At 60.4% G+C, this 41,351-nt stretch carries 36 protein-coding genes (1 of these 36 only partly in view); 22 read left to right on the top strand and 14 right to left on the bottom strand.

Annotated features, from left to right (window positions below; translation table 11 throughout):
* Positions 1 to 673 (bottom strand): hypothetical protein (locus GX444_10875; protein ID NLH49094.1); only part of this gene is annotated, 673 nt, incomplete at its 3' end.
* Positions 674 to 684: 11 nt separating this feature from the next.
* Positions 685 to 1,866 (bottom strand): acetyl-CoA C-acetyltransferase, encoded by a 1,182-nt coding sequence (locus GX444_10870; protein ID NLH49093.1) that lies wholly within the window; start codon positions 1,864 to 1,866, stop codon positions 685 to 687.
* Positions 1,867 to 2,126: 260 nt separating this feature from the next.
* Here GX444_10870 and obgE point away from each other — a divergent pair, with 260 nt between their 5' ends.
* The 12 genes from obgE to GX444_10810 all read left to right on the top strand — a co-directional run bounded on the left by obgE (position 2,127) and on the right by GX444_10810 (position 15,866).
* Positions 2,127 to 3,149, top strand: a complete 1,023-nt coding sequence (obgE, locus tag GX444_10865) for a GTPase ObgE (GenBank protein ID NLH49092.1) — start codon at positions 2,127 to 2,129, stop codon at positions 3,147 to 3,149.
* Positions 3,149 to 4,222 (top strand): NTP transferase domain-containing protein, encoded by a 1,074-nt coding sequence (locus tag GX444_10860; GenBank protein ID NLH49091.1) that lies wholly within the window; start codon positions 3,149 to 3,151, stop codon positions 4,220 to 4,222. Before obgE ends, GX444_10860 begins: the two co-directional genes overlap by 1 nt.
* Before the next feature lie 7 nt (positions 4,223 to 4,229).
* On the top strand, positions 4,230 to 6,803 hold the full coding sequence (locus GX444_10855) for a hypothetical protein (protein NLH49090.1): 2,574 nt from the start codon (positions 4,230 to 4,232) through the stop codon (positions 6,801 to 6,803).
* Positions 6,804 to 6,807: 4 nt separating this feature from the next.
* A complete protein-coding gene (locus GX444_10850; protein NLH49089.1) occupies positions 6,808 to 7,920 on the top strand; it encodes a DUF1343 domain-containing protein in 1,113 nt (370 codons plus the stop codon).
* A gap of 87 nt (positions 7,921 to 8,007) precedes the next feature.
* Positions 8,008 to 9,549: an NAD(P)/FAD-dependent oxidoreductase gene (locus GX444_10845; GenBank protein ID NLH49088.1), complete on the top strand. Its 1,542-nt coding sequence runs from the start codon at positions 8,008 to 8,010 to the stop codon at positions 9,547 to 9,549.
* Between the two features lies 1 nt (position 9,550).
* A complete protein-coding gene (locus GX444_10840; protein ID NLH49087.1) occupies positions 9,551 to 10,723 on the top strand; it encodes a 2Fe-2S iron-sulfur cluster binding domain-containing protein in 1,173 nt (390 codons plus the stop codon).
* A 107-nt stretch (positions 10,724 to 10,830) separates the two neighbouring features.
* Entirely contained in the window at positions 10,831 to 11,064 is a 234-nt protein-coding gene (locus GX444_10835; protein NLH49086.1) for an AbrB/MazE/SpoVT family DNA-binding domain-containing protein, read from the top strand.
* Positions 11,061 to 11,474, top strand: coding sequence for a type II toxin-antitoxin system VapC family toxin (locus GX444_10830; protein NLH49085.1), 414 nt, complete (start codon positions 11,061 to 11,063; stop codon positions 11,472 to 11,474). The genes GX444_10835 and GX444_10830 overlap by 4 nt, the downstream gene beginning before the upstream one ends.
* Positions 11,475 to 11,480: 6 nt before the next feature.
* Positions 11,481 to 11,963 carry an aminoacyl-tRNA deacylase gene (locus tag GX444_10825; protein ID NLH49084.1) on the top strand — a complete coding sequence of 161 codons (483 nt, stop codon included), beginning with the start codon at positions 11,481 to 11,483 and terminating at the stop codon, positions 11,961 to 11,963.
* 193 nt (positions 11,964 to 12,156) lie between these two features.
* A complete protein-coding gene (locus tag GX444_10820) occupies positions 12,157 to 13,686 on the top strand; it encodes a hypothetical protein (GenBank protein NLH49083.1) in 1,530 nt (509 codons plus the stop codon).
* 3 nt (positions 13,687 to 13,689) lie between these two features.
* Positions 13,690 to 14,766 (top strand): hypothetical protein, encoded by a 1,077-nt coding sequence (locus tag GX444_10815; protein ID NLH49082.1) that lies wholly within the window; start codon positions 13,690 to 13,692, stop codon positions 14,764 to 14,766.
* A 23-nt stretch (positions 14,767 to 14,789) separates the two neighbouring features.
* On the top strand, positions 14,790 to 15,866 hold the full coding sequence (locus tag GX444_10810; GenBank protein ID NLH49081.1) for a hypothetical protein: 1,077 nt from the start codon (positions 14,790 to 14,792) through the stop codon (positions 15,864 to 15,866).
* Here GX444_10810 and GX444_10805 read toward each other — a convergent pair.
* Both GX444_10805 and GX444_10800 read right to left on the bottom strand, forming a co-directional pair.
* A complete protein-coding gene (locus GX444_10805) occupies positions 15,863 to 16,600 on the bottom strand; it encodes a hypothetical protein (protein ID NLH49080.1) in 738 nt (245 codons plus the stop codon). The genes GX444_10810 and GX444_10805 overlap by 4 nt on opposite strands.
* Positions 16,601 to 16,756: 156 nt before the next feature.
* Positions 16,757 to 17,491, bottom strand: coding sequence for a hypothetical protein (locus GX444_10800; GenBank protein ID NLH49079.1), 735 nt, complete (start codon positions 17,489 to 17,491; stop codon positions 16,757 to 16,759).
* 162 nt (positions 17,492 to 17,653) lie between these two features.
* Here GX444_10800 and GX444_10795 point away from each other — a divergent pair, with 162 nt between their 5' ends.
* Positions 17,654 to 18,340, top strand: coding sequence for a response regulator transcription factor (locus GX444_10795; protein ID NLH49078.1), 687 nt, complete (start codon positions 17,654 to 17,656; stop codon positions 18,338 to 18,340).
* Between the two features lie 29 nt (positions 18,341 to 18,369).
* On the opposite strand, the gene GX444_10790 is transcribed toward GX444_10795, so the two are convergent.
* The gene (locus tag GX444_10790; GenBank protein ID NLH49077.1) at positions 18,370 to 18,558 is read right to left on the bottom strand and encodes a hypothetical protein; all 189 of its coding nucleotides are present in this window, start codon (positions 18,556 to 18,558) and stop codon (positions 18,370 to 18,372) included.
* 233 nt (positions 18,559 to 18,791) lie between these two features.
* On the opposite strand from GX444_10790, the gene GX444_10785 reads away from it, so the two are divergent.
* Entirely contained in the window at positions 18,792 to 19,613 is an 822-nt protein-coding gene (locus GX444_10785; protein NLH49076.1) for an N-acetylmuramoyl-L-alanine amidase, read from the top strand.
* 129 nt (positions 19,614 to 19,742) lie between these two features.
* On the opposite strand, the gene GX444_10780 is transcribed toward GX444_10785, so the two are convergent.
* From GX444_10780 to GX444_10765, 4 genes are all read right to left on the bottom strand, one after another.
* Positions 19,743 to 19,943, bottom strand: coding sequence for a hypothetical protein (locus GX444_10780; GenBank protein ID NLH49075.1), 201 nt, complete (start codon positions 19,941 to 19,943; stop codon positions 19,743 to 19,745).
* Positions 19,944 to 19,957: 14 nt separating this feature from the next.
* Positions 19,958 to 20,605: a hypothetical protein gene (locus GX444_10775; GenBank protein ID NLH49074.1), complete on the bottom strand. Its 648-nt coding sequence runs from the start codon at positions 20,603 to 20,605 to the stop codon at positions 19,958 to 19,960.
* Between the two features lie 221 nt (positions 20,606 to 20,826).
* Positions 20,827 to 21,411 carry an indolepyruvate oxidoreductase subunit beta gene (locus GX444_10770; GenBank protein ID NLH49073.1) on the bottom strand — a complete coding sequence of 195 codons (585 nt, stop codon included), beginning with the start codon at positions 21,409 to 21,411 and terminating at the stop codon, positions 20,827 to 20,829.
* Positions 21,408 to 23,246: a 4Fe-4S binding protein gene (locus GX444_10765; GenBank protein ID NLH49072.1), complete on the bottom strand. Its 1,839-nt coding sequence runs from the start codon at positions 23,244 to 23,246 to the stop codon at positions 21,408 to 21,410. The genes GX444_10770 and GX444_10765 overlap by 4 nt, the downstream gene beginning before the upstream one ends.
* Before the next feature lie 219 nt (positions 23,247 to 23,465).
* On the opposite strand from GX444_10765, the gene GX444_10760 reads away from it, so the two are divergent.
* The gene (locus tag GX444_10760) at positions 23,466 to 23,855 is read left to right on the top strand and encodes a hypothetical protein (GenBank protein ID NLH49071.1); all 390 of its coding nucleotides are present in this window, start codon (positions 23,466 to 23,468) and stop codon (positions 23,853 to 23,855) included.
* Positions 23,856 to 23,987: 132 nt separating this feature from the next.
* On the opposite strand, the gene GX444_10755 is transcribed toward GX444_10760, so the two are convergent.
* The gene (locus GX444_10755) at positions 23,988 to 28,016 is read right to left on the bottom strand and encodes a hypothetical protein (GenBank protein ID NLH49070.1); all 4,029 of its coding nucleotides are present in this window, start codon (positions 28,014 to 28,016) and stop codon (positions 23,988 to 23,990) included.
* A gap of 179 nt (positions 28,017 to 28,195) precedes the next feature.
* Here GX444_10755 and GX444_10750 point away from each other — a divergent pair, with 179 nt between their 5' ends.
* Together GX444_10750 and GX444_10745 are read left to right on the top strand one after the other, a co-directional pair.
* Entirely contained in the window at positions 28,196 to 29,014 is an 819-nt protein-coding gene (locus tag GX444_10750) for a class I SAM-dependent methyltransferase (GenBank protein NLH49069.1), read from the top strand.
* A gap of 153 nt (positions 29,015 to 29,167) precedes the next feature.
* The gene (locus GX444_10745) at positions 29,168 to 29,968 is read left to right on the top strand and encodes an MBL fold metallo-hydrolase (GenBank protein ID NLH49068.1); all 801 of its coding nucleotides are present in this window, start codon (positions 29,168 to 29,170) and stop codon (positions 29,966 to 29,968) included.
* 150 nt (positions 29,969 to 30,118) lie between these two features.
* Here GX444_10745 and GX444_10740 read toward each other — a convergent pair whose 3' ends face one another.
* From GX444_10740 to GX444_10730, 3 genes are all read right to left on the bottom strand, one after another.
* Positions 30,119 to 31,561, bottom strand: a complete 1,443-nt coding sequence (locus GX444_10740) for a hypothetical protein (protein NLH49067.1) — start codon at positions 31,559 to 31,561, stop codon at positions 30,119 to 30,121.
* 136 nt (positions 31,562 to 31,697) lie between these two features.
* Positions 31,698 to 33,200: an ATP-binding protein gene (locus tag GX444_10735; protein NLH49066.1), complete on the bottom strand. Its 1,503-nt coding sequence runs from the start codon at positions 33,198 to 33,200 to the stop codon at positions 31,698 to 31,700.
* Between the two features lie 113 nt (positions 33,201 to 33,313).
* Positions 33,314 to 34,609, bottom strand: coding sequence for a hypothetical protein (locus GX444_10730; GenBank protein ID NLH49065.1), 1,296 nt, complete (start codon positions 34,607 to 34,609; stop codon positions 33,314 to 33,316).
* A gap of 194 nt (positions 34,610 to 34,803) precedes the next feature.
* Between GX444_10730 and GX444_10725 the strand changes: the two genes are divergently transcribed.
* From GX444_10725 to GX444_10705, 5 genes are all read left to right on the top strand, one after another.
* Positions 34,804 to 35,913 (top strand): hypothetical protein, encoded by a 1,110-nt coding sequence (locus GX444_10725; protein ID NLH49064.1) that lies wholly within the window; start codon positions 34,804 to 34,806, stop codon positions 35,911 to 35,913.
* A 10-nt stretch (positions 35,914 to 35,923) separates the two neighbouring features.
* Positions 35,924 to 36,421, top strand: coding sequence for a hypothetical protein (locus GX444_10720; GenBank protein ID NLH49063.1), 498 nt, complete (start codon positions 35,924 to 35,926; stop codon positions 36,419 to 36,421).
* 215 nt (positions 36,422 to 36,636) lie between these two features.
* On the top strand, positions 36,637 to 36,987 hold the full coding sequence (locus GX444_10715) for a hypothetical protein (GenBank protein ID NLH49062.1): 351 nt from the start codon (positions 36,637 to 36,639) through the stop codon (positions 36,985 to 36,987).
* Positions 36,988 to 37,603: 616 nt separating this feature from the next.
* Complete coding sequence (locus tag GX444_10710) at positions 37,604 to 38,797, top strand: hypothetical protein (GenBank protein ID NLH49061.1); 1,194 nt, start codon at positions 37,604 to 37,606, stop codon at positions 38,795 to 38,797.
* 86 nt (positions 38,798 to 38,883) lie between these two features.
* Complete coding sequence (locus GX444_10705; protein NLH49060.1) at positions 38,884 to 40,128, top strand: hypothetical protein; 1,245 nt, start codon at positions 38,884 to 38,886, stop codon at positions 40,126 to 40,128.
* 124 nt (positions 40,129 to 40,252) lie between these two features.
* Here the strand turns inward: GX444_10705 and GX444_10700 are convergent, their stop codons facing one another.
* On the bottom strand, positions 40,253 to 41,351 hold the 3' portion of the coding sequence (locus GX444_10700) for a hypothetical protein (GenBank protein ID NLH49059.1). The gene runs 401 nt beyond the window's last position; the window shows 1,099 of its 1,500 coding nt (coding positions 402-1,500); its start codon lies beyond the right edge, outside the window; the stop codon is at positions 40,253 to 40,255.

Raw genomic sequence — 41,351 nt, 5'->3', positions numbered from 1 at the left:
CGTCGGCCAGATCCACGTCGAGGCCGCGGTTGATCGCGTCCTTGGCCGCCTTGACCGCCGGCATGCCGTAAGCGGCGATTTTCTTCGCGGTCTTCTTGGCTTCCGCCACGAGGCTATCCAGCGCGAAAATTTTATTGACCAGTCCGATGCGCAACGCTTCCTCGGCGGTGATCATGTCGCCGGTGAGCACCAGTTCCTTGGCCATCTGGCGGCCGACGAGTCGCGGCAAGCGCTGCGTGCCGCCAAAGCCGGGGATGATGCCCAACTTGATTTCCGGCTGGCCGAATTTGGCGTTCGGCGCGGCGTAGATGAAATCGCAGGCCATCGCCAGTTCGGTGCCGCCGCCCAGCGCGAAGCCGTTGACGGCCGCGATCACCGGTTTGGGGCAGGTTTCGATCGCCGTCAGCACTTCCTGGCCCAGCTTGGCGAACGCGTCGGCCTTGAGCGGGTTGAAGTTGACCATTTCGCTGATGTCGGCGCCGGCGACGAAGGCCTTTTCGCCCGCGCCGGTCAGCACCACGGAGCGCACGGCCTTGTCCTTGGCGATTTTTTCGAAGGCGACGCCCAGTTCCTTCAGCGTCAGGCTGTTGAGCGCGTTGAGCGCCGGCGGCCGGTTGATGACGACCAGGGCCACGCCTTCCTCGATCGTGACGAGCAGGTTCTTGTACGTCATGAACCGCCCCCTTATTCCACGCGCTCGAACAGCATGGCGATCGCCTCGCCGCCGCCGATGCACAGGCTCGCGCCGCCGCGCTTGAAATTGTTGCGTTGCATGGCGTTGAGCAGGGTCAGCAGGATGCGGCAACCGGAGGCGCCGATCGGATGGCCGATCGCTACCGCGCCGCCGTAAATGTCCACTTTCGCCGGATCGATTTTCAGATGGTCGTTGGTGATCAACGAAACGACCGAGAAGGCCTCGTTGATTTCCCAGACGTCGATGTCGCCGACCTGCAGGTTGGCTTTTTTCAGCACGTTTTTAATCGAATCGATCGGCGCCAGGGTGAACCACTGCGGCTCGAGGCTGGCCGTGGCCTGGGCGACGAAGCGCGCGAGCGGCTTGAGGCCGAGCTGCTTGGCCTTTTCCGCTTCGCAGAGTACCACGGCCCCCGCGCCGTCGTTGATCGAGGACGCGTTGGCGGCGGTGATGACGCCGTCCTTGTTGAAGGCCGGCTTGAGGGTGGGGATTTTATCGAACTTGACGCGGGCCGGTTCCTCGTCGGTGTCGATGACGGTCGGCTCGCCTTTTTTGGAGGGAAGTTTCACCGGGACGATTTCCCACTTGAAAACGCCGTCCGCCTGGGCTTTGAGCGCGTTTTTGTAGGATTTGACGGTGAAGTCGTCGAGTTGTTCGCGGGTGTAGCCGTATTTCGCGGCGGTCTTGTCGGCGAAATTGCCCATGTGGCAGTTGTTGTAGGAATCCCACAGGCCGTCCTTGACCATCGAATCCTCGACGGCGAAGTTGCCCATGCGGTAGCCGGCGCGCGAATTCATCAGGACATGCGGCGCGAGGGTCATGCTTTCCATGCCGCCGGCGACCACCACCTCGGCGTCGCCGCATTGGATCGCCTGGACGCCCAGGCCGACCGCTTTGAGGCCGGAGCCACAGACCTTGTTGATCGTCATCGCGGCCACCTTGGCGGGAAGCCCGGATTTGATGGCCGCCATTCGCGCCGGCGCCTGTCCCTGACCACCGGGTAAGACACAACCCATGATCACTTCATCCACTTCCTCGTCTTTGATTCCCGAGCGTTCCAGGGCGCCGCGAATCGCGACCGCGCCCAGGTCACTGGCGGGCAAAGTGGCAAACACGCCATTAAAGGAGCCTACCGGCGTCCGCGCCGCGCCGACAATCCACACTTCTTTCATGCTGCAACCTCCCGAAAAGAAAGATAAAATTTCTTTAACTCGGTTCGTCCTTCGGCTGAAGTCGAACCGGTTACACTACAAAAGCGGGCTAGATTTTATAGCCTGCCGGTCCGGTTACTGTCAACGCGGGTGCTTGAAATCCTGGAATTTCTGGTATTATTCCCGCTCGAGCGGGCTCGCGATTGCCAGAACGGCGGATTTCCGCTAGAACCCGGCCCGATGCGTGGTTACACTGGCGCATTGTCCGAAAGAGAGCGTTCATGAAATTTGTCGATGAAGTCAAAGTATTCGTGCAGTCGGGCGCGGGTGGCGACGGCTGTCTTTCCTTCCGCAAGGAAAAATACGTGCCGCGCGGCGGTCCGGACGGCGGCGACGGCGGCAACGGCGGCGATGTCGTTTTCGTGACCGACAGCTCGAAGAACACGCTGATCGATCTGGCCTACAAACCGCAATACCGCGCCAAGCACGGCGTGCATGGCAAGGGCAAGACGCAACACGGTAAGAACGCTCCCCATCTGTACGTCCACCTGCCGGCCGGGGTGGTGGTTTTCGACGGTGAAACCGGCGAAATGGTGGTCGACCTCGACGAACCGGATCGGGAATGGATCGCGGCCAAGGGTGGGCGGGGCGGCCGAGGCAACGCACGCTTTCTCAGCAATGCCAACCGCGCGCCGCTGGAGCATGAAAAAGGCTTCCCCGGCGAGGAACGGTGGTATCGCCTGGTCCTGAAATCCATCGCCGACGTCGGCCTGATCGGCTATCCATCGGTCGGCAAATCCACCTTGATCGCCGCGATTTCCTCGGCCCGGCCGAAAGTTGGGGCTTATCCTTTTACGACCTTGCACCCGAACCTGGGAACGGTCGACCGCGATTTCGAGCGGCGTTTCGTGGTGGCCGATCTGCCCGGGCTGATCGAGGGCGCGCACGCCGGCGCCGGCTTGGGCATCCGGTTTCTGCGGCACATCGAGCGCACTCGCCTGCTGGTCCACCTGTTGGATCTCGATCCGCATTCCGGCCGCGACCCGCTCGACGATTTTCACAAGCTCAATCACGAGCTGTCTTCCTACAGCGAGGAACTCGGCCGGCGGCCGCAGGTGATCGCGGCGAACAAGATCGACCTGCCGGACGGCCCGGAACGGCTGGAAGCATTGCGCGAAGCGGGAGCGAAGGAAGGGCTGGCGATTTATCCGGTCAGCGCCCGGGAAGGGCGCGGCATCGCGGAGTTGCTGGACGCCATTGAAGCGGAATTGGCGGCGATGAACCGTCCAGGCGGGGAGGGGTGATGAATTACGCGGTCGTCATGGCCGGAGGCAGCGGTACGCGGTTCTGGCCGGTCAGCCGGGCGCATCTGCCCAAACAGCTTTTACCGATTTTCGGCGACGACGTGCTGCTCGTCCAAACGATGAAGCGCCTCGAACCGTTGTTGCCGCCGGAGCGCGTGTTGATCGTTACCGGCGTTGCCATCGCCGACAAAATCTCCCGGGCCCTGCCCGGATTGCCCGCCGCCAACCTGATCGCCGAGCCCTTGCGGCGCAATACCGCCCCTTGCGCGGCGGTCGCGGCAAAGCTGCTGGCCGACCGTGATCCGGACGCCGTGCTGGCGTTGCTGCCCGCCGACCACACCATCCGCCGGCCCGAGGTTTTTCGCGAAGTCCTGGCCGCCGCCTGTCAATTGGCGGCGCGCGAGGAGGTGCTGATCACCCTGGGTATCGCGCCGGATTTTCCCGAAACCGGGTACGGCTACATCGAAATGGCCGACCGGCTGGGCCGGGAGAACGGGCAGCCCTATCACCGTGTCGCCGCCTTCCATGAAAAACCGCGGGCCGAGCGCGCCCAGGCCTTTCTGGCCGCCGGGTCGTTCTTGTGGAATTCCGGCATTTTCTTTTTTCGCGCCGCGACGTTTCTCGCCGCGGTGCAGGAACACCTGCCCGACTTGTGGGCGCGAATCGCCGATCTTTCCGGGACGGAACCCCCGGCGGAAATCGAACGGCGGCTCGAGGAAATCTATCCGCGAATCGAGGGCGTCAGCATCGATGTCGGCGTCATGGAAAAGGTGGATAATCTGGTGGTGTTTCCGGCGGACATCGGTTGGAGCGACGTCGGCAGTTGGACGGCGATCCGCGAATTGCACCCGGCGGATGAAAACCACAACGTCGCCCACGGCGACGCCGTGATCCTCGACGGGGCCAACAACACGGTTTTCGCCTGCGACGGCGTCGTGGTGGCCCTCGGCGTCGACGACCTGATCGTCGTGCACACGCCCGACGCGACTCTGGTGGCGCGGCGCGACGACGCCCAGGCCGTCAAGAAAGTGTTCGATGAGTTGGAAAGACGCGGTTTGACCAAATACTTGTGAGTTCCGCTTGCCCTCAACCCGGATGCCGGTCGCGCCACCAATCATTGCCGGACGCCGGTACTTTTTACCGGCCGCGTTGCTTATTTTGCTCGCCTTCCTTGTTCTGGCGTCCTGGCACACGGCCAATCAGCAAATCAGCGGTCACGACAGCGGCCAACATTTTTTCAAGGCCATGGCTTACCGGCTGGCATTGCAGGATTCGCCGTCGACGGTGCTTGAGTTGCTGCGGCTTCGTCAGGCCCGCTATCTGCCGCTCACCTATTTGCTGACCGCCGGCGCCGCCGAGTTGGCGGGCGACGGGTTTCGCGGCGCGATCGTCACCACACTCATTTTCTGGCTGATTCTGATGATTGGGGCGATCGCTTTCGGCCGCCATCTTTCCCGGCAGGCGCTACCGACCTTGTTGGTAGGCTTCATTGTATTGGCTAATCCGGTTTTCTGGACGGTGGCGACGGCGTTCAATTTGGAAATCGCCGCGTTGGCGACCGAGGTTGTCGCCTTGGGGTTGTTTTTTGCGGCAGACCGTTGGAACTCGCCCTTCATGCAGGCGAGCGTCGCCTTATTTTTGGCGATTCTTGCCGCAACCAAGCCGATTGCCGCGTTGTGCATCGTGCCGGCGGCCTTGATTCTGATTTCACTTGGCGATCCGGCCTTGCGTCGGCGTCGGCTGTTTTTGCTGGTCGTCTATCTCACGGTGCTCGGCGCCTGGCTTTTACCCGATTGGCGGCGAAGTCTGGCGGAGTTGCGCGACGATGTTTTGGCGGGCCGAAGCGAATCAATGCCCGGCGCCGGTCATTACTTCTGGCTGTTGGCGGTTGGTTATCGAGGGCTCATCGCCTGGATTGCCTTGGGCTATTTATTGGCAAAACGATGGAACGAGCGCGACTGGCAAGTCGAAGATTGGGCTTTCGCGTTTGCCGGCGGCGTTCCGTTGGTTTTTTATTTTGCGGCGGTGACCAAGCGCGATTGGTACCTGTTGGGCGTTCATCTGGTCCTGGCCCTGTGGCTGGCCTTTTCCTTCGGGCGGCGGCCGTCCAAACGCCTCGCCATTTGCCTGGGAATCCTTTACGGCGGGTTGGCGCTGGCGGAAATCGTTCTGGTCGGTCTGACGCCCCGGCTGGGGCGAGCCGATCTTGCCGACTGGGCGGGAGTGTCGATTCCGGCGCCGCCACCGGCCGCCGATCGCGAATTGGCGGCGTTGATCGCGAATACAGCCCGGCAAAATCCGGCTGCCCGGCTGACCATGGATTTGACTCGTGGCGATCAGCGCGTGGATCGGATTTTCCCCTTGTTGGTCAATATGAATTCCTGCCTGGTGGTCGATCAGCAAATCGCCTTTGGCGAATGGGTGACGGAAAAAGTCAGCCAATTCGACCGGCCGGAGTTCGTTTTTACCTTGGGGGAGGATTGGCCGACTTTCGATACCCCGGAGGGTAGCAATCCCCTCGAGGCGGAAAAATACACCCAGGTGCGGGCCGTCTTTCAAGCCGAATGGCCGAATTATCTTTTTTACCGGCGAGAAAGATTGAGCGACGGCCAAGTCCTGACGGTTTTCGCCCGCCGCGAACCGGTGCGGGAACCGCGGCCGGTGCTCGCGCCGGCGGTATGTTTGCCGATGGCGCTCAAACCTTGGTCGTTATCGTGGCAGGATTCGATGATGCGCCAGGCGCGGCAGGCTTTTGAAAGAGGCGATTTCCACGAAGCGGCGCGGCTGCATTACCTGGTGGCGCAAAAAAATTCTCGCCAATGCGAGGCGGCGCAGGAGCTGGCGAAAAGCCTGACCGAACTGGCCTCCGCCGCCGCCCCGGCCTGGTGGGAAAAAGCGGCTGAAACGTGCCCGAGCTTCGGCCACCAGATGGCTTCCTTGCAAAGCATGTTGGATTATGAAGTCAGGGGACGGCTGCCCGCGGGTTCCTTCCTTGCCTATTGGGAGCGATTGCTCGCGGCAAATGCCGCGGTGGCGGCTCATCGCTACAGCCTCTACCTGGCGCATCAGGAATTCGCCTTGCGGCGCGACGATATCCCGGCGGTGCTGGCCGATTTTCCGCTCTTGCGCGCCGCGGCCGATCCCTCCCAGATCGCCGGCATCGATCTGGCGGAAGCCGACATCGATTTGCGTCTGAACCGATTGTCCGACGCGGAACGCCTGGTGCGGCGCAATCTGACCGCGGCGGATCCGGCGAATCCGTTGGCCGGCTCGTTTCGGCTGATGCTCGCCCGCGTCCAGATCCGGCGTGGCGATCCGTCGGCCGCCGCGCGAACGCTCCGCGAGGCGCCGCGCGGTTCGTTCGATCCGCCAAGTTTCGCCGAGATCAGCCTGGAAGTGGCGCAAAAGTCGCCGCCCGAAGCGGTCGCCGAGTGGTTGACCTGGGCCGCCGCCCAGGTCGACGGACCGCCGCGCGGCCTTTTGTTGATCGAATTGGGAAAGGACTCGTTGGCGGGCGGCCGCCCGCGGGAAGCCCGCGAATATTTTTCGGCGGCGGGCGGTTTGGTTCGCGATCCGAAACTGTTACAATGGGTGCGGCAAACCATTAAAGAAATCGAAACAACCACGACCGCGAACCCGAAGGAAGGGGAATAACCGCATGCCCCAGGTCAAACAGCCCGTTGTTCAGCCGGGTTGCGTCCGGCTGCTGGAGCATCGTCAGGAATACCTCGGCGGCGCGCGCGTCGGGCTGTTGGTCCACTCGGCTTCGGTCCTGCCCGACCTGACGTATCTGCACGATCGGCTGATCGACGATCCGGCGATCAACGTGACGGCGCTCTTCGGGCCGGAACACGGTATCGCGGGCGTGGAACAGGACCAGGTGGACGTCGGCCACACGGTCTACCGCGGGCTGAGGGTCTATTCGCTGTACGGCGACGATCCGACTTCCCTCAAACCCTCGCCGAAGGCGCTGGAAAAAATCGACGTTCTGGTCATCGATCTGCAAGGCATCGGCGCGCGGTACTACACCTACGTATACACCATGGCCTACTGCATCGAGGCCTGCGCCGAGGCGGGCAAAAAGGTCATCCTCTGCGATCGCCCCAATCCCATCAACGGCCTCGACGTGGAAGGCCCGGTGCTGGACCCCGCCTTCGCGTCCTTCGTGGGCCGCTTCCCGGTGCCGGTCCGTCACGCCAGGACGGTCGGCGAACTGGCGACGCAATGGAACCGCGAACAGGGTTGGCGGGCCGACCTGACGGTGTTGTCCCTCGAAGGATGGGAGCGGCGGATGTGGTTCGACGAAACGGGCCTGCCGTGGGTGATGCCCAGCCCGAACATGACCTCGCTGGAGACGGCGACGGTGTATCCGGGCGGTTGCCTGATCGAGGGCACGAACCTGTCGGAAGGCCGCGGGACGACGCGGCCGTTCGAGATGGTCGGCGCGCCCTGGCTCGACGGCGCGGCGCTCGCCGCCGAGCTCAACGGGCTGCGGCTGCCGGGCGTCTATTTCCGGCCGATCCAGTTCGTGCCGACGTTTCACAAATTCGCGGGCAAGCTGTGCAAGGGCGTTTTCGTCCACGTGGTCGACCGGGACGCGTTCCGGTCGTTCGACGCCTATCTGCGCCTCGTGGCGGCGGCGCGTCGGCAGTCGCCGCAGAATTTTTCCTGGCGCACCGAGCCGTACGAATTCGAGCGCACCCGTCTCGCTTTCGATCTGCTCTGCGGCACCGACCGGATGCGGCTCGATATCGAGGCGGGAAATCTCTGAGCGCGGCGATTTTTGCGGCCGCCCGACGCGGGCGCGCCGGTTCGGGTTTCGGGCGGGTCGATTTACATCTTGGGAAGGAGCGGGGAGTTGAGTCAAAATCAATATGACGTCGTAGTGATCGGCGCCGGATTGGGCGGACTGTCGGCGGCGGCCTACCTGGCCAAGCGCGGCCGGCGGGTGCTGTTGCTCGAGAAACACAACGTGCCGGGCGGCTATGCGACGAGCTTCGTGCGCGGCCGGTTCGAATTCGAGATCGCGCTGCACGAGCTGTCGGGCGTGGGCACGGCCGAGAACCCCGGCCCGCTTTATCGTTACCTGAAATACCTGGGGATCACCGACCAGGTCGAGTTCGTGACGATCCCCGATTTTTACCGTTCGGTTTTCGCCGATTACGACGTCACCCTGCCGCTGGGCCGCGAGGCCTACGAGCAGAAACTGTGCGCCGAATTCCCGGCCGAGGCCGACGGCATCCGGCGCTTTTTGAAACGCGTTTACGCACTCGGCGACGAACTGCGCTTCTTCAACAAGCTGGCGCTCTCCGGCCGGCTGCCCAAAGTCGATCAGCTGGCGCAAATCCCGCTCAACCTGCCGAACCTGGCCCGCTACGCGCTGACCACCTGGGGCCAGGTGCTGAACCGCGACGTGAAGGACCAACGGGCGCGCGCGGTGCTGTCGCAATTGTGGGGCTACATGGGCATGCCGCCCGCGAAGGCGTCCTACCTGTATTTCGCCACCATGCTCACCGAGTACCTCGATTACGGCCCGGCGCACGTCAAGGGACGTTCGCAGACCCTGTCGCAGGCTTTCGTGTCGGTGCTGGAGAAAGCGGGCGGCGAGGTGCGGTTCAATTGCGCGGCCGAACGCATTCTCACCCGGAACGGCAAGGTGATCGGCGTGGCGACTTGCGACGGTGACGAGATCGCCGCCGGCGCCGTGGTGTCCAACGCCGACCCGGTCACGACCTGCCGCGAAATGATCGGCCTGGAAAAAATCCCCGCGAAGTTCTGGCGGCGCCTGCGGTCGAGCACCATCGGGCCGTCGTCATTCAACGTGTATCTGGGTCTGGCCGTGCCCCCCGAAAAACTGGGGCTGGCGAATCACGAGGTCTTCATCAACGTGACCGACGATTTCGACGCGCATTACGCCCAGATGCGGACGCTCGACGAGCCCCAGGAGATCAGCGTCACTGCCTACAACACCGTGTTGCCGGAAATCTCGCCGCCGGGAACGTCGATGGTCGTCCTGACCCTGCTGACTTACGCCGACCCCTGGTACCACGTGCCGCCGCGCGAATACGTCGACACCAAAAACCGCATTGCCGGCCAGATGATCGACCTGGCCGAGCGCCTTTATCCGGGACTGCGCGCCGCGGCGGAGGTCGTCGAGGTGTCCACGCCTATCACCAACATGCGCTACGCCAACGCGATGGGCGGCAGCATCTACGGCTTCGATCAACCGCCCGAGGATTCCTCTTTCTTCCGCCTGCCGCATTGGGGCCCGCTGAAAAACCTGTTTTTCGTCGGCGCCTGGACGCCGCCCGGCGGCGGCTTCGAGCCGGCGATGATGTCGGGCCGCATCGCGGGCGAGGTGATTCTGCGGCAGACCAAGCGGACCGGGAAGGAGGCGTAGGATGAAAAACATCGTGGTCGAAATGCTGAAGGATCTGAGCCAGTACCCCAAAACCATGTACGAGTGGAACACCCTGCGCCGGCCGGGCATGGGCGTGGATTACACTTCCGAGGAATACCGCGCGCTGGTCAAACGCGTCGTGAATTCGTTGCATCCGGCGCGCATGCGCCTGCGGGTGACGCTGATCATCGACGAGACGCCGAGCGCCAAGACCTTCCGGCTGGTGCGGGTGGACGGCGACACGCCGCCGTTCCGCGCCGGGCAATACATCAACCTGTTCGTCAATCAGCAGGGCGTGCACACCAGCCGGCCGTACAGCATTTCCTCGCCGCCGGGGGTCGAGTACCTCGATCTGACGGTCCGCGACGTGCCGGGCGGTTTCGTGGCGCCGTTCCTGCTCGAGGCGTTCCGGGTCGGCGATTCGTTCGACAGCACCGGTCCGGCGGGCAGCTTCTATCACGAGCCGCTGATCGACGGCGAGGATCTGGTGTTCGTCGCCGGCGGCAGCGGCATCACGCCGTTCATGAGCATCATCCGGCAAATGGAATTGCAGGGCTGGCCGCGGAAAATCACGCTGCTGTACGGCAGCCGCCGCACGAACGATGTCATCTTCGGCGAGGAACTGGCCCGGCTCGCCAAGAAAAACGAGCGCTTCCGCTTCGCTTCGATCATCAGCGAACCGCCGAAGAATTACCGCGGCCTCAAGGGGTTCATCGACGCCAAGCTGATCCGGAAGGAAGTCGGCGCGATCGCCGGTAAAACCTTCTACCTCTGCGGTCCGCACGCGATGTACGATTTTTGCATTCCCGAACTGCTCAAGCTGGGCGTGCCGCGCCACAAGATCAAACGCGAGCTCTACGGCCCGCCCGCCGACATTACCAAGGTGCCCGGCTGGCCCGCGAAGCTCAAGCCGACCACGGTCTTTACCGTGCAGGTCAACGACCAGACCATCCAGGCGCCTGCCGGCGAACCGTTGCTCAATTCGCTGGAACGCCACGGCCTGGTCGTCCCGGCGGTCTGCCGCTCCGGCGAATGCAGCGCCTGCCGCACGCGCCTGCTCAGCGGCGAGGTCTTCATGCCGCCCAACGCCGGCTTGCGCGAATCCGACCGGCAATTCGGCTACATCCACGCCTGCGTGGCGTTCCCGATTTCGGACCTGGTGATTCGCCTCTGACCCGCGATCAATCCGGTGGCGACCGACGGCCGCCGTCGGATTCGTTTTCCTGGTTTGATTTCACCGGCGACGAGTATTACTCTTACTGGTAAGAAAAGGAGTCGGCCATGCGCATCACGACCAAGGGCCAGGTGACGATTCCCCTGGAAATCCGTAAAAAGCTGGGGTTGCTGCCGGAGACCGAAGTCGAATTCAAAGTCGAGGGCAACGCGGTGAAAATCGTTCGCGCCGGCAAGGCGAAAAAGGCCACGCGGGGCGAGTTGATCGCCCAACGCTTGCGGGGGCGCGCGACGGTCAAGATGACCACCGACGAAATCATGGCGTTGACGCGCGGCCGATGAAACCCGTCCTGGTCGACAGCAACGTGCTATTGGATCTGCTCACCGAGGATCCGCGCTGGTTCGACTGGTCCAGCGAACAAATCGCCCGGGCGGCCGAACGGACGATCCTGGTCATCAACCCGATTATTTACGCCGAGGTGTCCGTCGGGTTTCGACGGATCGAGGAACTGGAGGAAGCGCTGCCGCCGGAATATTTCCGCCGCGAACCGCTTCCTTTTGAGGCCGCTTTTCTGGCCGGCAAGGTTTTTCTGAAATATCGACGGCGCGGCGGGCTGAAACGGTCGCCGCTGCCGGATTTTTTCATCGGCGCTCACGCCGCCGTGACCGGCTACCGATTGCTGACGCGCGATCCGTCTCCTTATCGCACCGAATTTCCAACGCTGGAGTTGATCGCGCCGAAAATAGGGTGAGGGAGCATGAAAGACAAATACCCGATCACCCGGGCGGTTCATTTCCTGCGCGAGCACCAGGTTCCCTTCGAGCCGGCGCTCTATTCCTTTCGCGGCCTGGGCGACGTGGCGAAGGACTCGGCCCGCGAACTCGGCGTGCCGGAGGAACTGATATTCAAGACGATCGTCTTTCAATCCGCAGGCAAGCCGGTGATCGCCGTTGTCGACGCGGCGCATCGGGTTTCGCTGTCGAAACTCACCGACGCCGTCGGCGCGCATCGCCGCGTCGAGGAATGCTCGGTGCCCGACGCCGAGCGCTTCACCGGCTACCTGGTCGGCGGAATCAGCCCGCTGGGCACGAAGCGGCCCATCCCCGTATTTCTCGACGCCCGGGCAATGACGCACGAGCGCATCTACATCAACGGCGGCAGCCGCGGCTTTCTGGTGCGCCTGTCGCCCGCCGATCTGGCCGCCGCCCTGGGCGCGAAGGTCGTCGAGTTGGCGGTGTGAAGGCGCCGGTTCAGACGATCGTCCGGGCCTGGTCGAGATATCAATCCTTCAAATGACGAGACGGAAGCCGAGCCGCCCGGGTCGTGTATTTGAAAAAACGGCGGAATCATGTTCTAAAGAAACGGGATCGGCTTTTCCGCTCGGTCGCGATGCGCGGCCGGGAATCCGTTAAAATTACCAGGCGGAGTGTTCCATGACGTGGCGAACCTTCCTGCTATTACTGGCGATGTCGGTGGCGGCGGCCGCCCCGGTATGGGCTTATGGTCCGTCGACGCACATGCGCGAGGCGGACTATTTCATCAACCTGTGCGAACTGCATCCGCAGCCGGGCATCGAGTATGACGCCGACCTGCTGCGCCGCGAACGCGCCTACCTGCTCTTGGGGGCTTTGTGGCCGGATGTCGGCCGCGTCATCACGGCGGACGCCTTCGCCCGCAAGGTGGACGAGAACAGCGTCGATCCGCACAATCGGCACTTCGTCTCCTGGATGCTCGACGGTGCGCTGGCCGCGTACCCCGACCACCCCGAGCGGGTCGTCTTCGCGATCGGCAACCTGATGCACTGCGCCGGCGACGCCACCGCGCAGGGAATGCTCACCGAACACATGTCGGTCGTTTGGAAGCTGGGTGAAATGGACGTGCTGACCGGCACGATGGACGATCATCCCGGCGGCGAGAACGAAGCGGTGCTGGAAGGCGGGCTGGAGATCATGGAGCCGCGTTTCGACCTGTACGCCGACCTGATCGAGGATTTCATCGCCACGGAATCCGGCCGGCAGGAGCTGCTGACCATCATTTCCGATTACCTCGCGCTTTACGACGAATACTTCAGCCCCGACCGGGTGATCGATCCGCTCGCGGCGTTCCGAACCGTCGAAAACGCGCTGACCGACCTGCCGGCGAATTTCCCTACCTGTTCGCCGAACGCCCCGCGCGCGATCGTCGATTGGGCCCGGTCGGGCTTCACCGATTTCGCGGCGCTCGGCGAAAAGGGGCTGGACACCGACGAGCTGCTGCGTGTCATCGGCAACGGCATTCTGAACAAGGCGGAATGGGACCGCTATTACGACGAGGGGTTCTTCGCCTATTCGCCGACCATGCTGCTGACCTTTGGCGAAGGGCAGCCGTTTTACGACCTCTTTCCCAATTGGAGCACGCCGCAGATGAAATCGGGCGTGGTCGATTCGCTCGCCGCGTATCTGCCCGCCGCGCTGGCCGTCGAGGACGGACGGTTTTTGTTGGAAATGTCGTGGTTCGAAAACGACGCCCTGGTGCCGGTCACCTCGATCGACGCGGCCTCGCCGCCCGCCACCGTGACGTTGCATCTGGTCTATTACGATACGCCGGGGCGCTCGGTGACGGCGACTCCCCTGCTGGTTCGCGTCCGCGAGGATTCGCCGGACGCCTTCACGGTTGTCGAAGCGGTTGCCGACACGGTGCTCGATCCCTGGGCCTACGATATCGACGGCCCGGCCGAGGTCAACGTAGGGTTCGATCCGGCGTCGGCCATCGCCAACGGCGCGGCCGGTTTCATCCTGGAACTGATCGACGGCGAGGATGCGGCCGCGCCGCCGTTTTTCACCACCGATTGGAGCGTCTACGGTCAGATCACGGAACTGGATCTGACCAAGGATGCCTATACACTGAATTACGCCACTTACGGGAAATGGCCCTATTCGCTGCAAATCGTCTATCCCGACGGCGCCCACCGGGTGGGGAGGTAAGCTATGAAACGCCGGGTCATCCTCCTGCTGATCGTGGTGCTTGTTCCCGTGCTGGTCCGGGCCGGTTGGCGGGATTTGCCCGCGCTGCCCAAGGCGCTCGCCCAGGCGACCGCGGCTGTGGATGCGCAAGGCGCGTTGTACGTGTTGGGCGGCGGCGATCGGCAAAACAATTTCGGAGCCGCCTATCGCTTTACCGTCGCCGACGGCTGGCGGGAAATCACCGCCATGCCCGTCAGTCTCGAACGCGGCGCGGCGGTTCAACTCGACGGCAAGATCTATCTGCCGGGCGGTTACCAGGGCCGCGAATTGGACGGCACACTGTTGATCTACGACCTCGCCGGCGACGCCTGGTCGACCGGGCCGGCGGTGCCGGAGGCGCGCTACGGTTATCGCGCGGCGGTCGCGGACGGCAAGTTATACTTGATCGGCGGCGGCGATGCGCTCGACAAGGCGCAAGCCGCTTGCTGGGCGTTCGATCCCGCGAAGGGCGAATGGTCGGCGGTCGCCTCGCTGGCGCAGGCGCGCAAGTACCACGGCAGTGCGGTGCTGGACGGAAAAATCGTCGTTTACGGCGGCGTGAACAACGACGGGGCGACGCCCGCCTACCTGACCTCGACCGAAATCTACGACCCGGTCGCCGACGCGTGGACAGCCGGTCCGGCGTTGCCCGTGAGCTTCTGGGGCGGCGCGTCGGGCGTCGTGGCCGGCAAGGCGTGGGCTTGCGCCGGCTTGCAGAACGCCGCGCCCGCCGCGGCTTGTTTCGCTTTGGGATTGAGCGATTCGAGCTGGTCGAGCGTCGAGGCGTCGGCCGGCGCGGTCTATCGCGTCGGCTCCGGAGCGGATACGCTCGTCATCGCCGGCGGCGAGGAATTGAACGACCGCGGTTTCGCCTTCTCGACGGCGGTGCGCGTCTATTATGAAACGCCCGCCGACGATGACGACGACGATGACAATGACGATAACGACGACAACGACGATAACGATGACAATGACGATAACGATGATAACGACGACAACGACGAATCGCCGTCCGCCGCCGGCGGCGACGACGATGACGACGATCACGGGTGCGGTTGCTGAAACGATCGCGCGCGGAGTTAGACATGCGGCGAACGACGGTTCTACTCACGGCGATGTGGCTGCTTTCGCTCGTACCTTCGGTTTACGCGGAAGCGACGATCGACCAAATCAACCGGGCGATCCACGCCCAGGGCGCGGCGTGGCGCGCGGGCGACAACCCGGCCTGGCAGCGGCACTTTCTGAACCGGGGCGGCTGTTTGACCTGCACCGAAGCGCCCGCGCCGTACGATGCGGTGTGGGAAGTGCCGGCGACGCGGCGCGATCTGCCGGCGCATTTCGATTGGCGCGATTACGAAGGGCACGATTGGGTCACGCCGATCCGGGATCAGGGGCTTTGCGCCGGTTGCAGCGCGTTCGGGGCGGTGGCCGCGCTGGAAACGCAAATCCTCTGGGATGAGCAAGAACCCGCGCTGGACCTCGATCTGTCCGAACAACACCTGTTCAGTTGCTCGGGCGGCGATTGCCAGTCGGGCATGCTGATGAGCCTGGCGATGATTTATCTACGCCAGAGCGGGGTCCCCGACGAGGATTGCTTTCCCTATCAATCCGGCGCGAGCGGCGCGGATTTCCCGTGCGAGGGCACCTGCGCCGACTGGCAAAACCGCGCCTACCGCATCAAGTCTTGGAACTGGGTGTACCATTTCGGCGATTTCGACAAGATCAAAAGCGCGCTGCTCGAAGGCCCGCTTTATTGCTACATCACGGTCTACGAGGATTTCTTCGCCTACACCGAGGGAGTGTACGAACACACCTACGGCTCCGGCGGCGGGGGTCACGGCGTCGCCATCATCGGCTGGGACGACGCGGAGCAATATTGGATTGGCAAAAACAGTTGGTCGGACGCCTGGGGCGAGGACGGCTTTTTCCGCATCCGCTGGGGCCAGGCCGATATCGAATCGTACATGGGGCGGATGGTTTACGAACCCGCAACGCCGCCGGACGACGACACCGCCGACGATGACGACGACGACAACGACGACAACGATGACAACGATGACAACGACAACAACGACAACGACGACAACGATATCGGCGATGACGATGGCCAGGCGAATGACGATGACGATGACGATGACGATGGCGGCGGTTGCGGCTGCTAGTCGTGTTTTGATTTTTTGATCGGCTCGAAAAACACGTTCAATTCCGTATACAGCCAGCGGACCTCATCTCCGGTCGCCCGACCGGCCAGCCGGATTTTTCTGGATCCCAGATCCAGGTAGAGATGAAAAACCGGCTGTTTATCGGTCAGCAGAATGGGTTGAAGCCGCGGGCCTTTCACCTCATCCCAGGCGAACTTTTTCCTTTTATTGAGTCCGCAAGCCCCCTTTACCAAGGTAATCCGGCCATTTTCCGCGAGAATAGTTTCCTGGCCGAAACTGTACCAAAGGACCATGCCGATGCAGAAACCGAAGAATGAAAAAAAGAATACGGCGAACAGGATTCTCCAAATGGTGGTTTCCGTCAGCGCGATGATCATCAGGCTGAAAAGCGCGAAGATGGCGCACCAGAGAAGCGTGATAAAACCGCCAAACATGATTTTGAAGAAGGACAAACGTTGGCGTGGAACGCGTGCGGCGAACCGCACTCCCGGTTCGTTGACCAGTTCGATGCGCGTATCGGCCGGGCGATTGGCCGGTTCGCTCCAGGAGAGGGCGTCATTGTCCGGTGGCAGGTCGATCGGTTGCGGAACTTTTGTACGGTAGTCGAGCGGCGGCGGATAGAGGTTGAGAACATTCGCCGAATTGCAATAGCCGCAGGTCGCAAACGCTTTTTCAATCTCCGCCGGGGTGGGGTTCAGCGGTGCGCCGCAGTTGCCGCACTTTATGGTGTTCATCTTTTATTCGACCAGTCTGTCGCCAACTTGGCATTTTGATCGGATTCCCAACTGGCCGCCAGTTTATCGAGAAAAGTTCCTTAATAACAAGCGACGAAGGGAGCGCGTCCTGAGCGGGGAACCGATCGCCTCGCCCACCGAGAAGCGGGGTGTTGGTCAGAATTGTCCTTGGATAATCGGTTCGAAAAACGATTTCAATTCGGTGCGCAGCCAGCGCAATTCGTCGCCGGCCGCCTGGCTGGCCAACCGCCGGCGCTTCGAGGCCACCATCGCGTAGAGGCCGTAATTCGCGTTGTTGTTGGTGCGCGAGGCGACCTCGATACGGAAATCCTCCACCTTGTTCCAAGCGAATTTTTTCTCGGTGGTGAAAAACAAGACCCGCTTGCGGCGGACGAACCAACCCATTTCCGCGCGGATGGTTTCATGGCCCAGGAAATTCCAGGTGGTGAGGGAAAACAGCCAGACCGCCACCGCGTCGTGGATCACGCCGAAACCGAGCATGATCCATTGACCGCCGACGAGCGCGATCCCATTCCAGAAGAGCATGAAACCGCACCAGAACAGTGTGAAAACGAGCAGGAAAACATTGCCGAGGCGGAAGCGCGGCGGAATGTTCGCTTCAAATCGAATCCCCGGTTCGTTGGTCAACTCGATGCGGGAGTCGGCCGGGCGCGCGGCCGGTTCGTTCCAGTCGGCGGTTTCGGCGCCGACGGCTTTTTGCGCGAACGAGAGCAATCTCAGGCCGCGCTTGGTATTCTCGTCCAACACCGGCGCCGCGAGGCCCAGGTCGACCGCCGAGCCGCAATAGCCGCACGTGGCGAATCCCTTTTCCACGTCGGCCGGCGTCAGTTTCAGCGGCGCGCCGCAGTTGCCGCATTGAATGCCTTTCATCACTCCTCCGGCCGGAATATCGGTTTTTCGACGCCGGGGCGCAAATCCTCGCCTTGACGAATCACCCTCACTGAATCTTAATCAAATTCTCACGATCGCGAAACGCCTCTCTTGTCCACTAGGGCGAGCGAAACGGACAAGATACTCGGTTGGAGGTCGTCGATGTCCAAGCCGTTGATTCTAGTGGTGGATGACGAGGAAGACATTCTGGAGTTGATCCGTTACAACCTGGCCAAGGAAGGCTATCAGGTCGGCACGGTCACGACCGGCGAGGACGCGCTGGCGTTCGCCCGCCGCGAGAAGCCGAATCTGGTGATTCTGGACCTGATGCTGCCCGGCGTGGACGGCCTGGAGGTTTGCAAGCGTCTCAAGGCCAACGACGCGACCGCGGCCATCCCCGTCATCATGCTGACCGCGAAAAGCGAGGACGCCGACGTGGTGACCGGGCTCGAGTTGGGGGCGGACGATTATCTGACCAAACCGTTCAGCCCCCGCGTGCTGGTCGCTCGCGTCCGCACGGCGTTACGGCGCCGCCAGGTGCGGATCGAGGAGCCGGCGACACCGTTGCGCGTGCAGGATCTGGCGATCGACGTCGGGCGCCACGAGGTGCGCATCAAGGGCAAGGCCGTCGATCTGACGCCCACCGAATTCAACCTGCTGCTCTATCTGGCCCAACGGCCCGGTTTCGTGTTTTCACGCAGCCAGATCATTGACGCCGTCAAGGGTTCGGATTATCCGGTGACCGATCGCAGCGTCGACGTACAAATCGTCAGCCTTCGCCGCAAGCTCGGCGCCGCCGGCAAGTACGTCGAAACCGTTCGCGGGGTCGGTTATCGCTTCAAGGAGTGAGTGGCGCCGCCGGAGCGGCGGCAACCGCGTCAGGCCGTGACTTTTTTCTTGTAAATGTTGAGGCCGATTTTCTTTTCCTCGGCGCCGGGAACAGCCACGTTGCCCTCGGTGGTGGCGATGAGGATCGTCTTGCCCGAGGCGGAAGGCCCGAATTCCTTGCTCAGGTCCACTTTGATGATCAGGGTGTTGCCGTCCAAATTCATCTCGACATTCTTCATGCACCTTCTCCTTCTGCGGATGCGATTCTCGTAATGAGAACACCAATATAGCAAAGGCGCGCGCCGACTGCCAGACGGCAAATGAGATTTTTCACCGATTTTTTTTGACATTGCCGACATTAATGTTAAAATAGCTTTGTCAACCTGACCTTACCGCCATCGAGAAATCTTCGATCGAGGAAAAAGAATTTTACCGCTCATGCCGCGGCATGACGAATGGGAAGGAGAAGGTCATGAAGATCATCAAGCACAAGTTGTTTCTCGATGACCAGACGCCCGCGAATTTCGTGCCGACGAAAAATGTGGGCGGAACGATCAAGCCGGTTTATCTCATCATGCATTACACCGCGGGCCTGACGGCCGCGGGCGCGATCCATTGGTTTGTCGATCCGAACGCGAGCGCCTCGGCGCACCTGGTCATCGACCGCGACGGCGCGATCACCCAACTGGTGCCATTCAATCAAAAGGCGTGGCATGCCGGGAAGAGCCAATGGCAGAATCTGATCGGCCTGAACAGCTATTCGATCGGCATCGAAATGGTCAACGGCGGCCTGCTGACCCAACAAGGGCAAAAGTGGGTCACCTGGAGCGGCCAGGCGGTGAAGGCCGGCGAGGTGATGCTGGCGACCCATAAAAACGAAACGGTCGAGCGCGGTTGGCACACGTACACCACGGCGCAGATCGAGGCGGCGGCGGAAGTCGGTGTATTGCTGGTGAAGGAATACGGATTGCGCGATGTGCTGGGCCACGAGGACATCGCCCCCGGCCGCAAAGCCGATCCGGGCCCGGCGTTTCCGATGAACAGTTTTCGCGGCCGGGTGATGGGCCGCGCGACGGACGAGTCGACGCTCGAAAAATTTCACACGACCACCGAGCTGAACATCCGCTCCGGGCCCGGCACCGAATACGAAACCATCATTTCAAAACCGCTGCCCCCGGATACCGAGGTCGAACTGCTGGAAAAGCAGGGCTCCTGGTGGCTCGTCGACGTCAACGGCACCATTCATGGCGTCAACGATCTCCAGGGCTGGGTGCACAGCCGGTATTTGGCGTGATCAAGTCCATATCGAAAGCGATAAGCTGAATATTTGCGCCGGGTTTTTGCGCAGGAAATATATCAAAATATTTAAACGAAGTGGATTGGACGGCAAACCCGCCCCTACCCTTTTCTTGCCACCAGACGATCAAGCCAGATTGACAATGCCAATGTTGCTATAATGCACGGAAACAAGAATGGTCTTTTTGTCTTTCTCCTCGATTTTAACGGTGACGATGTCATCGCCGCTGAATAACAGGGTTACTTGTGTCGGTCCTGGAAAGCCTGGCAACAGAACAAATACTTGCTTTTGATGGTAACTTTTCACCAATTCCTTATAGTTATTCATTTCTGCGCCCTCTCTTACTCTGATTGGGAATCAGTTTCGGGTTTTGGATTGAAGTCTTCGAGTTTCAAATTCAGCCGATCCAACAGGCCGGATGCGGCGGCAGGATTTTTTTCCAATATTTGTCGATATTCTTCAATGAAACTGGCATTGGCCTTTTGAATTTCGGCTTTTTTACCCTGGATTTCCGCCTCGGCGATTTTGGCGGATACATCCATGGCTTTGCTGTAAAGATCAAAGATGTTCTTGTCCGTTGCCGGCGTGCTTCTCCCGGTCACCTCCAGGAAGTTGGCGTAGACACAGATTTGGTAAAGTGAATCCCGTAAAAACAAAACGCCTTGCCCTTTTTCGGCCAATTTGATTGCTTCTTGGGCCATTTTCAATTTCACTTCCGGATCAACGGTCACTTTGTCTTCCACGTTCAGAGCCATTTGCGCGGCCAGATCCATGCTTCTGTTGAAAGCCATGTCGGGTGTGGGCTCCGAACAAAAGGAAAATTTGCTGTTTTGGAACAGGAGGTAGGTACCTCTTTTGCTCCCATCATAGGTGTACCAATAGCCCAGAACTTCATTCCCTTTCTTGATGGGTCTTGAGCTAATCGTGGAGGCGCAGCTTAACGAGAAACAAAGCAAAAACAACAATACCGCGATAACGATTCGTTTCATTTTCAACCCCCTCGTTTTTCAGTATTTTCACTATTTATTGGGCGAGGATTTCAGGGATGAGTAGATCAGAAAATGAATGACAATCCTCTAAGATATTAAAAATCATAACTTAAATATGAAGTCAATGAAATTAAATACAAAGTAATGTTAATTCGGGTTAGCCGAGAAATGTTCGTTTAACAATTTAGTGAATTCTGTTTTTTTGGCAAATTAATTATGGTCTAACTTGCCGCTTCCCGTCCCAACAGCAGCGCCTTCAGGTTTTTGGCGTAAGTACCCTTGGGAACTTGGGTTTCGGTGGCTTCCTTGAGGCGGTCGAGGTCGATCGGCAGGAAGGCCGAGGCGGCGCCGGCCATGACGATGTTGAGCATCCGGTAGTCGCCGGCTTCGAGGGCGAGGCGGACAGCCGGGACGGCGACCACCTTCAGCCGCGCCTTTTCCAGCGTTTCGCGCCAGTCGCGCGGCATGCGGTACTTTTCCAGCAGGATCGGCGACGGCCACAGCTCGTCGCGGCAGGCGACGACCGTCGCGCCGGGCCGCAGCATGTGCGCCCAGCGCAGTGCTTCCAGTGCTTCCAGGCCGATCAGCAGATCGCCCGCGCCGGCCGGGAAGATCGAGGTGCCGACCGCTTCGCCCATGCGCAACGTGCCCATGACCGCGCCGCCGCGCATCGCCAGACCGTGCGTGTCGGTGCTTTTCGCGTCCAGCCCGCCGAGCACCGCCGCCCGCGCCAGCAACCGGTTGACGAGCACCAACCCCTGGCCGCCCACGCCCGCGAGAAAAACGTTGACCGTCCCGGCGCTCATCGCACACCTCCCGACTCATCCAAATCGAGGGGAAGCGCGACCGGCGGCGTCTCGTCGAGCTTCGATCGCTTGATGGCCTTGACCGGACACGACTGGAAACAGACCGAGCAGCCCACGCAGCGGTTGCGGTCGATGTGCGATTTCAGGTCGCCCGCTTCCTTGCCCGGATACCGGCGCATCGAGATCGGCGGGCAGCCGACGCGCACGCAGGTCCGGCAGCCGATGCACAGGTCCGGATCGACGTAATAGTAGTTGAATTTCTTTTTGTACTTCAGCGCGCACTCGCCGGTGGCGATGACCGCCAGCGGCCCTTCCTCTTCCTGGAATTTTTTTTGAAACACCTCGCGCGCCGCCGCCAGGTTGTACTGGTTGACCTTCGTCACGTTCGCGATGCCCAGGGCGCGCAGGACGGCCTCAAGGTCGACCGCGTTGTTCTGGACGCCGCGTACGCTTTTGCCGGTGACGGGATTTTCCTGCAGGCCGGTCATCGAGGTCGAGCGGTTGTCGAGCACCAACAGCTTCGTGCGGTGGTCGTTGTAACCGTAATTGATGACGCTCGGCAGGCCCGAATGGCAGAGGGTCGAATCGCCGATCACCGACACGATGTTCGCGATCTCGCGCGGCGTGCCCGCCAGCGCCTTGGCCATGCCTTGCGCGATGCCGATCGACGCCGCCATCGACACCGACGTCTGGAGCACGTCGAACGGCGGATAGCTGCCCATCAGGTAGCAGCCGATGTCGCCGTGACAGAAAATGCCCAGCTCGCGCAGCAGCACCATCACCGGCCGGTGCGGGCAGCCGGGGCAGAACATCGCGCCGCGCGGCGCCTCGGCGGGCGAGGTGGCGAACGCGCCGGCCGGCTTCTCGCCGAAACCGAAACCGGCCAGCACGCCGGCGATCGTGCCCGCGTCGATCTCGCCGTACGGGCCGAAATGCTCCTTGCCCTCAACGGCGATGCCGGCCAGCTTCAACTTGTTTTCGATGAAGGGGAACAGTTCCTCGATCACCAGCAGCCGGTCGACCTGCGCGGCGAAGCGCCGCAGCGCCTCGAGCGGCAGGGGCCAGACGAGATCGAGCTTGAAGGTCGAGACTTCGGGGGCCAGTTCGCGAACCAGGTAGTATGGCAACCCGGCCGTAACCACGCCCAGGCGCCGGTCGCGGATTTCCATGTGGAAGCCGTTGCCGTCCTCGGCCCAGCGGGTGACGGCGGGGAGGCGTTTTTCGACGAGGGCGCGGGCCTGCCGCGAGTAGGGCGGCACCATGTAGTAGCGCACCGGGTCGGGCGCGAATCCTTTCGGCTCGCGCGTGACCGGCTCTTGCGGCGTCACACGGCCCATCATGTGGCAGGTGCGGTCGACCAGTCGCACGAAAACCGGCGTCTGGAATTGTTCGGACAGATCGAAGGCCAGGCGGGTCTGGTCGTACGCTTCCTGCGGCGAGCCCGGCTGAAACAGCGGGATCAGGCCGTACTCGGCCCACATGCGGCTGTCCTGCTCGTTTTGCGAGGAGATCTGGCCCGGATCGTCGCCGACGGCGATGACCAGCGGCCCGTTGAGCGCGGTCCAGGTGTAGGTCATCAGCGGGTCGGCGGCGATATTCACGCCGACGTGCTTCATCGAGACGAACGCCGCCGCGCCGGCCATCGAGGCGCCGATCGCCACTTCCATCGCGACTTTTTCGGAGGGCGACCACTCGGCGTGCAGGCCTTCGTACTCGGCGATCGCTTCCAATATTTGCACGGTGGGCGAACCCGGATAGCTGGCGGCGACCCGCGTGCCGCTGTCGACGACCGCTCGGGCGACCGCTTCGTTGCCGGTCAGTAGAATCGGTTGCATGAATGCTCCAAGAACGGGTGTGAGCCGATTTTTTGTAAACCTAACGCCGAATCGGCGCGGGTCAAGAAAACGCCGACCGGATGACAATCATTGCCGGCGGAAAGACGGCGGGAAAGATCGCCTTCGCGGGAAAAGGTGCTATATTCCCCCGGATAGCCGGACAGTCGTCGGGCAATAGAAGCGGACCACGGACGAATACGGTCCGCCGCGAGGATGGAAATGCAACCGCAAAAATGGCCGCCGCGCGCGATCCCGGTGGCGAAGCTGCCGACGCAGCCGTTTAAAAGCCCCGCCGTGGCGGCGGCGATCGCCGCGCTCAGCCCGGGTTCGGGGCAGCTTTGGGTGGGGCATCTCGGACGAGGCCTGCTGATGTTCGGGCTCTCGTTCTTGTGCGGCATCGGCTACTTCTGGGGCATCTTCGACGCCTATACGCTGGCGCGACAGGCCAACGAGGGAAAAACCTACGCCAGCGACAAATACGTGCTGCACGCCTTCATCACCCTGCCGCTGATTCTGATCGTCATCGTCGGCGCGATCGCGGGCGGACTGGTCTGGTATGAGTGGGAGATGATTCAGGCGTATCTTCAAAACCTTTACCAGATTCAATAAAGGCGGCAAGCCTCCGATCTCCATACCAAGGACTTCCCTGTAAAAATCCCCGCCTTTCCGGCGGATCCACCCTTGGCCAAAAAAAACGCGGGGCCGAAGCCCCGCGCCGGGTAATCAACCGGTTTCGGTCGATCAACAGCCGCAGCCGTTGTCGTCGTCATCGTCGTCGCCGGCGGGCGCGACCGGGGAAGCGTCGTCATCGTCGTCGGCTGGCGTATCGTCGTCGGGCGTATCGTCATCGGGCGTCGCGTCGTCATCGTCGTCGGTCGGCTCTTCCGGCGTCGCGACGTTGGAGATGAACGAGACGAAGTTCTCATCGTCGTAGGCGCGCACGGCGAACTGTGCCGCGCCGGGCGCGGACACCGTGGTGATGACCTGACTGCCGCCCAGTTGCGGCTCGGGGGAGGCGACCGCGGTGGCCGCCTGCCAGACGTCCGGATCGCGCAGATCGGCCGCGGCGTCGGTCGTGTAGCGGATGTCGTAGGCCGCCGCCATGCCGCATTGGTTGTCGTCGCCCGGGGCCGAGAAATGCAGCTCGAACTCGTCGGCGGCATCGGTTTTGAAGCACTGCAGGTCGGTCACCATGCCCGGCGGTACGGCGTCCAGGCCGTAGAAGCCGCTGTTGAACGGGTCGTGGTGGTAACGCGGCCATTCGCCGTTGGTCTTGTCGGTCTTGCAGGCGTTGCCTTGCGTCCGCCATCCGTAGAGCTGGCCGTCGTGGGTGAAGGCGATGACCTCCAGCCGGCCGTCGTTGTCCAGGTCGGCGATCGCCGGGCTGCCGGTCATCCAGCCATGGGTGAATTTCGGCCAGGTGGCCGGTTCCTGCTGCTGGTTGTTCTGGGCGTGGATCAGGTAGCCGCCGCTGCCGGCGATCACTTCGTTGAGGTCGTCGTTATCGAGGTCGGCGATCACCGGGTTGATGAAGAAATTGATGTCCTCCAGGTGCATGACGATTCCCGGCTTGCCCATCGGCGTATCCAACCGCCAACCCAGGACGTTGAACGCCTCGAGGTAGAAGTGGCCGTTGCCGCCTTGCAGGAACCCGACCGAGGGGAAGAAGTACCAGGGCGTGCCGCTGTCGTCGAACTTGCCGAACGCGCCGGCCGCCGAGGCGCCGAGGTTGATCTTCGAGCGCAGGTGTTTCAGCGTCAGGTCGTAGCCGTCCCAATAGATCATTTGCGGGATCCAGAAGAAGGCGCCCACGCCGACGAGCAACCGGCCGTCCTGCCAGATCGCCGCCGGGCTCGAGGTCGAGCCGATCGTCAGCGGCGGAATCGGCAGCGAATCGCCGAGCGGGGCCAGCGGTTCGGCCGGCCAATCGGGCAGGAAGGGACCGTCGCTGTTTTCCAGGCCGTTCCAGTAGATGGCGTAGACGCGGCTGGTCGGCAAGAGGCCTTCGTTGCAGGTTTCGGTGGTGGCCACGATCACCGACGGATGGCCGGAAATGTCGGGGTTCGTGTGGTTCGGATCGAGGATCGCGGCGACCGGCGTGCCGAGCACCTGCGCCGGGCCGTCGGATTCGCAGATCTTGTTGGGATCGACCAGTCCCGCCGCTTCGGTGGAATCCAGCGGCACCGGCCAGCCGGGCTGCAAATCGGCCAGTCCGTCGCTGTTCTCGTCGACCGGCTTCCAGGCATAGGCTTTCTGGTCGCCGGAGGCGGCGATGATTTCCAGAATGCCGTCCAAGTCGAGGTCGGCCAGGACCGGGCTGGCCAGGAAGGCGTTGCCGTGGCCGTAGGACAGCGGCGTGCTGTTGTCGGGATCGTCCGCCGACACGGGGAAGCCGGCCAAAAACGGGCCGCCCGCATGGTTGTTGCCGTCGGGATGGACCACGTAGATCCGGCCGTACCAGGTGGCCACGACGATGTACGGAACGCCGTCGCCGAAGAGCGGGCCGACCGCCGTCGACGCGATGACGGAATCCGGCCAGAGCCGATCCAGCGGCAGGTCCACCGGGAAGCCGGGAGCGTAATCGTACAAGCCGCTCGCGGAGTCGCGTTTGAAAACGTCGACCGACGGCACGCTCGTCGCCATGACGATTTCCAGCGCGCCGTCGAGGTCGCCGTCCAGATCGTACAGCACCGCGCTCGATTCGCCGGAGGCGCCGATCTCCATCGGGAAGCCGGGCAGGAGGCCCGTTTTCGCGTTGTCGTCGGTGTGCCAGGCGATGGCCTTGCGCGCCTCGCCGTAAATCTTGTCGGCGCCGTCCTGCCACCAGGCGCGGACGCGCAGGGTCACGGTGAAGTCGTTCGATTTTTCCGGGGTGCGGCGAAGCCAGGCGGCGGTGACGAACTGCATCGGGTCCACGGTGGCCAGCAGGCCTTCGGTGGGCGCGGTGCCGTCGCCGGTGGCGACCGTCTCGAATTCGTTGTCGTCGGGTTCGACACCCAGGCCGACCTGGACTTCGTATTCATAGGCGCGGCCGCGGGCGTTGATGGTGCCTTCCACGGCGACGGTCGAGCGCTCCAGCGGGTTGTAGGTTTCCCACCAGCGCGGGCTGGTGATTTCGACTTCCGGCGGAATGCGTTCGGTCAGGCCGAACAACTCGTCGCCGACCGTTTGCAGCGCGCTTTTCATGTTGGCGCGGCCGTAGCCGAAGTTTTGCTCGAAGCCCTTTTTGCAGCCGCCGAGGTTGAAGGAAAAGCAATTGGACTTGATGTCGTCGGAGGTCATATTGGCGATCTGGCGGATTTCCTTGGGGGTCAGTTCGTAGCCCTGTTCGCGCGCCCAGGAAACCAGCAAGCCCAGGGCGCCGGCCGCGTTGCCGACCGCGGTGGAGGTGCACTGGTCGGAGGACCACGAGGTTTCGACCGCGGCGCCGTAGTTGGTGCAGTAGCTTTCGGTGAAGGCGATCAGCGACAGGTTGATCGGGCCGAACAAATCGACCGGCGGAAACGGCAGCACCGCCTTGATGCTGTAGGCGCCTTCGCCCGCCGCCGGGTAGATGTGCTGGAAGCCCAGTTCATCGCCCGAGGCCGCCACGATGAACAGGCCGTCGTTGTAGGCGTCGAGAAACGCCTGTTGCGCGGCTTCGTTGTAGTTCACGCCGCCGTTGGCGATGGCCACGATGTCGGCACCCATCGAGCGGGCGTAGTCCAGGCCGGTCGACATCAGGTTCAGTTCGGTGACCACCGCGTCGCCGACCCGCACCCACATCACCGAACAGTTCGGGCAGGTGCCGGCGCGGCCGTGGCCGTTGTCGCCCACGGCGCAGGCGTCTTCGCCGATGCCGCCACCGTGCGTACCCTCCGGGAATTCATCGACGCCGTAAGGCCGGTTGACGTTGCGGAAGAAATCCCAGCCGCTGATGTCGTCGACGAAGCCGTTGTCGTCGTTGTCCACGCCGTCCTCGAAGGCGGCGAAAACGTCCTCGGGGTCCAGGCGCCCGTTCGCGTTGGCGTCCTCGACGGCCGCGTCGTTTTCGTAATCCCGGGCGTTGAACCGGCCGTTGCCGTCGCAATCCCAGTCGGCGCAGGGCGTTTCACCGTTGCGCGGCTGCGACAACTCGCCGCGGTTGAAAAACACGTTGTCGGCGATTTCCACGTTGGTGAAGTCTTCCAGACCGTCGTCGACGACCACGATCAGGGTCGACGGGTCGCCCTTGGTCATCTTCCAGGCGCTGGTGACCGAAACGCCGGTGATCGTTTTGTAATCGGCGGGATCGGTGCCTTCCGGATCGACCGGGTTGAAGCCGTAATACGCCGCGGCGGCCGAGATGATCTCGCTCGGGTCCGGCGCTTCGAGGTTGTTGGGCATGTTGGCGGCGAACACGCCCAGGCTCGGCAGATCGCCGGTCAGTCCGTCGCCGGAAAGATCCTCGACCGCCTCGTCCACCGCGGCCTGCAACCGATCGCCGAAGGGAAAGCGGCCGGTCGGGGTGAAGGTCAGGGTATCGTCGGCGACGTTCGTGGTGCTAAGACTGACCGCGCCATCGACCGCCAGGGAGGTTTTCAGATCGGTGATCGCGACGGCGTCCTCGCCGACGGTCGCGGGATTGAGCGATTGATCGAAGACCAGAACCAGGGGCTCGGTCGTATAGACCAGATAGCGGTCGTAATTGGGCTGCATGGAAACCAGCGAAAAGGCCGAGGCGACGGCCGGCAGTCCCAGCAACAACAAGATGAACGACAGAATCCAAAAACGGCGACGGGAGGAAATCATGGGTTTACTCCTGGCTAGTCGTTAAAACCGCGTCACTTTACCATCGAAGGCGGGGGACGCCAAGCGTTGAACGGCCGATCAAATCCCGGTCGCCGCCATGCGCCGCCCGCCCGCCCTTTTTTCCACGCGGGGATCGGTGTATTAACGGGCTCGTCCAACCAGCGAACGGAAACACGCGCATGATCATGATTCGAAAAAGCGATATGGCCGTGGCGGCGGGGGCTTTTCTGCTGCTGCTGTTGGCCGGGGCGGTGCTGCTGACGGTGATGCATTGGTTCGGTCTGGCGGTGCTGCTGGCGTTGATCGCCGGCCTGACGATCGCCGTGCAATTCGAGCTGTATCGGCGCACTCAATATCTCTTCAACAAGCCGCAGCAGAACTACCGCCAGGTGGAGGCGCTGTTCTCGCTGTTTTCACAGATCCGGCCACGGGCGCCGTTGCCGCCGCTGCGCCACTTCGCCATTTCGCCCGATTTCGCCAACCTCCTGATTTCGCTCGTGCGGGAAATCCGGCCGCGGGCGATCGTCGAACTGGGTTCCGGCACCTCGACCATTCTCAACGCCTACCTGCTCGAAGCCCAGGGCGAGGGTCGAGTGTACGCGCTGGACCATGAAGAACAGTACCTGCGCGAAACCGGCGACCAGATTAAAAAGCACGGCCTGTCCGCTTGGGTGGATTTGCGCCACGCGCCGCTGCAACCGCTCACCTTGGACAACCGGAACTGGCAGTGGTACGACCGCAAGGCTTTCGAGAACCTGCCGCCGATCGACCTGTTGATCGTCGACGGCCCGCCGCATACGCTTCAATCCCTGTCCCGCTACCCGGCGCTGCCGGTACTGCTCGACAAGCTGAGCCCGACCGGCGTGGTGCTGCTCGACGACGCCGCCCGGCCCGACGAAACCGAAACCGTGCGCCGCTGGCTCGTCGCTCACCCCGAGTTTGTTTGCTCCAAAATCGACAATGAAAAGGGCGCCGTGATCCTTCGCCGAAAGCAATAATTCCTTCAAAAACAACAGAATTTGAACATTACGCAGAGCGTCACAATTGAGCATAATAACTCTTGCAAAGCATGACGCATTGTGTCAACATCCGGTCCGGTTCGCAGGATACTTGATGGGAGAGGAGGGGACGAAAAGAGGTACGATTCAGTCATGAGTCAGTTGGCTACGGATTTGTGGTTGGCGAATTACGTCTCGATTTCCAACGTTTGGCTGCTCGCCGACAAACGAGGCCGTCGCTTTTTGATCGATACCGGCGACCAATCCGAGCGTCCTTTGTTGGCGTTGTGGCTCTCGCGGCACGGTTTGACCAAACCCGGCGATCTGACCGCCGTGCTGCTTACCCATTGGCATCGCGATCACGCGGGCAATGCCGCGTGGTTGCGGAAAAAATTCCAATGCCCGGTCATCTGCCACCGGCGCGACGCGGGCTACCTGGACGGCACGGCGACGCCGCCGCCGTTTTCCAATCGTCCGCTCAAGCTCTACGTCAAGGCGCCTTGCCGGATGCAGGATTGGCTACCGGCGCGCAGCACGGTCGACGAAGTGTATACCGAAGGCCCCTGGAAGTGGGGCTTCGAGGTCATCCCGACCCCCGGCCACACCGACGGCGCGGTCATGCTTTATCACAAGCCGAGCCGCACCCTGTTTTCGGGCGATTCCATCCTGACCGGCCTGCCGCCGTTTCGGCTCTGGGAATCGCTGCGGCTGGCCCATCCCGGCTACAGCCCGCAGGTGGAACTGTGCCATGAAACCACCCGGGAGTTTCTGCGCAACATGCCGCCGATCGAACGGGTTTGCGGCGGGCATGGGCCGTTCATCGGGCGGGATGTTCACGCCAAATTGAATGAACTGCTGGCCGAAACGGAAAAGCCACTGTGGCGAAAGGCGATCGATAAAGGCTTGTCGCACCTGCCGGACTTCGTCGGCCGGGCGATTCCGCACCGGTCTTAGCAGTCTGTTGAAAAAGGTCGTCCTGGCCTTTTTCAACCGCGCTCAACAAAAAGCGTGGTTTTTCTTTCGCTTCATTTTCGGCAACTTCGGAAGTTACCGAAAATGGCGATCCATCCATGGATCGCACGCCGGCTGTTTTTCAACACCCTGCTAGAACGCCGGCGGCGATAGCTCGGGCAGAATCTTCTGGTAGACCGCCAGAACGTCGCGGCCGGTATCGGGGCCGACGGCGAGCATCGCGTAATAGATGTAATTCAGATTGCGATACTCCTCCTCGGCCATGATGTAGCCGATCCAGTCCTGCGCGACGTTGGCGATGATCTGGTAGTCGCCGCCGATCATTTCACGCAAGGCCAGGCCGACCCGCGGCGTGACCTCGCCCGGCATCGACGCGAAGACCACCGGGCCCAGGCGCCAGGCGGAAAGCTGCGAAACGCCGTTGCCGCCCAACGGCGGAATTTCGCGCGGGATCAGGTTCAACAACCCGATGCCGGCGAAAGCGATGTTTTGTAGTTTCGTTTCCACGACCGTGGTGATGATGTTCACCGCCGGATCGTCCAGTTCCTCGGCGCCGGCGAGCAGTTCCCGGGCACGGTCGGCCAACACTTCACCGATCCGATCCACTTCGGCCCAGGTTCCCCAATCCTCGAACAGGCCGCTGTTCGGATCGGGATTGTTGACCAGCAACACGCCGCCGCCCAGCACGCCGTTGACGAACATGTTAACGCCGCCGAGCGCCTGGTCCATGTATTGGTAGTAGGCGCCGGGGAAATCGGCGGAGAGCAGGCTGTTGTGCGGCCCCATCGCGGTGGCGTGGGCGCCCCAACTACCGAGCGTCGCGACCGAGTCGCCGGCCTCGTCGATGAATTGCAGCACCGTGAGGTGCGAATCCAGCGGCGCCTCGGGGTCGTCCTGTTGTTCGACGTTGTAGTGCAATTCCGTTTCGAGGCCTTGCGCGGCGAAGGCATAGACCGGCACGCGGTTGTCGTAGGCTTCGCGGCCGGCCTGGACGGCGCCGGCGATCATGGCGGCGATGAAGTCGTCGTCGCGGCCGGTTTGCGGCGGAATGATCACGCCCCACAGGCCGATGGTGTCCGGCGACTGGTGGTTGTGCGTCGAGGTGACGACGATCCGTTCCGGCCCGATGCCCAGCGCGGCGCCCAGTTGCTGGCGAATGGCGATGCCGTCGGTGATGATGAGGCCCACGATGTCGAGGTTGATCACGACGATCGGCGGGACGTTGCCATCGTCCAGCGCGATGGCCGTGGCGTCGATCGGGTCGTGCACCCCTTCCGACCAGCGGCAGAACGCGGCGGCGAGGAAGCAGGAGCCAAAGCCGCCCAGCAGGACCGAATCCTCGGGCGTGATGTCGACGCGCGCCGCGCCGACCTGCAGCGCGGGTTGATCGTCGTTGTCGTCGTCGTCATCGTCGGCCGGCGGCGAGGCGTCGTTGTCGTCATCGTTGTCGTCGTCGTCGGTCCCGCCCGCGTCGTTGTCGTCATCCTTGTCCTCGTCGTCAGTGCAGCCGCTGGCGATAAAGGCGAAAAGGAGCGCGAGAAAAAACAATAACACTCGTGAATGTTTGATATTCATTGCAAATAATCCCATCCTGATCGCTGTTGTCGATGGTCGCGGCATCAAATGACAAACTAAATATTATATACACGATTAGCGAGACTGAAGCCATAGATGGTACAAAATAGGCTGAAATGACAATTGAGTGGAGTGTTTATCTCATCATGAGAAAGGAGGATAATGGGAGTGAAACGATTCGCGGATCATCTGACGCCGACAAATCGTTTTGCGTGATTAGTAAACCGAACGGTGCGTTGTAATGAGCCTTTTCGATAAATGACCGCAACGCGATCGTATCGTTAAAATCGATTCGACGGCGATATTTAACCTCGATCGGAATGCGTTGATCGCCCAGGGTGATGACAAAATCAATTTCCGGTTCTGTTGGTCGTTCGGGGAAGTGTGAAATTTGTAATCCAGCCATCGAGGCGAGATTGTAGCCCAGAACGCTTTCGGCGATTCGTCCGGCAATGTCGGACAAATGCGGTGATTGTTCTAATAGCGAGGGTGAAAGCGGAACTCGTTCTTGCAGCCATGCGGCGCGAAGAATCGGATCGCAAAGGCAGATTTTTGCCGCGCCTTTACGTTTTTTCAACCGCAGCTCCAGCGGTTGAATCAGTTTTATTAACAGAGCGCCATCCAGAAATTTCAAATAAGCCATGATTCGTTGGGGACCGATGTTGGCATGTAAAGCCTGTCGGATTTCCTCAAGATAAAGCGATAATTGCGGCGATTGACCAATATAACGGCAGGCAAGGCGGAAGACTTCTTCCAGTAAATTTTCATCCCTTTTTTGTCCCTTGGCTCCCATGCGCAGATCGTGTGCAATCGCCCGACGAATAACGGTTTCGACAAGGTGAGCCGCGATCTCGTCCCAAGGCAAGGCATGCCGTACTTGGGCGATCGGGTAAGCGCCTCGTTCGGAAAAAGCAGCGAAGGCTTGCTGGCGAAATGCCGTGTTTTTCTCGCCATGGCGGCGCAAGTCCAACCAAAATTCCTTTTTCGATAACGGTTGTAACCCGTTCAACGGCAGAAAAGGCTCGACTGTTCCGAATTGGCGCAATTCGCCGATTTCACGGAGCAGTAAAGGACCAAGTTCAAGAGTGGAAATTCGACCGGCGAGGCTGTCTCTTCCCGCCTCGATGCGCAATGCCGAACTTCCGGTCAGCATCACTCGCACCGGGTGAATATCCACAAGCTGTTTAATTTGGGGAGCCCAATCGGCGAGGTTTTGCACCTCATCGAAAAATAGATAGGCGATCCGGCCGGCATGGGCCGCTTTATTGAAATTTTCACCGAGGATTCGTTCCCGGAACCAACGTGCGATTTCCAAGATCGGTTCGCTGGTCTTTCGAAATCCTGGCAATTCGTCGAATTGAACCTTGATAATGCTTTTTGGATCCACCCCGGATTCCAAAAGCGAGTGGATCATCTGATTCATCAGGGTTGTTTTACCGACTTGGCGGGGTCCGCGTAGAACGACGGCGGGGGTTAAGCCGTTCCGTAGCCGATTGATGGCCGTCGAAAATATCCAGCGGCGCATTGGCGGGAGATTGTAAGGATCCCATTTCCCCTCGTTCCACCAGGGATTGCTGTCTCTAATGGCCGCTTCGATGCTTGGCGTCAAAATGGAAAAAAGTGCATTCCCGCTTTTCAACCGGACACCTCAACCTGAAGCAAATTAATATAGAGGTAAAATATCAGGAATTGATGCAGCTCACAACCGAGAAAGCGGTAAAAAGGCGGCCATTATTTGCCGGATTCGCACGCTCAAGCGGGTAGAATTTCGTGGATTCCGTCCAACAGGCTCGCGATCAGCGCGCGGTTTTCGGCGGTCGGCAGGTGGCCGATGGAAAGGGTCATCGACCCGGCGAAACCCGTCAGGCCGGCGGCGAGCAGCGGCGGCAGCGCCTGCGGTCCGTGAATCCAGGCGTCGAGCGGCGGCTCGTCGTAACGCACTTCCTCCGGTTCGATCGGTCCCATGTTGGTCAGCACGTTGGCCACGTTGTAGGTCCGGATGCCGTGGTGGAACAGGCGCTCGATCGGCCCGTTGATCCAGCGCGGCGGCAGAATCCCGAGCAGCGGGATGACGCCGATGTAGTCGTTCAATCCCAGGTAATTGGCTTTGCGGGCGCGCGTGGCGGCCGCGACCATGGTCAGGGTTTCGAAAAAATCGTGGCCGAGGTTGCGATCCAGGTTCTGGTACTCGAAGCCGCTGAGGTTGCAAATGCCTTCCGCCTTGCCGGTCGGCAGATAGTGCCGGCGCAGGTCGACGGTGGTGGCCAGCCGGAATTGCCGTTCGCCGTCGTATCGGCCGATCCGGGCGGCGGTGCGCAGAAAAGCGGCGATGAACAGGTCGTTGAGGGTGGCCCCGTAGCGGCGGCCGATCGCGGCGATGCGCCGGACCCGTTCGGGAGCGAAGCGGCGTTTTTCGTAGGCCGGCGGGTCGCCGGCGACGCCGTTGGTCCGCAGGGAGTGAGCGCCCAGCCGGTTGACGTTGATCCGCGCGTTGTGCAGGAAGTTGCGGTAGATTTTCGGCAGCGCCCGCCGGGGGATCTGACGGAAGATCTGCCAGGTGTCGCGTGAACCCTCGACGTTCGGGCGGGGCAGGTAACGCGGATCGTCGCCCAGGCGCCGGTAGATTTCCGCCAGCGAGGCCGAAACGTGCTTGATGCCGCCGGCGTCGGCTGCGTTGTGCGCGACCTTGAGCAGCAAGCGGTCGCCCGCCGATTCGCGCAACAGACACGCCCGATATTGCGGTCCGGCGAAGGCGTTGAGGTCCGCGGTCAGAAACGCCGCCAGCTCGGCGGGATCATGGGTGAAGATCAGGCGGTCGCCCGACGGCGCCACTCGCTCCCAATAGGGCTGATGGGGGTCGAGCACGTAACGGCAACCCAATACCGGTTCGGCGTCGCCCAGCAGGGTCAGCGCCCGCGACAGCCGCGCCTCGTCCAGGCGATGCGCGAATTCCATCTCCAGGTTGAGCATGGTGTTGGCAAATTTGGCCAGCAGAATCAGCACCCGATCGGTTGCCACGGCGGGGAAACGGGTCGGAATGTCGCTCATCGGGGTGTTTTTTCCTGTTCGTTCGTTTTTACGGATCGGTCACTCGACGTGCCCGGCATTGTGGGGAGGCGAAATCACGATGTCAAATCCGGGATGAGAATTCCCATGAAAAAGCGAGCGCTCGCCTCATCCCCGCTTGAGGCGGCGGGCGGTTTGTGGTTATCTTAGCGCAATTCGATCTGGAGGAAAGAATCGTGGCACGTATGCCCAAACGGATGTTGCTGTTGGCCCTGGTTTGCTGGCTGGGTTTCGTCGCGTGCGGCGGCCCGAAAAACACCGATGCGCCGGTTTCCGACGACGGTCAGCCGGTGCTGGTCGACATCGGGAAAAAATTCCAAATCACTCAGCCGTATTTCGAAATGGCGTTTTCCCGCGTACCGCCGGCCAATCGCTATCAGTACCTGACTCCCGCCGGCAAACGTGATTTCCTCGAGAAACTGGCGATCGAATCGGTCTACTACCTCGAGGGAGTGCGCCGCCGCCTGTTCAAGGCGCCCGAATTCAAAAAGATACTCGACCTGCGACAATACAGCGCCCTGAACGAGGAAGTCCGCCGCGAACTGCTCAAGAACATCACCGTCACCGACGAACAGGTGAAGGCATTCTACGACCAAACGATCAAGCATCCCGAACAAGTGCCCTTCGCCGACATCAAGGAGAAGCTGCGTTATCAATTGCTGTCCAAGGCGCTGGACGACGCCTACGCGGCGAAGAAAACCGAATTGATGGCCCAGTTCCAGGTGAAGATCAACTACGAACTGATCGAGAAAATCAAACCCGGCGACAAGCCGGAAAATTATCCGGCCGCCACCGAGGCGCTCGCTACGGGCGCCGATTACACGTACACCATCGGGCAACTGCTCAAACGGATCGAGGAAATGCCGCGCGACGCCAAGGCGAAATTGAAGGAAACCAAGCTGGCGCGCGAGATGCTCGAATACGTGATCGGCGAGGACGTGGTGCACCACTACGCCGAACTCCAGGGCCTCGATAAAACAGCCGAGTTCGAACTGCGCAAGAAGGTGGTCGAGGTCGGGACGCTCAGCTACGTGACGCGGGGCGAAATCGTCGGCCACGAGATCAAGGCCACCATCGCCGAGGCGAAGGCCTACTACGACAAACACGTCAAGGATTTCGTCAGCGACGGTGAGACGCCGAGTTTCGAACAGGTGAAAGACGCGGCCCTGGCGCGGGCGTCCGACGAAAAACAGGAACAGGCGACCCGCGGCCTGGCGCAATCGCTGATGGCGCACCGTTACCCGACGGTGTATTTCGAGCCGCAAATCAAGCAGTACCTGCAATAGCCGACCGGCCATGACCGCCACGCCGATCGTCGTCAACAGCATTTTGGTGGGATCGCTGTTGGTCGTGTTGGCGGGCGTGTGGTTCGGGCTCGGAGTCTATCTGCGGCGCAAATACCCCTGGCCCGCCGAACTGGGCAACCCGGAAACTCCCGGCGAGGGAATGCAGCATTTCGCCGGTTTCTATTACCTGACGCGGCGGATGGACGAGGAGCGCGAGGGCGCCGCTTTTTTGGGCTGGAGCCTGCTGTTCGTGCGCCCCGGCGTGCTGTACCTCGGCGACCGCGGCGTGCTGTTCAAGCGCACGTTCGTCCGCCGGCCGATCTGGATCCCCTACACGCTGCTGCGCGGGGTCAAGGTTCGGCTGTCCGACCGCCGGCGCATCGAAGGCCGGATGGCCCTGGAAGTGGATTGGGAATGCGCCGGCCTCCGCCTGCGTTCGATCTTCGTCCTCGAAAACGTCAGCCACACCGTTCTCGTCGCCCAATGGCTGGAGTCACGGCTGTCGTAAGCGCCCTCATCTGGGAATCACATTCTTTTTCTCCTCGGTGAAAAAACGAATAACCCGCCCGATTAAAATGAATATTGATTAAAAAATATATTGACAGCCGCTAATTTGTTGATTTTAAATAACTTTAAATAGAAACGGTTGAAAAATAGTTGTTCTTAAAAATTATCAATATTGAAGACGGGCGAACACAATTGGGTATACTAGGAGGGGTAATCATGAGGAAACTGTTTTTTATTTTGGTGACTGTTTGTTCGCTGCTTTTTGGAAGCTCTTTCGGATTTTGCGGGACTCTTGGGATCAATTCCCAAGAACTCTCAAGCGATCCGCGCAGCTACTTTTCAATCGAAACAACAGAAAATTATATTGATATTTCCTTTAAAATTCCCGATACGGATGTTACATTCGGTGAGAATGAACGTACTATCAACATCCCCGGTTTCAATAATTATGGTTTTACGGGCGGTCCAGCGCTTCCCATGGTGTTCATTCCCGTCGGACTGCCGGCCGATATCAATCCGGAAAGTGTCAATCTTATTATTTACGCCGACAACACTGAAACGTACTAAAACTTCATTGAGCTGAAACCGATTACCTCGGGCGAGGGGGAATTTGCCCCAAGCGAGGATGCCGCACTCAACCATGAAAAACTTTTCCCGGCGGCGCCGATCCAGATTTCTTCCATCGAAACCCTTCGGCAATGGGTCTATGCGTTGGTGGCGGTCAGTCCATTTCAGTATGATATCCAAAAGGGCGCTCTTTTTCTGACTTCATCCGCTAGTTTTCGGATTTATTATTAGCGCACTGGAACCCCGCTGCAGGATATGAAAGGCGATTTTCTGGCTGACAGAGCCGCCGAAAATATTTGGAATTTTAATGATATTCTTCCGCTTTACGAGGCACGCTCGGATAAATCGGCCAAGGTTACGTTTTCCGAGGTAATCATCACGACCGACAACATCTACGATAACTCTGCCGGGATCATTGACGACTATATCGATTCGAAGGCGTCTCGCGGCATCACCGTTTATGTGGCGACCGAAAGCGATTGGGGCGGGCTTGGATATCGTTGGGGTTTAATAAAAAGCTGGCTGAGAAGCAATCTTAACACACTGAATATCGGTTATGTTGTTTATCGGCGATCCTCGCACCTTAGCGGAATCGAACGGAGACGTTTGGATCCCGATGATCAAAGCGGTTCCCGATGGCGATGCCGACAATTATCGTTATTCGGATCGCTATTATTCGGACTTGGATGCCACTCACTTATGGGATCGAAACCTCAATGGCAATCTGGCGGAATTCGGTGGGGATTATTGCCAAATATCCTTGGGTGAATTGTGCTGGCAAACCTATATCTATGGTTTGAAACTCGAGCAAGACATCATCGTGGGTCGGATCCCGGTATATTACAATTCCACTTATGCGGCATTATACGATACACAAGCGCTCAATTGCATTTTATCGCGCACGATTGCCTTCCAAGAAGGAACCTATGGCACGGCCTACCGTCAAAAGGTATTTCTCGCGGCCAGTATGATAAGACTTTTCGATACAAGGGTAGATGGACATTGCAACGAATATTGTTACGAAAGTAAATTTGATTGCTCCCTTACCACGCAGGCGATTTATACCGATATCGTTCAGGAAGCCGGCTTCAACGCGCAATACCGATTGTATGATCATTGCAACGAGGCGGATTGTATCGAAATGTTACCCATCGATGATGACGATAGTGATGATAACTGTTCTTGGGACGGCAATACCTATTGCAGCGGTTCGAGTACCGAGGATCTCAATAACTCAACATATAAAGCAACATTATACAATCAAAGCTTTGGTGTATTGCTGCAATTTTCACATGGAAGTCCCGACAGTTCCAACCGAAGAAGATGGATTTGTGATTTGCCAGTGGACAATGCACCGCAAAGTGATAATTGTCAGACGAATTGTGCGGATGGAGAAATCAATGCTTTGCCGTTTGTCTATTCCTCTGATATCCAAGGTGGATACGGTAGTTTAAGTTGTGGAAGGACGACTAGGCACATCCACTACTTCGGCGGATGCAACATGGGTAAACCCGACGACCTGGGAAATTTAGCTTATAAAATGCTGCGTTGGAGGTCGGCGGCATCAATTGCCAGCACGATTACCGGATGGGCTACAAACGATTGTAAAAATTTCGACACCTGTATGACTGATTACGGAATGCAGGAAATCAGATATCGGTGGGCTGATTTTGCGATCCGGATGAACCTGAATATCGGCTTGGCATTAGCCTATGCAACCGAGCCCATATACGGTCGATTAGACATGGCGAATTACAATCAAGTGTTGATTACCACGCTCTATGGTGATCCACAAATGTCGATTTATTAAGAATTCGGGAAAACGAAGTTTACTTAAAAGAGTGATACAATGCCAGTGGTCATGATGATGGATTTCGAATCATGAGGAAGCGAAGCATGAAACGCATTTGCCTTTTTCTCTTGCTCTTTTTGTCCGTTTTCGCCGGTTGCCAAAATTCATCCGACGATGATGACCCCGAGTCGCCCTCGGGGCAGGCTCAAGATGATGATGACGACAACGATAACAATGACGACGACAATGACGACAACAACGACAACAACGATACGACGGTCGATCCAAACGAGGGATGGGCAACCGGTTACAATTGTCGAGCGGGCATCGGGTTCGTTACTCATTATCAAAACGAGAAATGGGCCCTGGAAACGCTACCGGAGCAAACGGAGCGCGTGTATCTGTATGCCCTGTCCTTTCCGACGAAAACCCAGGGCTGGGCGGTAGGCTCGGTGCGCCGTGATGACATCGGCCTGCCCATCGCCGGCCTGATCCTGCGTTACGAGAACGGCGAGTGGCTCCAGGAAGAAACCCCCGCACGCGAAACCGGCTGGAGCGTACACGATATCCATATGTTGAACACGCGGGAAGGTTGGGCGATCGGGGGCGATAGCGCGACGAACGGCGATTTACTGATGCACTATATCGACGGCGCTTGGCAATTCGTCGAGGCGCCGGCGCTCGAAAACGCCTGGCATCTGGAGAGCATTCACGTCTGGTCCGATCAATTTGGTCATGCCGCCGGGTACTACGACGCCACTTATCCCGACTTGCGAAGGGGATTGATGCTCGTCTACGACGGCGTCTCCTGGCAGGAAGAAGAATTACCGGAGGTGGCCGGCAGTTGGACTTTGAACGCGGTTGTTTTCAACGACGAGGCAGAAGGTTGGGCGGCGGGTTTTGGCAACGAGTTTTATGCGCCGGTGATTTTACATTATTTTGATGGCGCTTGGAGACAAGAGGATTGGGTTGGTGAGGATAATACGTGTGGCGAGTTTGGCTTTTCCGCCTCGTTCTCATTTATCGATAGGCAAAATGGATGGCTGGTCGAGTCGGAAAATGTCGCCGCGCGATACGCCCAAGACGGCTGGCATGATGAGTTGCCGAATATCCAACAAATCGTCCTCCATGCAAGCAGCTACTTTAATAGCGTGGCGACGATCTCGGCAATGGAGATGTGGGCGGTTGGAGCCTCGATGTATACTGTTGTCGAGCCGATGGATAAAACCATTGGCTTGATCCTGCATTTCGACAAGGGTGAATGGAAAAGAGTCGTGCTGCCTGATATTGATTTCAACGACGACGCCTATTGGGAATTGACGGACGTTGCTTTTCCTTTGGCGGATTGATGAGTTCCGACAATATTGAACATTCAATCACTGTCTGAACAATATCCGGCGGCCTTGAACCTATTCCAATACATTTTTTTACGTTGATTGATCGTCGGGGCGCGTTTCATCCGCGCCACTTTCATCAGAACGTCGCCTTGGCGCGCAGGAACGCGAAGTCGTGGCCGAACTGGCCGAAGCTGGTGTCGATCTCACCGAAAATGTGAAAAGTGCCGAGTGAGATTTCGATCGCGTCGTACGGGAAGAAATACACTTCCGGGTAAATCACGAAGCTCTGGTCGGTGTAGCAATAGAGGGCGTTGAGGCGCGGTTTGATCGCGTCGTTGAGGAACGGCCGGTCGATCATGAGAAACTGGTAATCGGAAATCGCCTCGGCCGTGCTCTCGTTGGGAAAGCCGTGCACGTACTGCGTGTTGATGTAGATCGCGCCGGGGAAGGTGTAGTCGAGGCCCGCGACGGCCTTGAAGAAATTGTCCTCGAGCGGCTTGTCCTTGGCGATGACCACGCCGTTTTCCAGATCGCGCCGCGCGATCCCGCCGAACAGCCGGTTGAATTCCGTGCCGGCGTCGAGCACGTAGGTCGTTTCCATCGATTCCGGAATGAAGAAGGCCACCTCGCCCCAGACGCCGATGTCGAGCGCGGGCACGTTGGCCGAGTAGTCGCCGCCGATCACGTGCTCGCGCGGGAACGCGTTTTCGACGTCGACGTCGACGGTGTCGATCAGCTTGCCGGAATCGCCCGACAGCGGCGCGACCGTCATGGTGATGCGCTTGGGGACGCCGAAGTCGTCGCGCACGTAGGCGTAGCTGATCGAAAAGTCGATCGGGCCGAAGTTGCTGGCGAACTTCAGGCCGTAGTTCATGTTGCGCGGCGTTTTGTCGGGCAGGGTGCCGTGAATGTTGACCGACCCGAGCGACGCGCCGTCGAGCGCCGGCCCGATCATCGAATCGAACAGGCTGTCGAGCACCGCGTCGCCGGTGTCGATCTGAAACGAGCTCGACATTTCGGCGAACTGCTTCTCGAAAATCGGCCGCACGTCGGTGCGCGGCAGCAGCGCCGGCTCGAACAGCGGCACCAGCACGGCGGTAAATGTCGACTGGCCGAGAAAGTACTGGGCCTGCAGCGCCGGGGTCGGCACCTTGGCGCCGAAGCGTAGTGGGTCGTGCAGGTCGTCGGGGTTGAGGTTGTCGGTCGGGTTGAACTGGTCGCCGGTGCCCCACTGG

This window comes from Myxococcales bacterium (assembly GCA_012517325.1).
GTDB lineage: Bacteria > Lernaellota > Lernaellaia > Lernaellales > Lernaellaceae > JAAYVF01.
This window is presented reverse-complemented; position numbering and strand designations above follow the sequence as displayed.

What these genes read in the sequence shown, in the direction of transcription:
- GX444_10820 (NLH49083.1), top strand. Translation starts at nt 12,157, where the DNA reads ATGACGTGGCGAACCTTCCTGCTATTACTGGCGATGTCGGTGGCGGCG.
- GX444_10785 (NLH49076.1), top strand. Translation starts at nt 18,792, where the DNA reads ATGAAGATCATCAAGCACAAGTTGTTTCTCGATGACCAGACGCCCGCG.
- GX444_10750 (NLH49069.1), top strand. Translation starts at nt 28,196, where the DNA reads ATGATCATGATTCGAAAAAGCGATATGGCCGTGGCGGCGGGGGCTTTT.
- GX444_10850 (NLH49089.1), top strand. Translation starts at nt 6,808, where the DNA reads ATGCCCCAGGTCAAACAGCCCGTTGTTCAGCCGGGTTGCGTCCGGCTG.
- GX444_10810 (NLH49081.1), top strand. Translation starts at nt 14,790, where the DNA reads ATGCGGCGAACGACGGTTCTACTCACGGCGATGTGGCTGCTTTCGCTC.
- GX444_10730 (NLH49065.1), bottom strand. Translation starts at nt 34,609, where the DNA reads ATGAGCGACATTCCGACCCGTTTCCCCGCCGTGGCAACCGATCGGGTG.
- GX444_10795 (NLH49078.1), top strand. Translation starts at nt 17,654, where the DNA reads ATGTCCAAGCCGTTGATTCTAGTGGTGGATGACGAGGAAGACATTCTG.
- GX444_10765 (NLH49072.1), bottom strand. Translation starts at nt 23,246, where the DNA reads ATGCAACCGATTCTACTGACCGGCAACGAAGCGGTCGCCCGAGCGGTC.
- GX444_10740 (NLH49067.1), bottom strand. Translation starts at nt 31,561, where the DNA reads ATGAATATCAAACATTCACGAGTGTTATTGTTTTTTCTCGCGCTCCTT.
- GX444_10705 (NLH49060.1), top strand. Translation starts at nt 38,884, where the DNA reads ATGAAACGCATTTGCCTTTTTCTCTTGCTCTTTTTGTCCGTTTTCGCC.
- GX444_10715 (NLH49062.1), top strand. Translation starts at nt 36,637, where the DNA reads ATGAGGAAACTGTTTTTTATTTTGGTGACTGTTTGTTCGCTGCTTTTT.
- GX444_10870 (NLH49093.1), bottom strand. Translation starts at nt 1,866, where the DNA reads ATGAAAGAAGTGTGGATTGTCGGCGCGGCGCGGACGCCGGTAGGCTCC.
- GX444_10815 (NLH49082.1), top strand. Translation starts at nt 13,690, where the DNA reads ATGAAACGCCGGGTCATCCTCCTGCTGATCGTGGTGCTTGTTCCCGTG.
- GX444_10775 (NLH49074.1), bottom strand. Translation starts at nt 20,605, where the DNA reads ATGAAACGAATCGTTATCGCGGTATTGTTGTTTTTGCTTTGTTTCTCG.
- obgE (NLH49092.1), top strand. Translation starts at nt 2,127, where the DNA reads ATGAAATTTGTCGATGAAGTCAAAGTATTCGTGCAGTCGGGCGCGGGT.
- GX444_10860 (NLH49091.1), top strand. Translation starts at nt 3,149, where the DNA reads ATGAATTACGCGGTCGTCATGGCCGGAGGCAGCGGTACGCGGTTCTGG.
- GX444_10840 (NLH49087.1), top strand. Translation starts at nt 9,551, where the DNA reads ATGAAAAACATCGTGGTCGAAATGCTGAAGGATCTGAGCCAGTACCCC.
- GX444_10720 (NLH49063.1), top strand. Translation starts at nt 35,924, where the DNA reads ATGACCGCCACGCCGATCGTCGTCAACAGCATTTTGGTGGGATCGCTG.
- GX444_10710 (NLH49061.1), top strand. Translation starts at nt 37,604, where the DNA reads ATGATCAAAGCGGTTCCCGATGGCGATGCCGACAATTATCGTTATTCG.
- GX444_10770 (NLH49073.1), bottom strand. Translation starts at nt 21,411, where the DNA reads ATGAGCGCCGGGACGGTCAACGTTTTTCTCGCGGGCGTGGGCGGCCAG.
- GX444_10755 (NLH49070.1), bottom strand. Translation starts at nt 28,016, where the DNA reads ATGATTTCCTCCCGTCGCCGTTTTTGGATTCTGTCGTTCATCTTGTTG.
- GX444_10825 (NLH49084.1), top strand. Translation starts at nt 11,481, where the DNA reads ATGAAAGACAAATACCCGATCACCCGGGCGGTTCATTTCCTGCGCGAG.
- GX444_10745 (NLH49068.1), top strand. Translation starts at nt 29,168, where the DNA reads ATGAGTCAGTTGGCTACGGATTTGTGGTTGGCGAATTACGTCTCGATT.
- GX444_10790 (NLH49077.1), bottom strand. Translation starts at nt 18,558, where the DNA reads ATGAAGAATGTCGAGATGAATTTGGACGGCAACACCCTGATCATCAAA.
- GX444_10800 (NLH49079.1), bottom strand. Translation starts at nt 17,491, where the DNA reads ATGAAAGGCATTCAATGCGGCAACTGCGGCGCGCCGCTGAAACTGACG.
- GX444_10760 (NLH49071.1), top strand. Translation starts at nt 23,466, where the DNA reads ATGCAACCGCAAAAATGGCCGCCGCGCGCGATCCCGGTGGCGAAGCTG.
- GX444_10835 (NLH49086.1), top strand. Translation starts at nt 10,831, where the DNA reads ATGCGCATCACGACCAAGGGCCAGGTGACGATTCCCCTGGAAATCCGT.
- GX444_10780 (NLH49075.1), bottom strand. Translation starts at nt 19,943, where the DNA reads ATGAATAACTATAAGGAATTGGTGAAAAGTTACCATCAAAAGCAAGTA.
- GX444_10805 (NLH49080.1), bottom strand. Translation starts at nt 16,600, where the DNA reads ATGAACACCATAAAGTGCGGCAACTGCGGCGCACCGCTGAACCCCACC.
- GX444_10830 (NLH49085.1), top strand. Translation starts at nt 11,061, where the DNA reads ATGAAACCCGTCCTGGTCGACAGCAACGTGCTATTGGATCTGCTCACC.